Source organism: Marinobacter sp., assembly GCF_040904845.1.
Taxonomy (GTDB): domain Bacteria; phylum Pseudomonadota; class Gammaproteobacteria; order Pseudomonadales; family Oleiphilaceae; genus Marinobacter.
The window spans coordinates 171551-225138 of sequence record NZ_JBBDSR010000109.1 but is presented as its reverse complement, the minus strand read 5'-3'; the positions used below and the strand labels follow the sequence as shown (position 1 = coordinate 225138).

The 53588-nt window shown below is 57.5% G+C and carries 46 protein-coding genes, 1 tRNA gene and 1 other RNA gene (1 of these 48 cut by a window edge); 17 read left to right on the top strand and 31 right to left on the bottom strand.

Annotation, left to right across the window (positions count from 1 at the left end; all coding sequences use genetic code 11):
• On the top strand, positions 1-2290 hold a 2290-nt coding region (gene lon, locus WD429_RS14820; protein WP_368422955.1), incomplete at its 5' end, for an endopeptidase La.
• 177 nt (positions 2291-2467) lie between these two features.
• On the opposite strand, the gene WD429_RS14815 is transcribed toward lon, so the two are convergent.
• A complete protein-coding gene (locus tag WD429_RS14815; protein ID WP_368422954.1) occupies positions 2468-2962 on the bottom strand; it encodes a MarR family winged helix-turn-helix transcriptional regulator in 495 nt (164 codons plus the stop codon).
• Between the two features lie 224 nt (positions 2963-3186).
• Between WD429_RS14815 and WD429_RS14810 the strand changes: the two genes are divergently transcribed.
• From WD429_RS14810 to WD429_RS14765, 10 genes are all read left to right on the top strand, one after another.
• A complete protein-coding gene (locus WD429_RS14810; RefSeq protein ID WP_368422953.1) occupies positions 3187-4143 on the top strand; it encodes a tetratricopeptide repeat protein in 957 nt (318 codons plus the stop codon).
• 128 nt (positions 4144-4271) lie between these two features.
• A complete protein-coding gene (locus WD429_RS14805; RefSeq protein WP_368422952.1) occupies positions 4272-5384 on the top strand; it encodes a branched-chain amino acid ABC transporter substrate-binding protein in 1113 nt (370 codons plus the stop codon).
• 160 nt (positions 5385-5544) lie between these two features.
• Positions 5545-6468 (top strand): high-affinity branched-chain amino acid ABC transporter permease LivH, encoded by a 924-nt coding sequence (gene livH / locus WD429_RS14800; RefSeq protein ID WP_368422951.1) that lies wholly within the window; start codon positions 5545-5547, stop codon positions 6466-6468.
• Positions 6468-7739 (top strand): high-affinity branched-chain amino acid ABC transporter permease LivM, encoded by a 1272-nt coding sequence (locus WD429_RS14795; protein ID WP_368422950.1) that lies wholly within the window; start codon positions 6468-6470, stop codon positions 7737-7739. The genes livH and WD429_RS14795 overlap by 1 nt, the downstream gene beginning before the upstream one ends.
• 6 nt (positions 7740-7745) lie before the next feature.
• Positions 7746-8501, top strand: a complete 756-nt coding sequence (gene livG / locus WD429_RS14790) for a high-affinity branched-chain amino acid ABC transporter ATP-binding protein LivG (RefSeq protein WP_368422949.1) — start codon at positions 7746-7748, stop codon at positions 8499-8501.
• Positions 8502-8510: 9 nt separating this feature from the next.
• The gene (locus tag WD429_RS14785) at positions 8511-9212 is read left to right on the top strand and encodes an ABC transporter ATP-binding protein (RefSeq protein WP_368422961.1); all 702 of its coding nucleotides are present in this window, start codon (positions 8511-8513) and stop codon (positions 9210-9212) included.
• A 451-nt stretch (positions 9213-9663) separates the two neighbouring features.
• On the top strand, positions 9664-10128 hold the full coding sequence (locus WD429_RS14780) for a DUF3015 domain-containing protein (RefSeq protein WP_368422948.1): 465 nt from the start codon (positions 9664-9666) through the stop codon (positions 10126-10128).
• Between the two features lie 88 nt (positions 10129-10216).
• Complete coding sequence (locus WD429_RS14775) at positions 10217-12079, top strand: DUF4105 domain-containing protein (protein ID WP_368422947.1); 1863 nt, start codon at positions 10217-10219, stop codon at positions 12077-12079.
• A complete protein-coding gene (locus WD429_RS14770; protein ID WP_368422946.1) occupies positions 12049-12918 on the top strand; it encodes an alpha/beta hydrolase in 870 nt (289 codons plus the stop codon). The genes WD429_RS14775 and WD429_RS14770 overlap by 31 nt, the downstream gene beginning before the upstream one ends.
• A gap of 146 nt (positions 12919-13064) precedes the next feature.
• Positions 13065-13652 carry a hypothetical protein gene (locus WD429_RS14765; RefSeq protein ID WP_368422945.1) on the top strand — a complete coding sequence of 196 codons (588 nt, stop codon included), beginning with the start codon at positions 13065-13067 and terminating at the stop codon, positions 13650-13652.
• 159 nt (positions 13653-13811) lie between these two features.
• Here WD429_RS14765 and pnp read toward each other — a convergent pair whose 3' ends face one another.
• The 13 genes from pnp to ftsH all read right to left on the bottom strand — a co-directional run bounded on the left by pnp (position 13812) and on the right by ftsH (position 28550).
• Entirely contained in the window at positions 13812-15926 is a 2115-nt protein-coding gene (gene pnp, locus WD429_RS14760) for a polyribonucleotide nucleotidyltransferase (RefSeq protein WP_368422960.1), read from the bottom strand.
• 419 nt (positions 15927-16345) lie between these two features.
• Positions 16346-16615 (bottom strand): 30S ribosomal protein S15, encoded by a 270-nt coding sequence (gene rpsO, locus WD429_RS14755; RefSeq protein ID WP_368422944.1) that lies wholly within the window; start codon positions 16613-16615, stop codon positions 16346-16348.
• An 89-nt stretch (positions 16616-16704) separates the two neighbouring features.
• On the bottom strand, positions 16705-17625 hold the full coding sequence (truB, locus tag WD429_RS14750; protein ID WP_368422943.1) for a tRNA pseudouridine(55) synthase TruB: 921 nt from the start codon (positions 17623-17625) through the stop codon (positions 16705-16707).
• On the bottom strand, positions 17622-18044 hold the full coding sequence (gene rbfA / locus WD429_RS14745; protein WP_368422942.1) for a 30S ribosome-binding factor RbfA: 423 nt from the start codon (positions 18042-18044) through the stop codon (positions 17622-17624). Before rbfA ends, truB begins: the two co-directional genes overlap by 4 nt.
• A gap of 25 nt (positions 18045-18069) precedes the next feature.
• The gene (infB, locus tag WD429_RS14740; RefSeq protein ID WP_368422941.1) at positions 18070-20622 is read right to left on the bottom strand and encodes a translation initiation factor IF-2; all 2553 of its coding nucleotides are present in this window, start codon (positions 20620-20622) and stop codon (positions 18070-18072) included.
• Positions 20623-20640: 18 nt separating this feature from the next.
• Entirely contained in the window at positions 20641-22134 is a 1494-nt protein-coding gene (nusA, locus tag WD429_RS14735) for a transcription termination factor NusA (protein WP_368422940.1), read from the bottom strand.
• Between the two features lie 41 nt (positions 22135-22175).
• Positions 22176-22637 carry a ribosome maturation factor RimP gene (gene rimP, locus WD429_RS14730; RefSeq protein ID WP_368422939.1) on the bottom strand — a complete coding sequence of 154 codons (462 nt, stop codon included), beginning with the start codon at positions 22635-22637 and terminating at the stop codon, positions 22176-22178.
• 358 nt (positions 22638-22995) lie between these two features.
• Positions 22996-23080 (bottom strand) — tRNA-Leu (locus WD429_RS14725).
• Between the two features lie 7 nt (positions 23081-23087).
• Entirely contained in the window at positions 23088-23465 is a 378-nt protein-coding gene (gene secG, locus WD429_RS14720; protein WP_368422938.1) for a preprotein translocase subunit SecG, read from the bottom strand.
• A gap of 40 nt (positions 23466-23505) precedes the next feature.
• The gene (gene tpiA / locus WD429_RS14715) at positions 23506-24270 is read right to left on the bottom strand and encodes a triose-phosphate isomerase (protein ID WP_368422937.1); all 765 of its coding nucleotides are present in this window, start codon (positions 24268-24270) and stop codon (positions 23506-23508) included.
• Positions 24271-24345: 75 nt separating this feature from the next.
• Complete coding sequence (gene glmM, locus WD429_RS14710) at positions 24346-25689, bottom strand: phosphoglucosamine mutase (protein ID WP_368422936.1); 1344 nt, start codon at positions 25687-25689, stop codon at positions 24346-24348.
• On the bottom strand, positions 25686-26519 hold the full coding sequence (folP, locus tag WD429_RS14705; protein WP_368422935.1) for a dihydropteroate synthase: 834 nt from the start codon (positions 26517-26519) through the stop codon (positions 25686-25688). The genes glmM and folP overlap by 4 nt, the downstream gene beginning before the upstream one ends.
• Positions 26520-26606: 87 nt before the next feature.
• Entirely contained in the window at positions 26607-28550 is a 1944-nt protein-coding gene (ftsH, locus tag WD429_RS14700; protein ID WP_368422934.1) for an ATP-dependent zinc metalloprotease FtsH, read from the bottom strand.
• Positions 28551-28838: 288 nt separating this feature from the next.
• Between ftsH and WD429_RS14695 the strand changes: the two genes are divergently transcribed.
• On the top strand, positions 28839-29150 hold the full coding sequence (locus WD429_RS14695; protein ID WP_368422933.1) for a YhbY family RNA-binding protein: 312 nt from the start codon (positions 28839-28841) through the stop codon (positions 29148-29150).
• A gap of 96 nt (positions 29151-29246) precedes the next feature.
• Here the strand turns inward: WD429_RS14695 and greA are convergent, their stop codons facing one another.
• From greA to grpE, 7 genes are all read right to left on the bottom strand, one after another.
• Positions 29247-29726, bottom strand: a complete 480-nt coding sequence (greA, locus tag WD429_RS14690; protein WP_368422932.1) for a transcription elongation factor GreA — start codon at positions 29724-29726, stop codon at positions 29247-29249.
• Positions 29727-29730: 4 nt separating this feature from the next.
• Entirely contained in the window at positions 29731-32946 is a 3216-nt protein-coding gene (carB, locus tag WD429_RS14685) for a carbamoyl-phosphate synthase large subunit (protein ID WP_368422931.1), read from the bottom strand.
• A gap of 83 nt (positions 32947-33029) precedes the next feature.
• Positions 33030-34154, bottom strand: a complete 1125-nt coding sequence (carA, locus tag WD429_RS14680; RefSeq protein ID WP_368422930.1) for a glutamine-hydrolyzing carbamoyl-phosphate synthase small subunit — start codon at positions 34152-34154, stop codon at positions 33030-33032.
• Between the two features lie 284 nt (positions 34155-34438).
• Positions 34439-35239, bottom strand: a complete 801-nt coding sequence (gene dapB, locus WD429_RS14675; RefSeq protein WP_368422929.1) for a 4-hydroxy-tetrahydrodipicolinate reductase — start codon at positions 35237-35239, stop codon at positions 34439-34441.
• A gap of 11 nt (positions 35240-35250) precedes the next feature.
• Positions 35251-36378, bottom strand: a complete 1128-nt coding sequence (gene dnaJ, locus WD429_RS14670) for a molecular chaperone DnaJ (RefSeq protein WP_368422928.1) — start codon at positions 36376-36378, stop codon at positions 35251-35253.
• A gap of 79 nt (positions 36379-36457) precedes the next feature.
• Positions 36458-38380: a molecular chaperone DnaK gene (gene dnaK, locus WD429_RS14665; protein ID WP_368422927.1), complete on the bottom strand. Its 1923-nt coding sequence runs from the start codon at positions 38378-38380 to the stop codon at positions 36458-36460.
• Between the two features lie 112 nt (positions 38381-38492).
• Positions 38493-39089 carry a nucleotide exchange factor GrpE gene (grpE, locus tag WD429_RS14660; RefSeq protein WP_368422926.1) on the bottom strand — a complete coding sequence of 199 codons (597 nt, stop codon included), beginning with the start codon at positions 39087-39089 and terminating at the stop codon, positions 38493-38495.
• A 238-nt stretch (positions 39090-39327) separates the two neighbouring features.
• Here grpE and recN point away from each other — a divergent pair, with 238 nt between their 5' ends.
• The gene (gene recN / locus WD429_RS14655; protein ID WP_368422925.1) at positions 39328-41007 is read left to right on the top strand and encodes a DNA repair protein RecN; all 1680 of its coding nucleotides are present in this window, start codon (positions 39328-39330) and stop codon (positions 41005-41007) included.
• A 97-nt stretch (positions 41008-41104) separates the two neighbouring features.
• On the opposite strand, the gene fur is transcribed toward recN, so the two are convergent.
• Complete coding sequence (gene fur, locus WD429_RS14650) at positions 41105-41515, bottom strand: ferric iron uptake transcriptional regulator (RefSeq protein ID WP_368422924.1); 411 nt, start codon at positions 41513-41515, stop codon at positions 41105-41107.
• A 122-nt stretch (positions 41516-41637) separates the two neighbouring features.
• Here fur and WD429_RS14645 point away from each other — a divergent pair, with 122 nt between their 5' ends.
• Positions 41638-41964 carry an outer membrane protein assembly factor BamE gene (locus tag WD429_RS14645; protein ID WP_368422923.1) on the top strand — a complete coding sequence of 109 codons (327 nt, stop codon included), beginning with the start codon at positions 41638-41640 and terminating at the stop codon, positions 41962-41964.
• Between the two features lie 8 nt (positions 41965-41972).
• Here WD429_RS14645 and WD429_RS14640 read toward each other — a convergent pair whose 3' ends face one another.
• From WD429_RS14640 to WD429_RS14630, 3 genes are all read right to left on the bottom strand, one after another.
• On the bottom strand, positions 41973-42254 hold the full coding sequence (locus WD429_RS14640; protein WP_368422922.1) for an RnfH family protein: 282 nt from the start codon (positions 42252-42254) through the stop codon (positions 41973-41975).
• Positions 42251-42688 carry a type II toxin-antitoxin system RatA family toxin gene (locus WD429_RS14635; RefSeq protein WP_368422921.1) on the bottom strand — a complete coding sequence of 146 codons (438 nt, stop codon included), beginning with the start codon at positions 42686-42688 and terminating at the stop codon, positions 42251-42253. The genes WD429_RS14640 and WD429_RS14635 overlap by 4 nt, the downstream gene beginning before the upstream one ends.
• Before the next feature lie 71 nt (positions 42689-42759).
• Positions 42760-44247, bottom strand: a complete 1488-nt coding sequence (locus WD429_RS14630; RefSeq protein ID WP_368422920.1) for a sodium-dependent transporter — start codon at positions 44245-44247, stop codon at positions 42760-42762.
• Between the two features lie 179 nt (positions 44248-44426).
• Here WD429_RS14630 and smpB point away from each other — a divergent pair, with 179 nt between their 5' ends.
• The 3 genes from smpB to ssrA all read left to right on the top strand — a co-directional run bounded on the left by smpB (position 44427) and on the right by ssrA (position 46933).
• Positions 44427-44906, top strand: a complete 480-nt coding sequence (gene smpB / locus WD429_RS14625) for an SsrA-binding protein SmpB (protein WP_368422919.1) — start codon at positions 44427-44429, stop codon at positions 44904-44906.
• 156 nt (positions 44907-45062) lie between these two features.
• Positions 45063-46484, top strand: coding sequence for a wax ester/triacylglycerol synthase family O-acyltransferase (locus WD429_RS14620; protein WP_368422918.1), 1422 nt, complete (start codon positions 45063-45065; stop codon positions 46482-46484).
• A gap of 85 nt (positions 46485-46569) precedes the next feature.
• Positions 46570-46933, top strand: a transfer-messenger RNA (tmRNA) gene (gene ssrA, locus WD429_RS14615).
• Between the two features lie 380 nt (positions 46934-47313).
• Here the strand turns inward: ssrA and WD429_RS14610 are convergent.
• The 6 genes from WD429_RS14610 to WD429_RS14585 all read right to left on the bottom strand — a co-directional run.
• On the bottom strand, positions 47314-47661 hold the full coding sequence (locus WD429_RS14610) for a hypothetical protein (protein ID WP_368422917.1): 348 nt from the start codon (positions 47659-47661) through the stop codon (positions 47314-47316).
• 57 nt (positions 47662-47718) lie between these two features.
• Positions 47719-48003, bottom strand: coding sequence for an ADP-ribosyl-(dinitrogen reductase) hydrolase (locus tag WD429_RS14605; protein WP_368422916.1), 285 nt, complete (start codon positions 48001-48003; stop codon positions 47719-47721).
• A 72-nt stretch (positions 48004-48075) separates the two neighbouring features.
• Entirely contained in the window at positions 48076-48528 is a 453-nt protein-coding gene (locus WD429_RS14600) for an MgtC/SapB family protein (protein ID WP_368422915.1), read from the bottom strand.
• 159 nt (positions 48529-48687) lie between these two features.
• Complete coding sequence (locus WD429_RS14595) at positions 48688-50358, bottom strand: acetolactate synthase large subunit (protein ID WP_368422914.1); 1671 nt, start codon at positions 50356-50358, stop codon at positions 48688-48690.
• A gap of 46 nt (positions 50359-50404) precedes the next feature.
• The gene (locus WD429_RS14590; protein WP_368422913.1) at positions 50405-52426 is read right to left on the bottom strand and encodes a hypothetical protein; all 2022 of its coding nucleotides are present in this window, start codon (positions 52424-52426) and stop codon (positions 50405-50407) included.
• 52 nt (positions 52427-52478) lie between these two features.
• Positions 52479-53588: the 3' portion of an acetyl-CoA carboxylase biotin carboxylase subunit family protein gene (locus WD429_RS14585; RefSeq protein WP_368422912.1), read on the bottom strand. 123 nt of this gene lie beyond the right edge of the window; only the last 1110 of its 1233 coding nucleotides appear in the window; its start codon lies beyond the right edge, outside the window — the gene reads right to left on this strand; it ends in the stop codon at positions 52479-52481.

Genomic DNA, 53588 nt, shown 5'->3' with positions numbered 1-53588 from the left:
CCAGGTGCAACCTGTGGTCGTCAATCAGGACCCCTGGAATGAAACCCTGAAGCGGGTCGGTGAAACCGACCACCAGGTACTCGGCATCTGTTTCGTTGACAGCGACACCGCTGAGAAAGGCGTTCCCGGTAGCGATGAACTGGAAACCATGGGGTGCGCCGTTCGGGTTCACCACGCCCAGCAGGAAGGGGGCAAGGTTCAGTTTATCGCCCAGGGCCTGCAGCGCTTTCGCATCGTGCAGTGGTTGCGCCGTAAACCACCCTACCTGGTAGAAGTGGAGTACCCGAAAGAGCCCGAAGAGTCGGCAGATGAGCTCAAGGCTTACACCCTCGCGATCATCAGCGCCATCAAGGATCTGTTGCGCACCAATCCGTTGTATGGCGAAGATGTGAAGCAATACTTGTCCCGGTTCGGGCCGGATGACAGTTCACCGTTGGCGGATTTCGGTGCCTCCATGACCAGCGCGCCCGGCCACGAATTACAGGACGTACTGGATACCGTGCCGTTGTTGCGGCGAATGGAAAAAGTCCTGCTGCTGATGCGCAAGGAACAGGAAGTGGCGCGCCTGCAAAGCGAAATCAGCGAGGAGGTGAGCGAGAAGGTCCAGAAACACCAGCGGGAGTTCTTCCTCAAAGAGCAATTAAAAGTCATCCAGCGCGAGTTGGGCATGGCGAAGGACGACAAAACCGCCGACGCCGAACGCTTTGAAGAACGTATGGCGAAGCTGAACCCGCCGGAACAGGTGCAGGAGCGGTATCAGGATGAGCTGCAGAAACTGCAGGTGCTGGAACAGGGCTCGCCGGAATACGGCGTCACCCGCAATTATCTGGACTGGCTGACCCAGGTGCCCTGGGGTGTGACCTCCACGGATCACTTCGACCTGGCCGAAGCGCGCCGCATACTGGACCGCGACCACGACGGCCTTAATGACGTCAAAGACCGCATTGTCGAGTTCCTCGCTGAAGGCACGTTCAAGGGCGAAGTCAGTGGGTCCATTCTGCTGCTGGTGGGCCCACCGGGGGTCGGCAAAACCTCCATCGGTCACTCAGTCGCGGACGCCCTGGGCCGCAAATTTTTCCGCTTCAGCGTGGGCGGCATGAGGGATGAGGCCGAAATCAAGGGCCACCGCCGCACTTACATCGGTGCCATGCCCGGCAAATTCGTGCAGGCACTTAAGGACTCAAAGGTCTCCAACCCGGTGATCATGCTGGATGAGATCGACAAGATCGGCGCGTCCTACCAGGGTGACCCGGCTTCCGCCTTACTGGAAACCCTGGACCCCGAACAGAATCGGGAGTTCCTCGACCATTACCTGGACGTGCGGATGGATCTTTCAAAAGTGCTGTTCATCTGCACCGCCAACCAGCTCGATACCATTCCACGGGCCCTGCTCGACCGCATGGACGTGATCCGGCTCTCGGGTTACATCGGCGAAGAGAAGCTGGCCATCGCCAAGCACTACCTGATGCCGCGCCTGTTGAAACGGGCCGGGCTGCTGAAAAAACAGCTCAACATCACCGATGCCGCGCTGAAACAGGTCATCGAGGGTTACGCCCGCGAGGCCGGCGTTCGCAGCCTGGAAAAAATGCTGCACAAAATCATCCGCAAAGGCATTGTGCGCCTGCTGGAAAACCCAGACTCACCGGTCAAAGTCGGCGTTGCCGACCTGCTCACCTATCTGGGCCAACCCGCATTCCGTAAGGAGAAATCCCTGAAAGGCACCGGCGTGGTCACCGGCCTGGCCTGGACCGCCATGGGCGGTGCCACCCTGAGCATTGAGGCCTCCCGCATCCACACCTCCCAACGCGGCTTTAAGCTCACCGGGCAGTTGGGCGACGTGATGAAGGAGTCCGCGGAAATCGCTTACAGCTACGTGTCATCGAACCTCAAGCGATTCAAGGGTGACCCCACCTTCTTCGACAAATCCTTCGTGCACCTGCACGTGCCAGAGGGCGCAACACCCAAAGACGGCCCCAGCGCGGGCGTCACCATGGCCACCGCGCTGCTCTCCATCGCCCGCCGGGAAGCGCCACAGCAAAACATCGCCATGACCGGCGAACTGACCCTGACCGGCCAGGTGCTGCCCGTTGGCGGTATCCGTGAAAAGGTGATCGCCGCCCGCCGGCAGAAGATCAACAACCTGATTCTGCCGGAGGCAAATCGCGGGGATTACGAGGAATTGCCGGCATACCTTAAAGAGGGGCTGGCGGTGAACTTCGCCAAACAGTACAGCGATGTATTTCAGGTGTGCTTTGGGGATAAACCGAAACGGGGTTCTTCGGTGCATTGATGGTTGGCTTGTCGGATTACGCTTCGCTAATCCGACCTACGGGTACAGGGCAACTTGGCTAATGCGACCTATGGGTGCTTGTCGGATTACGCTTCGCTAATCCGACCTACGGGTGCGGGGGCAACTCGCTTGTAGGTCGGATTAGGCCCGGAGGGCCGTAATCCGACTCGGTTAACGTCAGGCTTTTTCCTTCCAGCCATCGTCCTTCAGCACCGGCCCCACATCGAGGACCGGCGAGGCGTCAATGTCATCGGCGTCCATCATATTGGCCACTCGCTGCAGCGATGCGATGATCATGGTCTGTTCCCATTCATGCAGGCTCTGGAACTTCTTGATGAAATCCTCCTGCAAAGGTTGCGGCGCGCGAGCGAGGATGTCCACGCCATCGTCTGTCAGGTGAGCATGCACCTTGCGCTTGTCCTGGGTGCTGCGAACCCGGTACACCAGCTTGCGGTGTTCCAGACGATCCAGAATCGTGGTCACCGTGGCCTGGCTCAGGCTGACCTTGTCCGCAACCGTGCCAATGGTCACCTCGCCCAGATCACGGATGCTGCGCATAATCAGTAGCTGCGGCCCGGTCAGGCCGGCGTTCTTGCTCAAACGTTTGGAATGCAGATCCGTGGCCCGGATAACGCGGCGCAATGCCACCAGCACCTGTTCGTAATTATTCACCGTTCCACTCCGATCCGGGTATGGTGCTCTTGCCTGATCCACGTCAGAGGCACTGAGCTGTTTCGAGTCAAGTAATTTGTTTATACCACTAACTATTAGAGGACTTTGCTCCGGCAATTGCAAGTTGAGATTTTTACCCACTTCACCGGTATTACTGCATTTTTTCCAACAACCACTATGCTAAGGTCACTGTCATTTGAAACCCCGCACACGGACAAGGCTCAATGATCACCCTAACTATCCGACACACGCTGTTTTCCGGTTTTCGACTGCTTCCCCTATTGAGCGGCTTCTTTCTCACGCTGCTGATTGCGACCAACAGCCAGGCGCAACAAACTGACGGCGCAACAGAAGACGCCACCGCGGAAGATGTGGCGCAACGGATCAAGACGCTCGAAAAGCCCATGTACACACCCTTTGTCGAGCTCTATCTGCTGGAAGAAAGCAAAGCCCTGCGCAAGGAAATGCAGAACACTCGCGCCGAACTCATCGAGAAGGTCGTCGACAAAGAATTGTCCGTTGCGGACAAGACCATGTCCTACGCTACCGACACCGTCACCTACTTCTTCTATCTGATTGCCGGTGCCACCTCGATACTGGTGATGTTAGGCTGGAATTCCATCCGCGACATGCGCAACCAGCTCACCAGCCTGGCGGAAAAGCGGGTGAACGAACTGGTGGTCGAATACGAAAAACGCCTCAAATCCATTGAGGAACAACTCCAGCAGAAATCCGACATTATTCACCAGAACCAGGCGGAGATTGAACGCACCAACGAGGTGCACTCACTCTGGCTGAAAGCCAGCCAGGAAACCTCGCAACAGAACAAAATCGGCGCTTACGATCAGATTCTCGATCTACGCCCGGACGACGTCGAAGCCCTGAGCTACAAAGCCGACGCCGTGCTGGAAATACAGGAACCGCTCTGGGCCATCAGCCTCTGCCAGCGCGCCCTCAAACTGGCCCCCGAGAATGGCCACGCGCACTATCAGCTGGCGTGCGCCTATGCAGAAATCGGGCGCTGGGACGATGCCGTGGCCACGCTGCAAAAAGCCATCGATATTTCTGAAGCCTACCGTGATGATGCCTCTGTCGACCCGAGCTTTGAGCAACTGCGGGAGCACGACCGGTTCTGCGCACTGATTTTCCCGGACACCGACGAAAATACTGAAGACACTTGATCAGACACCCGCCCGGTTTTGCTTTTGAGCAAAGACTGGCCCGATATGCTTGACAAGTAGCGAGGTGTGGTGTTTGTTTAACTGTCTGAGAACATAAGAATAACCCTGAACAGAACAGGACAGACCCAATGACAATTTTCGTAAAGAAACTCGTAACCGCAGTTAGCGCCTCCGTTGCACTCATGAGCGCCGGCCACGCCGCCGCTGAAATCAAGATTGGTATCGCCGGCCCCATTACAGGCCCTGTCGCCCAGTACGGTGACATGCAGTTTTCCGGTGCCCGCATGGCCATCGAACGCATCAATGCCGATGGCGGTGTTGATGGCGAAATGCTGGAAGCGGTAGAAGTCGACGATGTCTGCGACCCCAAACAGGCCGTGACCGTTGCCAACCGTTTGGTGAATGACGGCGTTCGCTTTGTGGTCGGGCACCTCTGCTCCAGCTCTACCCAGCCCGCGTCCGACATCTACGAGGACGAAGGCATTCTGATGGTGACACCGGCCTCCACCAGCCCGGCCATCACCGAACGTGGCTACGAACTGGTGTTCCGCACCATCGGCCTGGACAGCATGCAGGGGCCTGTGGCCGGCAACTATCTCGCCAGCCAGGACCCTGAGCGCGTAGCCGTCGTCCATGACAAGCAGCAATACGGTGAGGGTATTGCGACCGCCGTGCGCGACACCCTCCAGGATGCGGGCGTAGAAATTGCCATGTTTGAGGGCATTACCGCAGGCGATAAGGATTTCTCCTCCCTGATCACCAAGCTCCGCCAGGCCGATGTGGATTACGTCTACTATGGCGGCTATCACCCGGAACTGGGGCTGATCCTGCGTCAGGCGCGCCAGGCTGACCTGGACGCCACCTTCATGGGCCCCGAGGGCGTAGGCAACAAGGATATCAACACCATCGCTGGCGATGCCGCCGAAGGCCTGCTGGTTACCCTGCCACCGGCGTTCGACCAAAAAGAGGAAAACCAGGATCTGGTCAAAGCCTTCAGTGATAAAGGCGAAGATCCATCCGGTCCCTTCGTACTGACGTCCTACACCGCCGTACAGCTGATTGCCGACGGCATCGAAGAGGCTGGCTCCACCGATCCGTTCGATGTCGCCGAAGCCCTTCGCAGCGGTTCGTATGAAACGCCGATCGGCACGGTCGAGTATGACGAAAAAGGTGACATGAAGTCATTCGAGTTCGTTGTGTACGAATGGCATTCGGATGGCAGCAAGACTCCGGTAAACTGAGCCGATATCGTTAACAAACGGTAATCATTAGAGCACCTTCTCACCGCGATCCGGGAGAAGGTGTTTTCTAGGCTCCCGTGGATCCTTCTCACACCCGCGCCGCTACCCCGGCGTGTCCGTGTGGCCAGTGGAGGGGGCAGGCTTTCGGAGTCCCAAAACAATGCAAGATCTCCTATATTTCTTTCAGCAGCTCATCAACGGGCTGACGATTGGGAGCGCCTACGCCCTGATCGCCATCGGTTACACGATGGTCTACGGCATCATCGGCATGATCAACTTTGCCCATGGTGAGATTTACATGATCGGTGCCTACACCGCGCTGATTGCCATTACCGGCCTGACAGCCCTGGGGATTGTCTGGCTGCCGTTGATACTCATCGTTGCCCTGGTTTGCGCCATGATCGTATCCAGCACCATGGGCTGGGCTGTCGAGCGGGTTGCCTATCGACCGGTTCGCGGTCGTCACCGCCTGATCCCCCTGATTTCAGCCATCGGCATGTCGATTTTCCTGCAGAACTATGTCCACCTGGCGCAAGGTTCCCGCAATATTGGCTTTCCCGCACTGATTGAAGATGGCTTCCGTTTTGGCAGCACCGACTCGTTTCAGATTTCCATCTCCTATATGCAGATCACCATATTCATCACCACCCTGATTTGCATGACGTTGCTGTCGCTGTTTATTTCACGGTCACGCATTGGCCGCGCCTGTCGGGCGGTGTCCCAGGATCTGGGCATGGCGAACCTGCTGGGCATCGATACCAACCGCATTATCTCAGCGACCTTTGTCATCGGCGCTGCGCTGGCGGCCGTCGCTGGCCTGTTGCTGGGCATGTATTACGGTTCCATTGATCCGCTCTTTGGCTTTATAGCCGGGCTGAAAGCGTTCACAGCCGCAGTACTCGGGGGCATTGGCAGCATACCGGGCGCCATGCTTGGCGGGTTGATCCTTGGCGTTGCCGAGAGCATGACCTCAGGCTATCTGAGTGGCGAATACAAGGACGTCGTCTCCTTTGGCCTGCTAATCCTGATCCTTCTCTTCAAACCCACCGGGTTGCTCGGTAAACCGGAGGTGGAGAAGATCTGATGGCTGCACATAATCTGAAACACGCGCTTTTCTGCGCAATCGTTACGGTCGTAATCGCCTACCCGATCCTCGGGTTTAACCTGGTCGCATCGGGCACGAATATTATTCTCGAAGGTGCCAATACCGCCACGGTGGTCTCCGTCCTGTTGGCCGCCGTTGTCGTTTTCCTTTTCCAGTTGTTTCGCGACAACATCATGGGCTTGCTTGCCAGAGCTCCGGCACTCAGCCCGCTGGCCAACCGCCAACCCATGGAACAGAGCAAGCGGCTCAGGTTGGAATCCACCGTCCTGACCCTGATCATCATCGGCGCACTGTTCTGGCCGTTCCTGGTTTCCCGTGGCTCAGTCGATCTGGCCACGCTGGTCCTGATATACGTCATGCTGGCCCTGGGCCTGAACGTGGTGGTCGGGCTCGCCGGCCTGCTGGATCTGGGGTACGTCGCCTTCTACGCCGTTGGTGCCTATACGTTTGCCCTGCTCTCTCAATATTTCGGGCTGTCATTCTGGATGGCGCTGCCCATCGGTGCCCTGCTCGCTGCGCTCTTCGGGCTGGTGCTGGGCTTTCCGGTACTGCGTTTACGGGGGGACTATCTGGCGATTGTGACCCTTGGGTTCGGGGAGATTATCCGCATCCTGCTGAACAACATGACCAGCCTGACCGGCGGCCCCAACGGCATTGGCGGCATTCCGGACCCGACCCTGTTCGGCATGGAATTCGGCCGCCGGGTCAAGGAGGAAGGCAACACGTCCTTTCACGAAACCTTTGGCATTGCTTACGCCAGTGAACACAAGATTATCTTCCTGTACCTGATTGCACTGGTGCTGGCGGTGATTACCGCGTTGGTGATCCGCCGATTGATGCGCATGCCGGTCGGGCGCGCCTGGGAAGCACTGCGGGAAGACGAAATCGCCGCCCGCTCCCTGGGCCTCAACCGCACCTCGGTGAAACTCTCTGCGTTCACCATCGGCGCGTTCTTTGCCGGCTTCGCCGGTACCGTGTTCGCTTCCAAGCAGGGCTTTATCAGCCCGGAGTCGTTCGTTTTCCTGGAGTCCGCCATCATTCTGGCCATTGTGGTACTGGGCGGCATGGGCTCGCAGATCGGCGTTATTCTTGCGGCCATCGCGGTTACCATCCTGCCGGAGCTGGCGCGGGAATTCTCCGAATACCGCATGCTGATTTTCGGTGCGGCCATGGTGCTGATGATGGTGTGGCGGCCGCAGGGCCTGCTACCCATGCGCCGGATTCACATTGAACTGAAACAACAGGAGTAACGGACGATGCTGGAAGTACAGAATCTGTCCATGCGCTTTGGCGGGCTCCTGGCTGTGGATCAGGTATCGCTGGACGTGCAGGAACACGAAATTGTCTCCATTATTGGCCCCAACGGGGCCGGAAAAACCACCGTATTCAATTGCATGAGCGGTTTCTACAAGCCAACCGGGGGCAAGATCGTCTTTGAGGGCGGCGAGGTTCAGGGCAAACCGGATTACAAGATCTCCCGTTTGGGCATGGTAAGGACGTTTCAGCACGTCCGGCTGTTCAGCCGGATGACGGTGGTGGAAAATCTGCTGGTTGCTCAGCACCGTCACCTCAACACCAACCTCATATCTGGCCTGATAAAAACACCCAACTATCGGGCCCGGGAGGAGAAATCCCTGGATCGCGCCTGGTACTGGCTGAAACGGATCGGCTTGCTTGAGCTGGCCAATACCGACGCTGGCAACCTTGCCTACGGCCAACAGCGTCGTCTGGAGATCGCCCGTTGTATGGTTACGGAGCCGAAACTGTTGATGCTGGACGAGCCGGCGGCCGGCCTGAACCCGTCCGAAACCCGTGACCTCAACCAGCTGATTGTCAGCCTGAAGGAGGATTACAACGTCTCGGTGGTGCTCATTGAACACGACATGAGCCTGGTGATGGACATCTCCGACCGCATTAACGTCATTAATCAAGGTCGCCCCCTGGCCAATGGCACTCCGGACGAAATCCGCAACAACGACGACGTCATCAAAGCGTATCTGGGTGAGGCCTGAACCATGTCAATGCTAGTACTAGAGGATGTCCATACCCACTACGGCAAAATCGAAGCGTTGCATGGCGTGTCCGTTGAGGTGAACAAAGGCGAAATCGTGTCCCTGATCGGTGCCAATGGCGCGGGTAAAACCACCCTGCTGATGACCGTCTGCGGGACCCCCCAGGCCACTTCTGGCCGGGTCATTCTGGAAGGCCGGGACATCACCCGGGACCCAACGGCCAGCATCATGCGCTCGGGCATCTCGATTGTGCCGGAAGGCCGGCGGGTGTTCTCCGGCCTGACCGTGGAGGAAAACCTCCACATGGGTGGCTTTTTCAACACCAAAGCCGAAATTCGCAAGAGCCAGGATCACGTATACGATCTGTTCCCCCGGCTCAAGGAGCGGGAAGGCCAGCGCGCAGGCACCATGTCCGGTGGTGAGCAGCAGATGCTGGCCATAGGCCGGGCACTGATGAGCAAACCCAACATGATCATCCTCGATGAACCTTCCCTGGGGCTGGCACCGCTGGTGATCAAACAGATCTTCGAGATTATTGGTCAGTTGAGAGAAGAAGGGATTACCGTCTTTCTGGTCGAGCAGAATGCTCATCAGGCACTGAACCTGGCGGACCGGGGATACGTGTTGGAAACCGGCAGAATCCGCCTGCACGATACCGGCAAAAACCTGCTGGCCAATCCGGATGTACAAAACGCCTACCTCGGTGGCTGACGTTTTTAGAGTCCTGTAACTGAAAAGCCGGAGCCACAATCACGTCTGCGCCAGACGCAGAGATGGCGTTATAAGCTGCAGCCGGTCATTGCGCCGGCCAGCAGCAAGCTGGATACGATAAGTGCTTTTTTCACCGATAAATCTCCAGGTGTTGTGGATGAGCCTTCATGGCCGCGCGCACTATACCGAACACTCAGGCATATAAAAATAAGAGATATAAAATATATTTATTCATCAATTATGGAATATGAAAACATGATCGTTTTTGTTCTTTTCCGGATAAATCAATAACTCACAACCCGATTGACTTGCCTTCCCGTGAATTGGACTATACTCAACGGAACGGTCAACCTGTCTCCATGGGAAACCAGTCAGGGCCGTTACCGTGACCCTGCCACCAAAAGTGGCACACGACAAGCGACGAGAGCTAGACCACAACAAGGAGTGAATAATGAAAAAACTGATCGCAGGTGCAATTCTTCTGGGCGCTTCATCCATGGCTTTTGCACAGCCTGGCTGCGGCGTGGGTGCCATGATCTGGAAGGGCCAGTCCGGCATTGCCCCTCACGTTCTGGCAGCAACCACCAACGGCACATTCGGTAACCAGACCTTTGGCATGACCACCGGTACACTGGGTTGCCAGACCAACCAGTCCGTTCAGTCCATGGCCATGTATATGGACAGCAACATCGACAAGGTTGCCCGTGACATGTCTCGTGGTTCCGGCGAAAATCTCGACACCCTCGCGGTGCTTCTGGGCGTAGACGAAGCGGATCGCGGTGACTTCCGCCAGATTCTGCAGGACAACTTCGCCACCATTTTCCCAAATTCTGAAACCACCTCCGGCGAAGCGGTCGACGCGATCGTAGCGCTGCTGGAAAAAGACGAGTCGCTCAGCAAGTACGTAGCGGCCTGATCTTTTAACCATAAGGGACCCACTGCGCCAGGGACGGCGCAACTCCCGACGACTTCCCTCCGCCCAACCCGGATTCGACTGACTATTCATGCGCACCATGCTTCAGTACGCGCTGGCCCTGATCTGGCTGGCTTCAGGCACACAGGCTTCGGCCCTGACCCTTGCCGAGACAGGACAACTGCACGAACACCCCGACTGGCTGACCCTGATGCACTATCAGCCCAACCGTTATGCGGATGGCTACACCAGCCAGGCAGACGATGACGACTATTTCCTGAGCGAACATGGCAAGCATTCGCCCAGCGCCGAATTACAGGCTACGCTTGCGGCAATTACCAAGCCCGGTGGCGATAACGATCACGCCAGCTGCCGGTTTCCGGCCCGAGATCGCTGGCTGAGAGAACACATGGACCTGCCCCGGTCCGAGGCGGAATGCACCGAGTACGACGACTGGAAAGACACTCTCAACACCGAAACCGTCACCCTGGTGTTTGCCGCGTCCTATCTTAATAGCCCTTCGTCCATGTTTGGCCACACGTTTATACGTCTCGATCCACCCCAGGACGACGAAGAGGCTGACCTTCTGCTCGCCAACACGATTTCCTACGCGGCGGATGCCGAGGCTCACGACAGTGAAATTCTGTTCGCCTACAAAGGTATCTTTGGCGGCTACCCCGGCATAACGGCCATCAAACCCTATTACGAGATGGTCCGCCTGTACTCCGACATCGAGCACCGGGACCTATGGGAGTACCAGCTCAACCTGACCCAGGACGAGGTTGACATGATGATCGCTCACGCCTGGGAGCTGAGAGAGATCAACTTCGACTACTATTTTTTCGATGAGAACTGCGCCTACCGGCTGCTCGCCCTGCTCGATGTAGCACGCCCCGGCACCGATCTGCTCGACGAAGTCAGCACCCACGCCATCCCCTCAGATACTGTGCGATGGGTTGTCGACAAGGATCTGGTGGGCGAGGTGAAATACCGCCCCTCGGCAGCCACCAGTGTGACCCATTCTCTCGACACCCTGCCCTCTGACCACCAGACACTGGCGGCGGCCATCGCCAACGGCTACGTTGCCGTGGATTCCGAGGAGGTGACCCGCCTTCCCGACCGCGACCAGGCACACCTGCTCGACGCCACCTACGATTATGTGCGCTACCAGAGCGAAGCCGACGCCTGGCCACGGGAGCATGCGGCACCGCTATCGCACGAGCTGCTGAGTACCCGCAGCGAGATACAGGATGCGCCCGCCCCGGCAAAACCATCCGAGCCAGACGTACGGGATGACCAGGGCCATGACACCTTCCGCTTCAGCCTGGCTGGCGGCCGACAAGGCAACCGCAACTTCAGTCAAGTAACTCTGCGGCCCGCGTACCATGACGTGCTCGACCCACCCGCCGGGTATCGGCCGGGTGCGCAATTGCAGTTTCTGAGACTGGACGCCCGCTACTACACCGACAACGACGAACTGCAGCTGGAACAACTCGTTGGCGTGGAAATCCGCTCGCTGTCCCCTCGCAACCAGTTCTTCTCACCGCTGTCCTGGCAGGTCAGCTTCGGCGGACGCCGCACCGACACTGACACCAACCGGGTCTTCACCCCCTATCTCGAAGGCGGCGCAGGCGGCAGCTGGCAGATAGGACCGCTGCAGGCCTTTGCCCTGGCCACCGCGGACCTGGAAATCGACGACGACTTCAACAAGGGCTATGACGCCGCCCCGGGTGCCGACCTGGGGCTGCTGCACCAGAACAACCGCTTCAGCCTGCTGGCCGGGGTGAAAACCAAGGCCTGGGTCGTCGGTAACCAGCATCGTCAGGATCAGCTCTACACCAAGGCCAACTGGCACTTCGGACGGGACGTCAGCCTGTTCGGAAAACTTAATCGGGAAGACCACTACGACAGGTACCGCACGACATGGCAACTGGGACTGCACGCTTACTTCTGAAAACCCTCGCCGGTGCCGGTCTGCTGCTGCAAGCCGGCTGCAGCAGCGTGTTCTTCTACCCGGACAGGGTCAGCTACATCACCCCGGACCGACTCAACCTCAAGTACGATGACGTTTTTCTGGACACTGCCGATGGTGAAACACTCCACGGCTGGTGGCTGCCGTCAGAAGCCTCTGAGAGCAACGCCAAGGGCACCGTCTACTTTCTCCACGGCAATGCCCAGAACATCAGCAGCCATCTGATGAACGTCGCCTGGCTGCCGCAGAAAGGCTATAACGTCTTCCTCATCGACTATCGGGGCTACGGCCGTTCAACCGGGGCACCGGACATAGAAGGCACCCTGCACGACAGCGAAACCGGCCTGCGCTGGTTGATGGCACAACCGCAAACCGACGGCGGGCCGGTTTTCCTCCTCGGTCAGAGCCTTGGTGGTGCCCTGGGCATTGCCCTGGCCAGCGAATGGGTACAGCGCGAAGAAAAGCCTTCTCTCGACGGCGTCATCCTCGACGGCACCTTTTCCGGCTTCCGCGGCATCGCCCGGGAAAAGCTGGGCAGCTTCTGGCTGACCTGGCCGTTCCAGATTCCGCTGAGCTGGAGCATCACCGACGATTACGAAGGCGTGGACCACATTGCCGATATCGGCCCAGTGCCGGTGATGGTTATTCACAGCGTACGGGACGGGATTATTCCGTTTCATCATGGGGAGGCACTGTTTGAGGCGGCGGGGGAGCCCAAACGCTTCTTGCAGACGGATACACCTCATGCGGCTACGTTTGTGATTCCGGCATACAAAGACGCTGCGACCAAGTTCATGGAAATGAGCACCAAACACAACTAAGTCCCAGCGAGTGTGCAACGCCCACAATACCCACGGCCAAAAAGCTGAGTGCCACAAATATACACATATATGTATTTGAAACATTCATAAAAAATCGATAATTTCTCGTGGCACCTATCACTAAAAGAAATAAAGGATCGCATTTTATGGGAAATAAAATCAAAGGACTCATTCTCGCCAGCGCCCTGATTGCCGGAACGGCCTCTGCCGACCTGCGCTACACCTACGCAGAGGGTGGCATAGCGATTGTTGACGCAGACTATAGCCAAACCTTCCTAGGCTTTGATCTGCGTGGTTCGTACCTGGTAAACGAGAATATCTTTGCGTTTGGTGGTCTCCGCATGCTGACAGACGATCTCGACTACACCAACTGGCACCTGGGTGGGGCCTACCGCCATGCGCTGGATGCGAAAACTGATGTCTGGGCCGGTGCCAGTCTTGAATATCAGGAAATAGACGGGGGCAAAGAGTGCTTCGCCACCTTCTCCGGTACGGAATGCCATTCATGGTCGTTTGACGATACCGCGCCGGCCATCAGGGGTGGCATCCGTCACCAGTTTGACGAAAATATTGAACTTGGCGCAAGCGCCCGTATTGTGACCGGCGATCTGGACTACGTTGGCCTGACCGGCCAGGGTCGTTACCGGATTCAGGATGATCTAAGCGTCACAGGTGAAGTCGATCTGCAAGACGGCAATTTAGGCCTGTTTGGCGGCGTAACCTATTTCTTCTAAGGGCTCGCCATCGAGTAGGACGGTAGGCGCACATGGATGTGCTCGTAGCGTGTTTCGAAAAGAGTCTTCCAACGCCTGCCGCCCCCCAATCCAGAAGACCAGAAACAAAAAACCCGCCAATCCAGGGGAAAGGCGGTTTTTTTTCAGGCCTGAAAACTATCAGGCAGAGAAATCGGTCGGCTGATCGCCTTCCTTGATTTCCTTCATGGACAGCTTAACGCGACCACGGTTGTCGACGTCCAGTACCTTGACCAGAACTTCCTGACCTTCGCTGAGCTCGTCAGTCACGTTCTCGATCCGCTGATCTGAGATCTGGGAAATGTGCACCAGACCATCCTTACCAGGCAGGATGTTCACAAAGGCACCGAAGTCCACAATGCGCTCAACACGGCCCTTGTAGATGGCACCCACCTCAATTTCCGCGGTGATTTCCTTAACCCGGTTCACTGCCGCCTGGGCAGCTGCCTGGTTGTCAGCGTAGATCTTCACGTTGCCGTCGTCATCCAGATCAATGGACGCACCGGTTTCGTCACAGATCGAACGGATCATGGAGCCACCTTTACCAATCACATCACGGATTTTGTCCGGATGGATCTTGATGGCCGTGATGCTCGGAGCACGATCCGACAGCTCGGCGCGCGGCGCGGAGATCACCTTGTTCATCTCGCCAAGGATATGCAGGCGCGCTTCGTGGGCCTGCTCCAGAGCGATTTCCATGATCTCATCGGTGATGCCGTTGATCTTGATGTCCATCTGCAGCGCGGTGATACCGTCTTTGGTACCGGCTACCTTGAAGTCCATATCGCCCAGGTGATCTTCGTCACCCAGAATGTCCGTCAAGACCGCGAACTTGTCGCCTTCTTTGACCAGACCCATGGCAATCCCGGCTACCGGTGCCTTGATCGGCACACCGGCGTCCATCAACGCCAGGCTTGAACCACAAACAGACGCCATGGAGCTGGAGCCGTTGGATTCAGTGATCTCGGACACCGCACGAATGGCGTATGGGAATTCTTCCATCGTTGGCATAACCGCCAGTACGCCGCGCTTGGCGAGACGACCATGGCCCACTTCACGACGACCCGGTGTGCCCACGCGGCCCGCTTCGCCAACGGAGTACGGAGGGAAGTTGTAGTGGAACAGGAACGGGTCCTTGCGCTCGCCTTCGAGGGCGTCAATGGTCTGCACATCGCGGGAGGTTCCCAGCGTCGTGGTTACGATCGCCTGAGTTTCACCACGGGTGAACAGGGCGGAACCGTGAACACTCGGCAGAATACCCACTTCGATTTCAATCGGGCGTACGGTCTTGGCGTCGCGGCCATCGATACGCGGTTTGCCATCGATCACCTGCTGACGCACGACGGTCTTTTCCACCTTGCCGAAGTATTTCTTAACGTCATCGGCAGACGGCTGGCCTTCTTCCTCACCCGCCAGCTTTTCAACCAGCGCCGTTTTGATTTCGCCCAGACGAGCGTATCGCTCCATCTTGTCACGGATGCTGTAGGCTTCTTCGATAGAAGAGGCTGCCTCAGCCTTCACAGCTGCCAGCAGGTCAGCGTTCTCCGGTGCCGGCTCCCACACCCAACGAGTCTTACCGGTTTCGGCAGTGAACTCCTTGATGGCGGTGACCGCTGTCTGCATTTCCTGATGAGCGAACAACACGCCACCCAGCATCTGGTCCTCGGTCAGGCCCTTAGCTTCGGATTCCACCATCAGAACCGCGTCTTCGGTACCGGCAACCACCATGTCCAGCAGGGACGTTTCCAGCTCTTCAAAGGTCGGGTTCAGGAAATAACCACGCTCGTTGGTATAGGCAACCCGCGAAGCACCAATGGGGCCGTCGAAGGGAACACCAGAAATGGAGAGCGCGGCGGAAGCTGCGAGCATGGCCGCAATGTCCGGGTCCTGGGTTTTACTGGACGACATGACTGTGAGAATAACCTGAGTCTCGTTCATGAATCCTTTCGGAAACAGCGGACGAATCGGACGGTCGATCAGACGGGACGTCAACGTCTCTTTCTCAGACGGGCGGCCTTCACGCTTGAAAAAACCACCCGGAATTTTGCCCACGGCGTAAGTCTTTTCGAAGTAATTGACGGTCAGCGGAAAGAAAGGCTGGCCTGGCTTGGCGTCTTTGGCACTGACAACGGTACCCAGAACCGAGATGTCGTCGATAGTGACGAGAACAGAACCAGTCGCCTGACGGGCAATACGACCAGTTTCGAGGGTGACGGTCTTGCCGCCGAGTTCAAACGTTTTCTTTACGGGATTCAGATCCACGGTAACTCCTGAAATTATCTTGTCCAATATGACTCAGCCACTCCGCCCCTGCGGACCGGCCGTTACCACTGCAGGGCTTTCATACTGTGATCTGAAGGGCAACCCGCCTGAAAGCTAACAGGCTGTTGCAAAACCCCGGGGCAAACGTGACAGCTCAAAGCCATTCACAAGGCCGGGCTTTTCAACAACCTGCTATCAATTCCGGCTTTCCATTACGACAGGGAATTCCCATTAATCACCGACAAACCTACTGCAGCACTGCGCTTTTAATCACTATACAACGGCTTTTTCAACAAACACACAATTGGCTCGAAAAAAGCACAACTGGCGAGGCACACAAGGCACCTCGCCAGTTGATCGCCAGCCGGCCCCCGGAAGGGAGCCGCTGGCCGTCAGGTCGTTTGACGACCAGATCAGCGACGCAGACCCAGGCGCTTGATCAGCTCCAGATAACGGTCAGCGTTCTTACGCTTCAGGTAGTCCAGCAGTTTACGACGCTGGTTTACCATCCGGATCAGACCACGGCGGGAATGATGATCCTGCTTGTTGATCTTGAAATGACCCTGCAGCTTGTTGATGTTGGCGCTCAGCAGTGCTACCTGAACTTCCGGGGACCCGGTATCGCCATCACCTTGCTGATAATCCTGAACAATCTGTGCTTTCTCGTTGGCAGAAAGTGCCATAACTCACCTCATGGTTTGCGATGCAATTGGATACAGCCGAACCACGCATCTCTACAGCTCGGCTATCCGGCTTTCGCGGCAACCGCCGCTCAGCCGTTCTTCACCAGCCGGCGAGGCACCAATCTGGTGACCTCCCCTTCCGGGAAAGCTTCTGCCAGCCCGACGAAGCGCTCGTTGCCATAAAGACGAACATAGCCTTCCTCAAGCTGGCCTGACATTCTAACGGGTTGGCCATTAATTATCGACATCAGTGACGAGCCACTCAGCACCTGCTGCGGGAACATCGACAACGCAGCATCGGGGGCGACCAGCAAGCCATCGAGACTTTCATCCCGTTCGCGCATCGCCTCAAGCTGATCGACAGAGCAGGCGTCCGCCAGGGTGAACCCCGACGCCATGGTTCGGCGCAGAGCCGAAACATGAGCACCACACCCAAGCGCCTCGCCAATATCCTCAACCAGTGAGCGAATGTACGTGCCCTTGGTACAGCTGACAGCGATGTCCAGCTCATTGTCCCGAACATCCAGCAACGTCAATTCGTAGATGGTCACCGGACGGGCTGGACGCTCTATTTCAATGCCTTCCCGGGCGTATTCATAGAGCGGACGCCCCTTGTGTTTCAGCGCCGAGTACATCGACGGCACTTGCTGGATATCTCCACGGAAATTTTCCAGAACAGGCTCCAGGGTGGCGGCATCCAGGCCCGCAGGCACGGACTTTTCTTCCACCACGGCACCTTCACTGTCACCGGTTTCGGTACGCACACCCAACCGTGCCGTGGCAATGTAGGCCTTGTCGCTGTCGAGCATCATCTGGGAAAACTTGGTGGCTTCACCAAAACACAGAGGAAGCACCCCTGTCGCCAACGGATCAAGGGCACCGGTATGGCCAGCCTTGGCCGCACCAAACAGGCGCTTGACCTGCTGCAGAATGCCGTTGGAGGTTATATCCATCGGCTTATCGATGACCAGGATACCGTTGACATCACGGCCTTTGCGTCTGCGACTCAAGCGTCTCGCTCCGAATCATCTGCGGCATTGTCGTCCTGCGAAACCGGCGGCGTCTCACCGACCGCTTCACGGATCAGGTTATCCATTTTGCGGCTATAACCCTGAAGGGTGTCGAAGTGGAAACGTAGCTGCGGCATTACCCGCAGCTTCATTGCCCGCCCCACCTGGCCACGCAGGAACCCGGCAGCCTTGTTGAGCGCCGCCAGGGATTCCTTGACCTCCGGAGATTCTTCCGTCAGCTCTTCGGTGGACAACAGAGACACATAAATGTCTGCGTAACCCAGGTCACGGCTCACCTTAACGGCGTTGACCGTGACCATACCAACCCGCGGGTCTTTGACTTCCCGCTGGATCAGCTGAGCCAGTTCACGCTGCATCTGATCACCGATACGATCTACACGACTGAACTCTCTAGGCATCAGGCTCCCCTTAATCTCTCGCGCATCACGCGCCGGAGGACTCGAGCTTACGCTCGACCCGGATGCGATCAAACACTTCGATCTGATCACCGACTTTGACATCGTAGCCTTTCACGCCGATACCACATTCCATGCCATTACGCACTTCCGGTACGTCATCCTTGAAGCGACGCAGAGACTCCAGCTCCCCTTCAAAGATCACCACGTTGTCACGCAGCACACGGATCGGCTTGTGACGGTGTACGTTGCCCTCGGTCACCATACAACCAGCTACCTGGCCGAACTTCGGTGAGCGGAACACCTCACGCACATCGGCAATGCCCACGATGTCTTCGCGGAACTCCGGTGCCAACATGCCCGTAAGGGCGGCTTTCACATCGTCAATTAGGTTATAGATGATGCTGTAGTAACGCAGATCCATCCCTTCCTGTTCGACCAGACGTTTCGCTGCGGTGTCGGCACGAACGTTGAAGCCGAAGATAACGGCGCTGGTGGCGACCGCAAGACTGATGTCTGTCTCGGCGATTCCGCCGACACCGGACGATATAATCTTGACCTGAACTTCATCGTTACCGAGATCCTGCAGGGCCTTGGAAATAGCTTCCAGGGAGCCTCGAACGTCGGTTTTGAGGACCACGTTAAGGGTTCGGACCTCGTCCTTACCCATGTTCTCAAACAGGTTCTCCAGCTTGGCCGCCTGCTGACGCTGCAACCGCTGCTCACGCTCACGCGTCTGGCGGAACTCAGCCAGCTCTTTCGCCTTGCGCTCGTCAGCCACCGCAAAGAATTCATCACCGGCATCCGGTGTGCCGTTCAGGCCGAGAATTTCTACGGGAATCGACGGGCCGGCCTCTTTGCTCTGCTTGCCAGCTTCGTCGGTCATGGCGCGGACCTTACCGAAGAAAGCGCCCGCAACAACCATGTCACCCTGGCGCAGGGTACCGTTCTGGACCAATACGGTCGCAACAGAACCACGGCCACGCTCAAGGCTGGACTCAACCACAACGCCCTTGGCGGGTGCATCAGGAGAGGCTTGCAGCTCAAGAATCTCAGACTGCAATACCAACGCTTCCAGAAGGTCATCGATGCCCAATCCGGTGTGCGCAGACACCGGAACGAACTGAACGTCACCACCCCAGTCTTCCGGAATCACTTCCATGCCGGCCAGTTCGGTCTTGATGCGATCGGTGTCGGCACCCTCTTTGTCCATCTTGTTGATCGCGACAACGATGGGTACGCCAGCGGAACGTGCATGCTGCACCGCTTCTTTGGTTTGCGGCATAACGCCATCGTCCGCCGCCACCACAAGCACGACAATGTCCGTGCACTGAGCACCACGGGCACGCATCGCGGTAAACGCTGCGTGGCCCGGAGTATCCAGGAAAGACACCATGCCCTGATCGGTTTCTACGTGGTAAGCACCGATATGCTGGGTAATACCACCGGACTCGCCGTCAGCTACTTTGGTACGGCGAATGTAATCCAGCAGCGAGGTCTTACCATGGTCGACGTGACCCATCACGCTGACCACTGGAGCACGCTTGACCTTCTCTTTACCTTCGAAGGCAAATTCGCTCAGAACCTCTTCCTCGAACGCATCTTCGCTGACCAGTTTCGGAGTGTGCCCCAACTCTTCGGTGACCAGAACGGCTGTCTCCTGATCCAGGGGCTGGTTGATGGTGGTCATCACACCCATGCCCATCAGCGTTTTGATGACGTCTGCCGCTTTGACTGCCATTCGCTGGGCAAGGTCGCCAACGGTAATGGTCTCTGGGATCTGTACTTCTCTAACCATTGGTTTGGTCGGTCTCTCAAAGGCGTGGCGTTTTTCTTTCGGCTTCTTTTTCGCTCGAAGCGGCTTGCGCAACGTGGTGTCTTCCTCGTCCTCATTGATAATCTGAGGTTTTTCCACCGGGCGACTGCGAGGACCACGATGGCCGGCCGACTTCTTCTTCGGCTTGCCATCATCCGCCTCATCACCGCGCTCACGCACTTTTTCTTTCTTTTTCTTAGCCTTGCGGTCTTTGCCTTCGCCTTCTTCAGGCGGCGGAATGGGCATGTCCTCCGGTGCGGGAATGGACACTTCCTCTTCCTTTTTAGCCGGCTTGGCTTCGGGCTTTTCTTCCACTGCTGCCTGCTCGGCAACGGGTTCGTCCGCCGGAGAGGTCGCCTGGGTTTCGGCCTGCGGTGCCTGCTCGGCGGTCACCGCCGGTGCCTCGCCAGTCACAGGCTGCTGAGCCGGCGCTTCTGCTGCGGATTCTTCCGGTTGCGGAGCTTCCGCTTCCTGATCAGCGCGCTTGATATAGGTGCGACGCTTGCGAACTTCTACATTGACTGTTTTGGCGCGGCCAGCTTTCAGAGTCGTGGTGGTTTTACGCTTCAGAGTAATCTTGTTCGGCTCTGCGTTTAGGTCACCGTGATTCTTTCTCAGATAAGCCAGCAACTGCTGCTTCTCATCGCTGGACACAGAGTCGTCCTCAGAGCGGGCCTTGAGCCCAGCTTCGACGATCTGCTTCAGCAAACGATCCACGGGAGCGCCTACGTCTGCGGCCAGTTGTTTTACCGTTACTTCAGCCATACAGGTCCTCCTCCCGAATTAGGCCTGGTCTTCAAACCAGGGGGCGCGCGCAGTCATAATCAGCTGTCCTGCACGCTCTTCATCCATACCTTCAATATCGAGCAGGTCATCAACTGACTGCTCGGCGAGATCTTCCATGGTACGAACCCCGATACCTGCCAGCTTGAAGGCAAGGCTACGGTCCATACCGTCCATATTAAGAAGATCTTCCGCGGGTTCTGACCCTTCAAGCGCCTCTTCACTGGCCAGGGCCTGGTTCAACAGGGCATCCTTGGCACGGCGGCGCAGCTCTGTGACGGTGTCTTCATCAAAACCGTCAATGGCCAGCATTTCTTCCATGGGGACGTACGCCACTTCCTCAATGGACGTAAACCCTTCCTCGATCAGTACGCCGGCAAACTCCTCATCCACATCCAGATTGCTGGTGAAATGCTCAAGCAGGCGATTAAGCTCCTGCTCCTGGCGCTCACCCGCTTCTTCTTCCGTCATTACATTGAGAATCCAGCTGGTCAGCTCGGTCGCCAGACGCACGTTCTGACCGTTACGACCGATGGCCTGGGCGAGATTATCTTCGGCAACGGCCACTTCCATGGTGTGACGGTCTTCGTCCATCACAATGGACGCGACTTCGGCCGGTGCCATGGCATTGATGACCAACTGTGCCGGATTGTCGTCCCACAGCACAATATCAACACGCTCACCGGCCAATTCGTTCGAGACCGCCTGCACACGGGAGCCCCGCATACCGACACAGGCACCGACCGGATCAATACGGCGGTCATTGGTTTTTACCGCGATCTTGGCACGGGAACCGGGGTCTCGGGCGGCACCGCGGATCTCAATCAACTCTTCCGCGATTTCCGGCACTTCGATGCGAAACAACTCGATCAACATCTGCGAATCGGTGCGGCTCAGGATCAGCTGCGGGCCGCGATGATCGGTGCGAATTTCCAGCAGCAGTGAGCGAACGCGATCGCCCATGCGGAAGGTTTCGCGGGGAATCAGGTGCTCACGGGGAAGCAGCGCCTCAGCATTGGCACCAAGGTCCACAATCACGTTGTCCCGGGTAACTTTTTTGACGGTGCCGGAGACCAGCTCACCAACACGATCACGGTAGCTGTCAACAATCTTGGTGCGTTCCGCTTCGCGGACCTTCTGGAAGATAATCTGCTTGGCGGCTTGCGCGCCAATGCGACCGAAGGCGACCGACTCAACTTGCTCTTCATGGATATCGCCCGGCTTCAGTGCCGAATCGATGTCTTCTGCTTCCTGAAAAGTGAGCTCGGTGCCCAGAGCCGGCACGGCGTCATTATCAACCACCAGCCAACGGCGAAAGGTATCGTACTCGCCGGTATGGCGATCGATAGCTACCCTGATGTCAGCCTCTTCCTCTTCGAAACGCTTTTTGGCAGCGGTGGCAAGCGCCAGCTCGATTGCTTCAAAAATCACATCCTTCTCGACACCTTTCTCGTTCGAGACGGATTCAACCACCAGCAAGATCTCTTTACTCATTGGATTGCCCTGCCCTTAAAATAAACTTTGCGTCCACCGACTTATTCAAAAACCGGAACGATGTTAGCTTTTTCAATACTGTCGAACGGCAACAGATACTCGTGGTCGTCGACTACGATCACGACGTCATCGCCCTCTACGCCCTTGATCAGGCCCTGAAATTTACGGCGCCCATCAAAAGCCATTCGCAATTTCAACTGAACCTGGTGTCCGACAAATGCTTCGTACTGCTCAAGACGAAACAGCGGCCGATCCATACCCGGGGATGACACCTCCAGGGTGTATTCGGTCTGGATGGGGTCTTCCACATCCATGACGCCGCTGGCCTGCCGGCTGACTTTTTCACAATCATCGACGCCAATGCCATTTTCGACATCGTCGATAAAGATTCTTAATAGGGATTGATGGCCCCGGGAGCGAAATTCAATGCCCCAGAACTCGAACCCCAGGCCTTCAACGACCGGCCTTACTATGTCTTCCAGTTGCTTTAGCTTGGCTGACAAGGCTGTACTGTCTCCATCTCTTGATTTCCTGAACCCCAGAATACCCCGGGACTCGAAATTTTCGGACCCCGGAAACAAAAAAAGGGCTGTTTATCAGCCCTTTTTATGCACCAGGGCCTGATGCGCCAGGCCCCTTAATCAAAAAGCCCCGAACGAGTGGGGCCTTTTGTTGCAAGAACTCACAGGAAGCAAACCCAACCAACACGCTTCCCGCTGACAGACACCTGGCCTGCCAGAAGCTGGCCCGATAAACCGGAGCCCGCCTCAATATCCGCCGGAGTATAGAGACGCCGGCAGGGCTGGTCAAGGACTGACCAAAAAAAACGGCCTGGAAAATCCAAGCCGTTTTTCTACTATATGGTGCCCAGGGCCGGACTCGAACCGGCACGGCTTTCGCCACTACCCCCTCAAGATAGCGTGTCTACCAGTTCCACCACCTGGGCAACACTCTTACTCGAACTCGGGAAGCTCGTCTTCACTTGAGGACTCCCCGCTTTCGGTTTCGCCTTCTTGAACATCCACCGGGTCAGACGCTTCGGAACTCTCCTGGACCACCGGAATTCCGGCTTCTCCAGCGACTTCCGCGCGCTGCTTGGCGAAGATTGCCAGCGAAAAACTCGTTACGAAAAACACAACCGCCAGCAAGGTGGTCATGCGAGTCAGGAAGCTGCCACTGCCCTGACTACCAAATACTGTCTGTGACGCACCGCCGCCACCAAACGCGGCACCTGCGTCGGCGCCTTTGCCATGCTGGATCAGCACCAGACTCACCAGCGCCACGGCGATAACCACGTGCACAACGACTACCAGTGTTTCCAACCAATCCATAACGACTCTCTAATGACTCTTGCTAATGGCTTTCGAACCCTTACCTTCCAGTACCTGCCGGCATTGCCTGGCAGATACTCATAAAATCTTGTGCGACCAGCGATGCGCCGCCGATCAACCCACCGTCTATATCCGGCTCTGCGAAAAGAGCGGCTGCATTATCCGCTTTTACACTGCCGCCGTAAAGCAGGGACATTGTGTCTGCCGGCGCTCCCAGATCCTTCAAAACCTGCCGAATCGCTTGGTGCATGGCCTGCGCATCACCGGCAGTCGCGGTTTTTCCGGTCCCTATTGCCCAAACCGGCTCATAGGCGACCACAACGTACTGCCATTCAGCTCCGGAAACACCCGCAAGCGCTTTACGCACCTGAGCCGAGACTGTCTCTTCGGCCTGCCCCGCCTCCCGTTCAGCGAGCGTTTCGCCGACACAGACGATGGCATTCAAACCCTGCGACATCAGTTGTGCCACTTTGTCGGCGACTGCGGCATCGGTCTCACCAAACAACTGCCTGCGTTCGGAGTGGCCAACCAGGGCGTAACGACAACCGCAGTCTTTCGCCATCGCCGCAGACACCTCACCGGTGTAGGCCCCGGACTCCCAGCACGCGACATTCTGCACGCCGACTGAGAGCTCATCCCCCGCCAGAGACTTCACATCCCGGACATACAGAGCGGGAGGAATAATAACAGCCTCTACGCCATTATCAAGGCATGACACTTCTGACCGGACATAGCCAACCAGATGCTCAACCAGGCCTGTCGACCCGTTCATTTTCCAGTTTCCGGCTACGATTTTACGGCGCATAACAGCCCCCGAATTCAAGGGAGGGCGAACTATACAGCAGTCCACCCGACCAGACAACACTCCCCCACCACAAACTCAGGCGCGCGAGTTCCCGACAACCGATGCCAGCTCTTCCGCTACACGGGTGATTTCAGCGGCATCCTGACCTTCCGTCATAACGCGGATCAATGGCTCTGTACCGGAAGCTCGCAATAACACCCGACCAGTCCCGCCCAGACGCGCTTCCGCCTTGTGTACCGCGCTGGCGATATCTTCGCGCGCGAGCGGATCAAAACGCCGATCAACCCGCACATTGATCATGGTCTGAGGCAGCTTGCTCATGCCCTGGCGCACCTCAGCCAGGGTTTTGCCGGAGCGCCGAATGGCAAGCAGTACCTGCAGCGCCGACACAATGCCGTCACCGGTAGACGTGCAGTCCCGAATAACCATGTGCCCCGACCCCTCGCCACCGAGCAGCCAGTCATTGTGCAACAAGCGCTCCATCACGTAACGATCGCCCACCTTGGCTCGCTCAAACGCAATGCCCTGTTCTTTCAAGGCCAGCTCTACGCCCAGGTTGGTCATCTGAGTGCCGACAACCCCGCCACCCAGGGTGCCCGCAGCGTAACGCTGGGACGCGATGATATAGAGCAGCTCGTCGCCGTCTACTTCGGTGCCGTCCTTATCCACCATGAGCACGCGGTCACCATCGCCATCGAAGGCTATCCCCAGATCCGCCTGCTTGGCGAGCACGGCACGGCTGAGAGCATCCAGATGCGTCGAGCCAACCTCTTTATTGATATTCAGACCATCCGGATCGCCACCGATGACGGACACCTTTGCACCGAGCTCACGGAACACGGTGGGTGCCACGTGGTAAGTCGCACCGTGGGCGCAGTCCAGAACAACGTGCATGTTTTCCAGCGTGAACTCGTTGGGCACCGTACTTTTGCAAAACTCGACGTACCGCCCGGGGGCGTCGTCTACCCGGAACGCCTTACCGAGATCGGATGATTCGCACACATGAATTGGCTGATCCAGCCAATGCTCGATATCCGCCTCAAGGGCATCGTCCAGTTTGGTACCGCTGGCTGAAAAGAACTTGATGCCATTATCGTCATGCGGATTATGGGAGGCACTGATCACAATGCCTGCGGAGGCCCGAAAGGTACGGGTCAGATACGCTATCGCGGGCGTCGGCATCGGGCCCAGCAACTTCACATCCACGCCGGCCGCAGAAAGACCAGACTCAAGGGCGGACTCAAACATATACCCTGAAATCCGCGTGTCTTTACCAATCAATACACTGTTACGCTGGCCGGCCTTTTTAAACGCCTGCCCGGCAGCCCAACCCAGGTGCAACATGAATTCCGGGGTAATCGGATGCTCACCTACACGGCCACGAATGCCGTCCGTGCCAAAATATTTTCTGTCGGTCATCGACCTGCCTCCTTCATCGCCGTCACCACGCTGACGGCATCCACCGTTTCCCTGACATCATGGACGCGCAGAATCGATGCGCCCTTCATGGCTGCTATTGTCGCGGCAGCGAGGCTGGCCGGCAACCGCTCATTGACCTCGCGGCCGGTAATATGGCCAAGCATGCTTTTGCGGGACATTCCCACGAGCAGCGGATGGCCAAGCAGCTGCAACTGCTCCAGCGATGCCAGCAGATCAAGATTGTGCTCCAGCCGTTTGCCGAACCCGAATCCCGGATCAAGAAGGATGCGTTCCGGCTTGATCCCGGCGGCTTCCGCAACGCGTATTCGCTCGGTCAGGAATGCGCTGACGTCCCGGCGTAGGTTGCGGTATTCCGGATTTTCCTGCATGGAATCCGGCTCACCCTGAATGTGCATAAGGCACACGGGGATCTCCGCCGCTGCGGCGGCCTCCGGGGCCCCGGCGCGCTGCAGAGCCCGCACGTCGTTGATCAGACCCGCCCCAAGCTTTGCCGCTTCCGCCATCACTTCCGGAGCGCTGGTGTCGACAGACACCACGGTATCCAATTCGCGGGCAATCGCCTCAACCACCGGGCACACCCGGTCAAGTTCTTCCGCCACCGACACCTCTTTGGCACCGGGCCGGGTGGACTCGCCACCCACATCGATCAGCGCAGCACCATCAGACACCATCTGTCTTGCCTGTGCCAGCGCTGCGCCAGGGCTGTTGAACTGACCGCCGTCGGAAAACGAGTCGGGCGTCACGTTGAGAATGCCCATGACATGACATCGCGACATATCCAGCACCCGACCGGCGAAATTCATCTCCATAATCAACCCTTGAAAGCCTGTACAAACACAAACGCCGCCCGAAGTGGGCGGCGCCGTCAGATCTGAAGAAATATAGCAGGTAAGCCGTCAGTGCTCGCCGGCCGGGCGGCCGACGCCGGGCTGATGCCCGTCATCAGAGCCTCGCGGTGCCGGGGCTGCTTCCGGCTCTTCCGGCGTCACGCCGCCGGTCGGACCACTGTCACCCCACCCCTTGGGCGGACGAGGCACACGACCTTCCATGATGTCATCGATCTGGAATCGATCAATGGTTTCGTATTTCATCAGGGCGTCTGCCATCAGATCCAGCTTGTCACGATTATCGATCAGCAATTGCCTGGCTTTCTCGTAACACTCATCAATGATGTTGCGAACTTCTTCATCGATACGCTGGGCGGTTTCCGGCGAATACACAGTTTGCGCCTGGCCCGCAGAGCGACCGAGGAATGGCTCTTCGCTGTCTGTATCGTACTGCAGAGGACCCAGCTTTTCGGACAGGCCCCAGCGGGTAACCATGTTGCGGGCCAGACTGGTGGCGCGCTCGATGTCGTTGGATGCACCGGTGGTCACCCCATCAAAGCCCAGAGTCAGCTCTTCTGCAATACGGCCACCGAACAGGCTACTGATGGAACTGGTCAGGAAGCGCTTGCTGTGGCTGTACTTGTCCTCTTCTGGAAGGAACATGGTGACACCCAGGGCGCGACCACGAGGAATAATGCTGACCTTGTAGACCGGATCATGCTCGGGCACCAACCGCCCGACAATGGCATGGCCGGATTCGTGATACGCGGTGTTCCGCTTTTCTTTCTCGCTCATCACCATGGATTTGCGCTCGGCACCCATCATGATTTTGTCTTTGGCGAGTTCAAATTCTTCCATCGACACCAGGCGCTGGTTACGACGGGCGGCAAACAGCGCCGATTCGTTAACCAGGTTAGCCAGGTCCGCACCGGAGAAGCCCGGCGTACCACGTGCGATCAGCGAAGGCTCAACGCCATCCGCCAAAGGCACTTTTTTCATGTGCACTTTGAGAATCTGCTCTCGACCAATGATATCCGGCAAGCTCACCACAACCTGGCGGTCGAAACGCCCCGGACGCAGCAGTGCGGGGTCCAGCACGTCCGGACGGTTCGTGGCTGCGATGACGATGACGCCTTCGTTGCCTTCAAAGCCGTCCATTTCAACCAGCAACTGGTTCAGGGTCTGCTCACGCTCGTCGTGACCGCCACCCATGCCAGCGCCACGATGACGACCAACGGCATCGATTTCGTCGATAAAGATGATGCACGGGCTTTGCTTCTTGGCCTGCTCAAACATGTCGCGAACACGGGATGCACCCACACCCACGAACATTTCCACGAAATCCGAACCGGAAATCGAGAAAAACGGCACTTTCGCTTCGCCAGCAATCGCCTTGGCCAGCAACGTCTTACCGGTACCCGGCTGACCCACCATCAGCACGCCTTTCGGAATGCTGCCACCTAAACGCTGGAACTTGCTTGGGTCCCGCAGGAAATCCACCAGTTCTTTCACATCTTCCTTGGCTTCATCCACACCGGCAACGTCGGCGAACGTGGTCTTGATCTGATCCTCACTCATCAGCCGAGCTTTGCTCTTGCCGAACGACATGGGGCCTTTGCCGCCGCCACCGCCCTGCATCTGTCGCATGAAAAATACGAACAGCGCGATGATGATCAGAATGGGGAACGCAGCCACCAGTAACTGGGTCCAGATACTCTGACGATCCGGCTCCTTACCAATGACTTCCACACTGTTGGCGAGCAGGTCATCCATCAATTTATTGTCAGAGACCTGTGGGCGAACGGTCTGGAACTGGGAACCGTCTTCACGGGTGCCCTCGACCTGCAGGCCGTCAATCGTGACCTGACGGACCTGTCCGTCCTGCACCATCTCGACAAACTGCGAATAATTGACCTGTTGTCCGCTGGTGGTGGGGGAGAAGTTCTGAAACACCATCAGCAGTACGGCGGCTATGATTAGCCATAAAACCAGATTTTTTGCCATATCGTTCAAGGATCGTCACCAATGAATTGAAAGGTTGACCGCCTTCACGGAAACCTTTTTGAACACCTTACACCAATTGTACGCCGATCCACCAGAATCGGCCCATCCGTATCGGCCGGCATACTACGTATATTGGGCACCATAACCGGGATTACAACGCCGGTGCCGTAAAATCGCGATAGGTGGTAATGGCCATTTCTCCACCCTGCCAATCTGTTACAATCCGTCGATTATACGGCTTTGACGGCAACAGCGCCGCTGACGTTTTGTTAATCGCACCCATTAAGAGATTACATCATGAGTCTTTCACCGGAACAGCGCCGGGAATACCGGGGCATCGCCCACAACCTGAAACCCGTCATCATTGTTGGCGACAAAGGCCTGTCGGAAGGACTTCAGGAAGAGCTGGAGCGCGCCCTGAACGACCACGAACTGATCAAGATCAAAGTGGCCAGCCCCGATCGTGAAGTTCGCCGGGAAGCCATCACCGAACTGTGCGACAGCGCTGGGGCCGAACTGGTTCAGACCATCGGCAAGATTGCGGTTATTTTACGCCGGGCAAAAAAGCCCAATCCCAAACTGTCCAATCTGCTTCGGAACAAGCAGTAAGCCGACAGCTGATGGCTTCATCACTCTGAAAGCAAAAAACCGGCTAGCGAATACACGCAGCCGGTTTTTTGTTGGCCGGAACAAGCCCGGCCCGAATCAGAGGTATTCGACTTCCTCGACTTCGTACTCCACCGTACCCGACGGTACGCGGATCGCAACCACATCTCCTTCGCTTTTACCGACCAGAGCGCGGGCGATAGGCGACGAAATAGACAACTTGCCAGACTTGATGTCAGCTTCGTCTTCGCCAACAATCTTGTAAACCACCTGCTCGTCGGTGTCCATGTTGAGCAGGTGCACCGTCGTCCCGAAGATCACTTTGCCGGTGTTCTCGATCGTGGTGATGTCGATCACCTGCGCCGCCGACAACTTGCTTTCGATCTCCTGAATACGGCCTTCAATGAAGCTCTGCTGCTCACGAGCGGCATGGTATTCCGCGTTTTCTTTCAGGTCACCGTGTTCACGGGCGTCGGAGATGGCCGCAATCACCCGGGGCCGATCCTGGGACTTCAGTTTCTGAAGCTCCTCGCGGAGACTGGTTTCACCCGCCTTTGTCATGGGTACTCTGTCAGCCATAATCTTACTTCCCTGCGTGGAGGTCCTGGAGGCGACGAACCGTGCGCTCCGGACCAAATTTGATCGCACGGCAGAAGGCTTCGCCACCTGCCAGTGTCGTTGTATAAGTGACCTTGGTCTGCAGGGCAGACTGGCGTATCTGTGCCGAGTCGGAAATAGCCTTGCGACCTTCAGTGGTGTTGATGATCAGCTGAACCTGCCCGTTCTTGATAGCGTCCACAATGTGCGGACGGCCCTCGCGAACCTTATTCACGCGGTCCACCTCAATGCCTGCTGCTTTCAGCGCCTTGGCGGTACCGGTGGTGGCAACCAGTTTGAACCCTGCGTCCACCAGGTCCCGCGCCACACTGGCCGCGCCGGGCTTGTCAACATCACGAACGGACATAAACGCAGTGCCCTGGGTCGGCAGGCGCTCACCAATGGCCAGCGCGGCCTTTGCAAAGGCTTCGTCAAAGCTGTCACCGATCCCCATCACTTCCCCGGTGGATTTCATCTCGGGACCAAGAATCGGGTCCACCGCCGGGAATTTGTTGAACGGGAACACCGATTCTTTCACAGCGTAGTATGTGGGCACGATTTCCTGAGTAAAGCCCTGCTCCGCCAATGACTTACCAGCCATCACGCGGGCCGCCACTTTGGCCAGCGACACACCAATGGCCTTGGACACAAACGGCACTGTCCGTGACGCGCGGGGGTTCACTTCGATCACGTAAATCTTGCCATCCTGCCACGCCAGCTGAACGTTCATCAGACCGATGACATCCAGCTCGATGGCCATTTTGCGAACGGCTTCGCGCATTTCATCCTGTACGTCTTTCGGTAGCGTGTAAGGTGGCAGCGAACAGGCCGAATCGCCGGAGTGCACGCCCGCCTGCTCAATGTGCTGCATGATACCGCCGATGACCACATCCTTACCGTCGGAAATGGCATCGATGTCCACTTCAATCGCGGCGTTCAGGAAGTGATCGAGCAGCACCGGGCTGTCGTTGGAGACCAGCACGGCATTGCGCATGTAACGAACCAGTTCGGCCTCGTCATAAACGATTTCCATGGCCCTGCCACCCAACACATAGGAGGGCCGCACCACCAGCGGATAGCCAATCTCGCGGGCTGCCACAATGCCTTCTTCGTGACTGCGCACGGTGGCGTTCTCTGGCTGCAGCAGGCCCAGACGGCCGATCATCTGCTGGAAACGCTCACGGTCCTCAGCTCGGTCAATCGCGTCCGGGCTGGTGCCAATAATCGGTACGCCAGCCGCTTCCAGGCCACGAGCCAGCTTCAGCGGCGTTTGGCCACCGTACTGAACGATCACCCCCTTGGGCTTCTCGACGTTGATGATTTCCAACACGTCTTCCAGAGTGATCGGCTCGAAGTACAGGCGATCGGACGTGTCGTAATCCGTGGACACGGTCTCCGGGTTGCAGTTGATCATGATGGTTTCGTAGCCATCTTCACGCATCGCCAGGGCGGCGTGAACACAACAGTAATCGAACTCGATGCCCTGGCCGATGCGGTTGGGGCCGCCACCAATGACGACAATCTTGTCGCGGTCCGAGGCATCCGCTTCGCACTCTTCCTCATAGGTGGAGTACATATAAGCAGTATCTGACGCAAACTCAGCGGCGCAGGTGTCCACCCGCTTGTAGACGGGGCGAATGTCCAGATCGTGGCGCAGCTTGCGCAGGCTCACCTCGGAAATACCCAGCAGCTTGGCCAGACGGGCGTCGGAGAAACCCTTGCGCTTCACGCGAAACAGGGTGTCACGATCGACATCAGCCTTGCCCGCCGACTTCAGCGCCTGCTCCTCGCGGATCAGGTCCTCGATCTGCACCAGATACCAGGGATCGACGTGGGTATTGTTAAACACTTCCTCGACCGTCATACCTGCACGGAAGGCATCGCCGATGTACCACAGGCGCTCTGCCCCCGGCACGTTCAACTCCTGAGTCAGCGTTTCCTGACCATCGGTGGTCGCAAGATCGACTTTTTCTTCAAAGCCGTCAGAGCCCACTTCCAGACCGCGCATCGCCTTTTGCAACGACTCCTGGAACGTGCGGCCAATGGCCATCACCTCACCCACGGATTTCATCTGGGTGGTCAGGCGCGCATCGGCCTGGGGGAACTTCTCAAAGGTAAAGCGCGGGATCTTGGTGACCACGTAGTCGATGCTCGGCTCAAACGAGGCCGGAGTCACACCACCCGTGATTTCGTTACGAAGCTCATCGAGGGTATAACCCACTGCCAGCTTGGCCGCCACCTTGGCGATCGGAAAGCCGGTGGCCTTGGACGCCAACGCGGAAGAGCGGGACACCCGCGGGTTCATCTCGATCACCACCATGCGACCGGTGTCCGGGCTGATGCCGAACTGCACGTTGGAACCACCGGTTTCGACCCCGATTTCACGCAGCACCGCCAGCGAGGCGTTCCGCATGATCTGGTATTCCTTGTCCGTCAGGGTCTGGGCCGGCGCGACGGTGATCGAGTCACCGGTGTGCACGCCCATGGCGTCAAAGTTCTCGATGGCGCAGACGATGATGCAGTTGTCGTTCTTGTCACGGACAACCTCCATCTCGTACTCTTTCCAGCCAATCAGCGACTCATCAATCAGCAGCTCGTTGGTCGGCGACAGATCCAGGCCCCGGGTACAGATTTCCTCGAACTCGTCGCGGTTGTAAGCGATACCGCCGCCGGAACCACCCATGGTAAACGACGGGCGGATAATGCACGGAAAGCCAATGTCGTCTGACGCTGCCCAGGCTTCTGTCATGGAATGGACGATCGTAGCGCGCGGGCATTCCAGACCAATCTTTCTCATCGCCTTGTCGAAGCGGTCGCGATCTTCGGCTTTATCAATGGTATCGGCGTTGGCACCGATCATTTCCACGCCGTGCTTTTCCAACACACCGTGCTTTTCCAGATCCAGCGCACAGTTGAGCGCGGTCTGGCCGCCCATGGTGGGCAGCAGCGCATCGGGCTGCTCTTTCTCGATGATCTTCTCGACGGTTTTCCAGGTGATCGGCTCGATGTAGGTGGCGTCTGCCATCACCGGATCGGTCATGATGGTTGCCGGGTTGGAGTTAACCAGAATAACCCGGTAACCCTCTTCCCGCAGGGCTTTACAGGCCTGGGCTCCGGAGTAGTCAAACTCGCACGCCTGACCGATCACGATAGGACCGGCGCCCAGGATCAGAATGCTGTTAATGTCGGTACGCTTTGGCATCTCTTGGTAAACCTGTCAGCAACTTTAAATTTCTTGCATCGCAAAGTGCGGCGCCTGTATGACTCTGAGGCTCGTCTTCGGGCCTATCGGGCTTCCATCAGCCGGACAAACTGGTCGAACAGCGGTGCCACATCGTGGGGTCCCGGGCTTGCCTCTGGGTGCCCCTGAAAACTGAACGCGGGTTTATCGGTACGGCGAATGCCCTGCAACGAGCCATCGAACAGGGATTTATGAGTGGCCTGCAGGTTGTCCGGCAGGCTCGCCTCATCAACCGCAAAGCCGTGGTTCTGGCTGGTGATCATCACGGTGCCGTCAGACAGATCCTGCACCGGATGGTTAGCACCGTGATGGCCATGCCCCATCTTGATCGATTTTGCACCACTGGCCAGAGCCAGCAACTGATGGCCAAGGCAGATGCCGAATACCGGAATGTCGGTTTCCAGCACCTCGCGGATGGCGGTGATGGCGTAATCGCAGGGCTCGGGATCGCCGGGGCCGTTGGACAGGAATATGCCGTCCGGGTTCATCGCCAGCACGTCGGAGGCCGGAGTCTGGGCGGGCACCACCGTAATGTCGCAGCCGCGGGCTGCCAGCATGCGCAGGATATTCAGCTTGACGCCATAATCCCAGGCAACCACTTTAAACCGGGATTCAGTGCGCTCGCCATAGCCTTCGCCCAGAGTCCACTCGCTCTGGCTCCAGCTCCAGGTTTTGGCTGAGCTGACCTCTTTCGCCAGATCCATGCCTTTCAGGCCCGGGAAGGCGTTGGCCAGCTCCAGTGCGCGCTCGGCGGTTGCACCTTCACCCGCCACAACCGCACCATTCTGGGAGCCCTTGTCGCGGAGAATGCGGGTCAGGCGACGAGTGTCGATGTCAGCAATGCCCACAATGTTGTTTGCACGCAGGTACTCGTCAAGGGTGCCGGTGCTGCGCCAATTGCTCGCAATCAGCGGGAGGTCACGGATGATCAGGCCAGCGGCCTGGACCCGGTCTGACTCTACGTCTTCCTCATTCACACCGGTGTTGCCGATGTGTGGATAGGTCAGAGTGACTATCTGGCGGGAGTAGGACGGATCGGTCAGGATTTCCTGGTAACCGGTCATCGCGGTGTTGAACACCACTTCGCCGCTGGCTTCTCCTTCAGCGCCAATGGCGGTGCCGTAAAACAGGCTTCCGTCTGCGAGTGCAAGGATTGCAGGTATGCTCAAGGCTTGTATCCTCATCGAGTGGCGTATCGGTTCGTCACGAACAGGAACGCAAGCGCAAATTCAGGTTGCAAAAAAGCGAGACGGAGTCTGAACTCGGTCCCGCTTTTTAAAAACGTCTTCAAAGGTACGCTTGGTGCAGTTAAACCGCCTTATTGTAAAAAATATGACGGTTTATGTCCATCTGAAATCCACCCTCTTAACAAAGGGCCATGCCACGAGATCGGCAGATCAGATTGGCGCAGGTCGGATTAAAGCCATCAGCCTCGTAATCCGACAACCCAGGCTCATTTCAACCCCAAAACATCCTGCATATCATACAGCCCGGCCGGTCTGCCCTGCAGCCACAACGCCGCCCGCATGGCACCCTTGGCAAACGTCATGCGGCTGCTGGCCTTGTGGGTCACCTCGATGCGCTCGCCTTCGGTGGCGAACAGCACGGTGTGATCACCGACTACGTCACCCGCACGGATGGTCTCGAAACCGATTTCCTGGCGAGTGCGCTCGCCGGTGAAGCCTTCGCGACCATAGACAGCACACTCCTTCAGATCACGACCGAGCGCATCGGCGACCACTTCGCCCATGCGCAACGCCGTACCGGAGGGGGCATCTTTTTTGTGGCGGTGATGGGCTTCGATGATTTCCACATCGTAGTCGTCGCCCAGGGTGGCCGCAGCCGTACGCAGCAGGTTGAGGACAACGTTCACACCAACACTCATGTTGGGCGCAAACACCACCGGAATCGACTCTGCCGCCACGGCCAACTGTTCTTTTTCGGCGTCGGTCATGCCAGTGGTGCCGATGACAATCATCTTGCCGCTGGCTTTGCAGAACTCGGCGTTTTCCAGGGTCAGGTCCGGAAAGGTGAAATCGACAAGCACGTCAAAATCGCCCTTCACCTCGGACAGGCTACCGGCCATTCTGATACCGGTTTTGCCGATGCCGGTCATCTCGCCAGCGTCGGCACCAATAAGCGAACTGCCCGGCTCGACAATCGCCGCTCCGAGTTCAAGGCCTTCGGTGCCGTCAACGGCTTCGATCAACACTTTGCCCATGCGCCCGGCGGCGCCGATGATTGCTACCCTCATGGTGTCTGTCCTCAGAATTTCATTTCGTCGAAGAAGCTTTTAACACCTTCAAACCAGGACGTCTTCTTCGGCGCATGATGGGTGCCATTGGTGCCGTCCAGGGTTTGCTGGAACTCATCCAGCAGCTCTTTCTGGCGCTTGGTCAGGTTGACCGGAGTTTCCAGGGTCACCCGGCACAGCAGGTCTCCGGCAGGACCACCACGAACCGGACTAACGCCTTTGTTGCGCAACCGGAACAGCTTGCCGGTCTGGGTTTCCGGCGGAATCTTCAGCTTCAGGCGGCCATCCAGCGTAGGCACTTCCAGCTCACCACCCAAGGTAGCATCGATGATGCTGATGGGCACTTCGCAATACAGGTTGCGACCATCCCGGGTAAAGATGGAATGCTCGCGAACGGCAACTTGCACGTAGAGGTCGCCCGGGGGGCCACCGTCCATGCCCAATTCACCCTCACCTGACAGGCGAATGCGGTCGCCAGTGTCCACTCCGGGAGGCACTTTGACAGAGAGCGTCTTCTCTTCTCGCACCCGACCCTGGCCCTGGCACGACCTGCATGGGTCTTTAATAATCTGACCGGAACCCCGACAGGTAGGGCACGCCTGCTGCACGGTAAAGAAACCCTGCTGCATGCGCACCTGCCCCATACCTTTACAGGTACCACAGGCTTCGGGGCGGGAGCCCTTCTCCGCGCCACTGCCATCACAGGTCTCACATTCCCGGTGACCGGGGATGCGGATCTGGACGGTTTTGCCTTTCACGGCTTCTTCCAGGTCCAGCTCCAGGGTGTAGCGCAGGTCGGCACCACGGGCAGTACGGCCACGGCCGCCTCCACCGCCGAAGATGTCACCAAACACATCCCCGAAAATATCGGAGAAGCTGCCACCGCCGCCTCCGAAGCCACCACCGGCCTGACCATCAACGCCGGCATGACCGAACTGGTCATAAGCCGCACGCTTGGACTGATCCGCCAGTATTTCGTAGGCTTCGCTGGCGTCTTTGAACTTGTTCTCGGCGTCGGTGTCGTCCGGATTACGGTCGGGATGATACTTCATTGCGAGCTTGCGGTAAGCTCGCTTGACTTCCTTCTCGTCCGCATCCCGGGAAATCCCGAGAATCTCGTAATAATCGCGCTTGGCCATGCTTTAAAACCCTGTTATTAAAACGCGGAAAACGCGGGAGAGGTCCCGCGTTTTCCAACTGCCTGATGTACGTCAGAAATTACCGCTTGTCGTCTTCTTTGACTTCCTCAAACTCGGCATCGACTGCTTCGTCTGCGGACTTGGCCTGGGCACCTTCTTCCCCGGCAGCCTGCTCCGTCTCAGCCTGATCTGCATACATCTTCTGGGCCAGCTCAGAGGACACTTCTGTCAGCTTCTGGGTCTTGGCTTCGATGTCGTCTTTATCGGAACCGGTCAGCGCTTCTTCCAGTTCCTTGACAGACGCCTCGATAGACTCTTTCTCGCTGTCACTGACCTTGTCGCCGGCCTCTGTCAGAGTCTTGCGAACCGCATGCACCATGGCATCGCCCTGGTTGCGGGCCTGCACCAGCTCTTCGAACTTGCGGTCTTCGTCGGCGTTGGCTTCGGCGTCACGCACCATCTTTTCGATTTCGTCGTCGTTCAGGCCAGAGGAGGCCTTGATCACGATGGACTGCTCCTTGCCGGTCGCCTTGTCTTTCGCAGACACATTCAGAATGCCGTTGGCGTCGATGTCGAAGGTGACCTCGATCTGCGGCACACCGCGCTGTGCTGGCGGAATGTCAGCCAGGTCGAACCGACCCAGGGACTTGTTCTGCTGCGCCTGCTTGCGCTCACCCTGTACCACGTGAATGGTCACCGCGGTCTGGTTGTCATCCGCAGTCGAGAAGGTCTGCGACTTCTTGGTCGGGATGGTGGTGTTCTTGTCAATCAGCGGTGTTGCTACGCCACCCATGGTTTCAATGCCCAGAGTCAGCGGAGTAACGTCCAGCAGCAGAACGTCTTTTACATCACCGGAAAGCACAGCGGCCTGGATAGCAGCGCCCATTGCCACGGCTTCGTCCGGGTTAACGTCCTTGCGGGTTTCTTTGCCGAAGAAATCTTTAACCTTTTCCTGCACCAGCGGCATACGGGTCTGACCACCAACCAGGATAACCTCGTCGATTTCAGACCCTTTCATGCCAGCGTCCTGCAGGGCCACTTTACATGGCTCGAGGCTGCGCTGAACCAGGTCTTCCACCAACGACTCCAGCTTCGCGCGGGTCAGCTTGACGTTCATGTGCTTGGGGCCGGACGCATCGGCGGTAATATACGGCAGATTCACGTCGGTTTGCTGGCTGCTGGAAAGCTCAATCTTGGCCTTCTCGCCGGCTTCCTTCAGACGCTGCATGGCCAGTGAGTCGCCACGCAGGTCAATGCCGCTGTCTTTCTTGAACTGATCGGCCAGGAACTCGATGATTTTCAGGTCGAAGTCTTCACCACCCAGGAAAGTGTCACCGTTGGTGGCCAGCACTTCGAACTGGTGCTCACCGTCCACATCCGCGATTTCAATGATGGACAGGTCGAAGGTACCACCGCCCAGGTCGTATACCGCGATGGTGCGATCACCGGTCTTCTTGTCCATGCCATAGGCCAGGGCAGCGGCGGTCGGCTCGTTGATGATGCGCTTCACATCCAGACCCGCAATCTTGCCTGCGTCTTTCGTCGCCTGGCGCTGGCTATCGTTGAAGTAAGCCGGAACCGTAATGACCGCTTCGGTGACTTTCTCGCCCAGGTAATCTTCTGCGGTCTTCTTCATTTTCTTGAGAACTTCAGCGGACACCTGCGGCGGTGCCATCTTCTCGCCCTTCACTTCTACCCACGCATCACCGTTATCGGCTTTGGCGATTTTGTAGGGCACCATCTTGATGTCTTTCTGGACCACATCGTCTTCGAAACGACGACCGATCAGGCGCTTGATGGCGTACAGCGTGTTGTTCGGGTTGGTGACCGCCTGGCGCTTGGCGGACTGGCCTACCAGCGTTTCACCATCGTCAGTGTAGGCGATGATGGACGGCGTGGTGCGATCACCCTCCGCGTTTTCGATCACTTTGACCTTGTCACCATCCATGATGGCCACACAGGAGTTAGTCGTTCCCAGGTCGATACCGATAATCTTGCTCATTGATTCACTCCAATTCGTTTGTTCAATCTGATTACGGCACCAGCAAACTGATGCCTTATGCCTATTCTGGCGCTGGCTGTTAACTGCCTATATTGGCGCCTTAATTAACTTTTCAAGCCTGTTCGTCGATGTTTGGTGCTTCACCGGCCTGAGCTACCATCACCATGGCGGGCCTGACCAGCCGATCATTCAGCGTGTAACCTTTCTGAACGACCGCAACCACGCTGTTCGGCTCGGCATCCGGCGCAGGCACCATGGACATGGCTTCGTGGACCTGTGGGTCAAATGGCTCACCGACCGGATTGAGCTGCGCAACATTGAATTTCTTCAGACTGTTCATGAACAAATTCAAGGTCATCTCCACGCCCTCGCGGATAGAGGCAACCAATTCCCCGGCCGCTTCCTGACCTTCCGTGCTCTCGACCGCTTTTTCGAGGCTGTCGGCGACCGGAAGCAGTTCCTTCACAAACTTTTCCAGAGCAAATTTGTGGGCCTTTTCCACATCCAGCTCAGCGCGGCGACGCACATTCTGCATTTCCGCCTGGGCCCGCAGCATCTGCTCCTGAAATTCCTGAGCCTGCGCCTGCAGCGCCTCGGTTTCCGAGAGCTCGGCACCCTGCTCTTCCCCGGCGGCTTCCGCCGATTCATTTTCGGCAGAGGTGTTCAGCTCTTCTTCTACCTGTTCGTTGCGATTTTCATCAGCACTCATGGCTACTCCTGGTAATCATCCACGGCCGCCAAAACGACCGGTTAAACATGTCACCCGCCCGCAGGGACGGATCAAATAGCGTTGCGAACGAATATGGGGCCCGATACGTCGGTTTCAACCTCAATCAGTGCATTTATGCACAATTTACCCTTCCCGAATTTGCAAACCACCAAAACCCTGTATATATTCACAGTCACTGTATGAAACCACAGTATTTTTCAGAGCGGAGGTCACCAGCATGCTCACACAGCTCACCGTTTCCAATTACGCCATTGCCGAAAGGGTCGAACTTCAGTTCAGTAAAGGGATGTCCGCGCTGACTGGGGAGACCGGGGCGGGCAAATCCATCGTGCTGGATGCCCTCGGATTGGCCATGGGCGGTCGCGCCGATGCCGGAGCCGTTCGCCATGGCGCGAAGCGCGCTGACATAACCGCCTCCTTCGACGTATCACGCATCACCGAGGCCCGGGCCTGGCTTGAACAACACGAGCTGGACGATGAAAACGACTGCATCCTGCGCCGGGTGATCAGCAAGGATGGCCGCTCCCGCGCCTACATCAACGGCCAGCCCTGCCCGCTGGTGCACCTGAAAGAGCTGGGAAGCCAGCTGATGGACATTCACAGCCAGCACCAGCACCAGTCCCTGTTACGCAAGGAAACCCACCGCAAACTCCTTGACGAGTACGCCGGCGTGGAAACCCTGGCCGATGAAACCCGTGACGCCTGGAAAACCTGGAGCAAAACACGCCAACGCCTCACTGAACGCCAGCAAAACGCCGACGAGGCCGAAGCCCGGCTGCAGCTGCTGCGCTACCAGGTGGAAGAGCTGGATCGCATGGCACCGGATACCGGCGAGCAGGAACGCCTGGAACAGGAACAGGCACAGCTGAGCCACGCTGACACGGTGCTGCACAACAGCCAACAGGCGGCCCTGCTCTGCACCGAGGAAGACAACAGCGCCGCTGAGCTGGTTCGACAGGCCCTGCAGCAACTGGAAAACCTGCCCACCGACGTGCCTGCGCTCGCCGATACCATTCAGATGCTGAACGAAGCACAGATTCAGATCAGTGAGGCCGGGGACAACCTGCGCCGTTTTGTCGAAGATTACGAAGCCGACCCGGCCCGGCTGAACGAAGTGGAAGAGCGCCTAAGCGCGATTTACCAAATGGCCCGTAAACATCGGATTACGCCTGAGGAGTTGCCGCAACTGCACCAGCGGCTAAGCGCGGAACTGGCATCACTGGACGATGGCGAAGGCAGCGTTGAGCAACTTGAGGCCGAGCTGGACACTCAGCGCGGCAACTTTGAACAACTCGCAACGCGGCTGTCCGAAGCACGCCAACAGGCGGCCGCGAAGCTTGATCAGAAAATTGCCGAAGAACTGACGCAACTCAGCATGCCTGCGGTTCAGTTCGTCACCCACCTTAACCGCAATGGTGCCGGAGAACCGTCACCTCACGGGCTGGAAGAAGTGGAGTTTCTGGTCAGCGCCAACCCCGGCCAGCCGGCACGACCGTTGGCAAAAGTAGCGTCTGGCGGTGAGCTGTCACGGATCAGCCTGGCCATTCAGGTGGTCGTCGCACAAACATCCACTACCCCGACCCTGGTGTTTGACGAAGTGGACGTTGGTATCGGTGGCGGCACGGCGGAAGTGGTGGGTCGTCTGCTCAGAACGTTGGGCAACGATGGTCAGGTGCTGTGTGTGACACACCTGCCGCAAGTAGCCGCTCAATGCCATCAACACCTGTTCGTCAGCAAATTCACGGAACAGGACGCAACCTTCTCGAAAATCGAAACCCTGGACGATCACGGGCGCATCAGTGAAGTGGCAAGAATGCTGGGTGGCGTTGACATGACAGAGCACACCATCGCTCATGCCCGGGAAATGTTTACCAAGGGCCAGGCAACCCATCACTGAGAAAAGAGCACATTCCCCTCTCGATTCCGAGAGCTGTTGGGGCGGGCTAATACCCGCCCCTTTTTTGTCACATCATTGAGATGTGTGAGGTAGGCGTTTATTTCTTGATCGGCTTCACGTAGAGAATCAAGCTATGATCAACGATCTCGTAGCCGTTTTCTTCGGCGATTTTCTGCTGTCGCTGCTCAATTATCGGGTCCACGAACTCAATAACTTCACCAGTCTGCGTACAAACCATGTGATCGTGGTGGTCATCGCCGGCCATTTCAAACACCGCGTGACCACCCTCGAAATTATGGCGCAAAACCAGACCTGCGGCCTCAAACTGAGTCAACACCCGGTAAACGGTTGCCAGCCCCACGTCATCGCCTTGCTCCAGCAGCTTCTTGTACACATCCTCCGCACTGAGGTGGTGCTCCTCAGAACTCTCCAGAATGTTGAAAATCTTGACTCTCGGCAGAGTCACTTTGAGACCGACTTTTCGTAATTCGGCGTTTTCAGATGACATGTTACTATTCACTCGTTGGTGTGCCTCACGGCTTCCGGTATGATGAAGCCGCATTCAGACGGTAATACCGTGTCACACCTGCCCTAGGCAGGCGATTTCAAGATAGAGGATTTCCCCCGGCGATGCAAAAGCTCACAGCTCTTATTCTGACTCTGATCATGTCCGGCTGTGCCTTCCCTGGCGTTTACAAAATTAATGTCCAGCAAGGCAACATTCTGACCGATGAAGAGCTGACCTCACTGACCGAAGGTATGTCCCGCAGCCAGGTCCATTCGTTGTTGGGAACCCCGCTTATGCTTAACCCGGTAGACCCTTCCCGGGAGTACTTCATTTACACGTTCCAGCGTCGCGGTGGCGACATCGAGGAACAGCGGGTCATTGTTTACTACGACAACAACCAGTTTTCCCACTACGAAGCGCAGCTCCTGGAAGAAACACCGGCGTACTGAGACCGGTCTCAGTCTTTTTTCTTCGCCCGATTGAGCCTGGCCTGCTTGGGGTCTATGAGCAGCGGGCGATAGATCTCCACACGATCACCGGCGCGCAATTCATGGTCCGCCGGTGACTTGATGATCTTGCCGAAAATTCCCATGTCGTTACGTTCCGGATCAATCTCCGGAAACACATCAACGATGCCTGACCGCTTGACGGCCTCCAGCGCGGTGGTGCCCTCCGGTACCTGAAGGCTGATAATTTCCTGCTTTTGCGGGCGGGCGAAGGCCACTTCAACATCCATCATCCCGCGTATACCTCGTCGGCACGACGGCAGAATGCGTCCACCATGGTATTGGCTGCCTGGCTGAACACCGGCCCGAACGTCATTCGCGACAGCGAACCGGAGAACTCGAATTCCAACGTGAGGATCACCTTACAGGCGTTATCGTCCAGCGGCTGGAAGTGCCAACGGCCACTCAAGTTGCGAAACGGCCCGTCGACCAGGTTCATGTCAATGGTTTCTGGCTGCTGTAGCTGGTTCCGCGTGGTCAACCGTTGCCGGATGCCGCCCTTGGCCACCTCCAGCGACGCTGTGATCTGCGCCTCATCCTGCTGATGAATTTCTGTACTTGCGCACCATGGCAGGAATTCAGGATAACGAGCGATGTCGTTGACCAGATGAAACATGCGCTCGGCGGAATGCATGACCAGGGCCGTTTTGTCGATCTGATGTGGCATTGGAACCGGGTGTCCTGCTGACAAACTCACTGAAAAATGGCAAACGCGGGTCTGAAAAAAGCCCGCGGGTCTCAGGCGCTATGATAAAGGATATCATCCTGATTGGGGGCTTTTTCGCCAGACGCTACCGGGTCCACCTGACGGCACCAACTGACCTCCTCCTGATGGTTGTCACACAGGTTATCCAGCGAATGGAGCGTGTAAGATACCCCGATAAAGGCCGCCACGGTCGGAAGCACCACACGCATAACCCAGAACCAGATACGGCTGAACAGCCACGGCGTATTGCCCAGAATACTGAACGACAGCGAACGGGTCAGGCACCAACCGGTAAACAGCGCAATCAGAATGGCCACCAGCGGAATCAATAGCCCTCCGGTAATCAACTCCAGCCAGCGGAACACCGTGCCCCCGGCCAGGCGCATCTCCGCCCAAACGCTGAACGAGAGCAGCGTGCCAAGCCCGGCCAGCCAGACCAGCGCCCCCATAATAAAGACCGACCACCCGCGAGGAGCACCTGTCCACTCGCGGAACCACCCCACCACGGGCTCGAGCAACGCCAGCGAGGTCGTCCAGACCACCAGAACCACCAGCAGAAACGCCGCCGCTATAATGAATTGACTGCCCGGCAATGAAGCCAGAGACACCGGCAAGGACACGAACAGCAGGCTGAAACCCCGCTCGCCATCGAAGCCACCAGCACTCGCTGCGGTGGCATAGATCAGCACACCCGCCAGAATTGCCACCAGGGTATCCATCAGCACGATGGCCAGCACCGACCGTTTGAGTTTCACCCCGGCCGGCGTGTAGGCACCGAAAATCGACCATACCCCCATGCCCAGACCCAGAGTAAAGAACGCATGAAACAGCGCAGCCTTGAGGCTGTCGAATCCGACATTTTCCGCTCTGAAGTCCAGAATTACTGAAACCGCGCCATTCAGGCGACCATGCCACCCAGCCAGGGCAAACAACCCCAGAAGAAGCAGGAGCGACGCCGGCACCAACGCCCGGAAGACCCGCTCAAGCCCCTTGACCACCCCCTGCACGGAGACCCAGACCACCAACACCAGAAAGAACAGGTGCCAGGCCATGAAGACCTTGTAGTCCCGGGTATCCGACACCAGGTCTGCAAGCACCGCAGTCGCATCCGATGGGCGGGCCTCGGTGAACACTCCGAGAGCGCCATAAAACACGTAGGCCAGTGCGATGGAGCCGAAGACTGCGGTGTAGGAAAGCACCAGAAAAGCGGCAATCACACTGAGACGCCCGGCAAACATCCACCAGCGGGAACACCGTGCGCCGCGAATGTAGCCGTCCAGCGCCAGCACAATGCCATGGCGCGAATGCCGGCCCAGAGCGGCCTCCGTCACCATCACCGGGAGGGTCACAAGCAGCAGACACGCCAGGTACAGAAGGATGAACAGCCCACCGCCGTGCTGGCCGGCCAGATAAGGGAACTGCCACAGGTTGGCGAGCCCTACCGTTGCCCCAACAGCGGCCCAGAAAAAGGTCGACTTGCGAGTCCAGGACCCGATTGCAGTCTCATAGGGTGCAGGCATTCACGTATCCATAAACACTGAGCCTGGCATTGTAGCGGATACCGCCGTTCCCCGACGACCACCAATCAGTCCATCTCGCTGATTTCGTGACCGGTCTGGCAGTCCTGGGCTACAATGCGCGTTTTCCCGGCGCAGAACGCGCCTGGCAAATCCTTTATCCGACCCCGGATTATCGATTCATGAGCAAAAAGAAACCCGCACCCCAGAGCAGTACCATTGCCCTGAACAAAAAGGCAAAACACGAATACCATATTGAAGAGCGCTACGAGGCCGGCCTCGCTCTGCTGGGCTGGGAAGTGAAGTCGCTGCGTGCTGGCAAGGCCCAGCTGACAGACGCCTACGTGCTGCTCAAGAATGGCGAAGCCTGGTTGTTGGGCGCTCACTTTACCCCCCTGATCGCGACCTCCACCCACGTCATCGCCGACCCGACGCGAACTCGCAAGTTGCTGCTGCACGCCAAGGAAATCGCCAAAATCGTGGGCAAGGTCAACCAGGATGGGTACACCTGCATTCCACTGGCGCTGTACTGGAAGCAGAACAAGGTCAAATGCGAAATTGCCCTGGTAAGAGGCAAGAAAATGTTCGACAAGCGCGCCACCGAAAAAGAACGTGACTGGAACCGCCAGAAACAGCGGATTCTGCGCGAAACCAACGTGTGATGTTCCGGCAGGTGCGACGCTTACCTATGTCGCATCTGCACGCTCTTCCGCCCCCATTCTGATCGGCCTATACTTTTTGACCTGATCGCCGACCGGCCCCTACCGGGTGGCCACGTTGTCCGTTCGGCAAAAGGATTGCTCCAGAACGGAGGCCCCATGTCCGCAAGTAAAACACCCATGTCCGCCGTGGACCGCTCCTGGCTGCGCATGGACAGCCCCACCAACCCGATGATGATCTGCGCGGTGCTGGTGTTTGAGCAGCCCATCGTCATCAACCGCCTGAAACGCACTCTTAACGAACGTTTCCTGTGCTTCCAGCGCTTCCGCCAACGAGTGACCCAGGAGGGCGACCGCATATACTGGCAGGATGATCCGCTGTTCGATATTGACAACCATATCCGCCGCATTGCGCTTCCGGGCGAGAGCGACAAAGAAGAACTGCAGGCTCTGACCAGCAACCTGAACAGCACATCGCTGGATTTTCGCCGACCGCTCTGGCACATCCACTACATTGATAACTACGACGGTGGCTGCGCCCTGCTGATCCGCATTCATCACTGCATTGCGGACGGCATATCCCTGGTGCGGGTGCTGCTTTCCCTGACCGACACAACGCCAGAAGCCAAACTCAGCCGGTTGGCGACCAAGCCACTGCCCCCACCCGCCAATGCAGGCAACCGCCTGCGACGCTTTACTCATCGCATTCTCGACAACGGACAAACCGCCGTAGAGCAAGGCCGGCTGTTTTTACAGTCGATCCGCAAGGAACCGGATTACCCCCTCAAACTGGCAACGGCCGCCGGCAACATCGTGGTGGACCTGATCAAACTCGGGCTTGCGCCGCTTGAACCCCATACCGGACTGCGCTCCCCCCTGTGCGGACGCAAACAGGTTGCCTGGGCCGACCCCATCAGCCTGGCCGAGGTGAAGCTGTGCGGGCGCGCCTTGCGTGGCAGCGTGAATGACGTACTGCTATGCGCAGCGACCGGTGCCTTGCAGCGACATTTCCGCGGGGCCGGCGAACACATCCCGGAGTGCGGCATCCGCGTTGCGGTGCCCTTCAACCTGCGCCCACTGAGGCAGCCCATCGGCACCCTGGGCAACCAATTCGGGCTGGTACTGGTGTGCCTGCCCGTAGAGGTTCCGGACCCCATCATGCGGTTCCGTCAGGTGCAGGAAAACATGAACCGGCTCAAACGTTCCTACCAGGCGCAGGTCACCTACAGCCTGCTGGACCTGTTTGGCCGTGGCCCGGACATATTGGAACGGCGCGCCCTGGCCTTGCTGAGCAACAAAGCCTCGGCCGTGCTCACCAATGTGCCAGGCCCCAAAGAAGCGGTTTACCTTGCCGGAGCCAAACTGGTGCAGCCCATGTTCTGGGTACCCCAGAGCGGCAACATCGGCATTGGCCTCAGCATTTTCACATACGCCGGCACCGTGCAATTCGGCATCACCGTGGACCGAGGCATTGACGCAGATCCCAGCGCCATCATGGGGTATTTCCGCGAGAGTTTTACCGAAATACGAGACGCCGCCCTGCAACGAACGGAACACCGGGTCGCCGCCAACGCTGACTGACTAGGTACAAATCCCCGGCGGCCCGACAAAACTTCACCAATCTTCCCTTGAAGTCGCCGGAAGGACCCACATATACTGTGAGTGAGGGGACGACATGGCTTCGACGCTGGTGGCGAACCCTTGGGTGCATGTCGAGATGGCAGCCAATCTCGTTAATCCAAAGCTGCAACGCAATAGTCGCAAACGACGAAAACTACTCACTAGCAGCGTAAGCTGCTAGTCGTCCTGACTGGGTCGCCCGTAGCCCAGAGCTACATCTCAGGACGTCATCGCTTACGGGATGCTCCGTTATCCAGAGTTCACTGGCTAACGGCTAAGATCTAAAGAACTCGGTTCTCGCACCCTGGCTCTCGGGTCGCTTGAACTTAAATCAATAGAGAGACGCTAAACATGTAGATCTCAAGGCTGAGTGCTGGCGGACGCGGGTTCAATTCCCGCCGTCTCCACCAACCAAGAGTTTCAGGAGGTCCAGCGAGATCCACTGAAACGCCCCAAAGCCCCGGAAACGGGGCTTTTTTATGCCTGTTACATCCATATTGAACTACGGGCATCCGATGGCAAGAATACCTTCCGCACACTCTGTGAAGATTGGCACATGTAGTTCGAAATTGGACAAGGCTGGAGATATACACCTTTCCTCAGCTGGCTAGGCACCCTGTCCGCTCTATTCAACCCGCAAACTGAACCGCCCCGGATATTGCGGAGGCCCGTTGGTTTAAGTCACGTTGCTAAATTAGCGGAATGCAGAAACCTTTCAGGAGGCTTTAAACCAGGGGGCGTCGCTTATGCTGAGTCAGCCGCACATAGCCCCCTCACCGGTAAGTTATCGTCAACCGTAGTCTCTGTGACCTTCACCATTTTCAGGATCATGGTGATTGTCATCACCCAGGCTGCGCATGTCTGCAGATTTCTCGCGCAAAATGCGGCGCTTTTCTGAATCCGCAAACCGCTTAAGGACCTGGCGGATGAGTGGCTGATAGCCAATGCCGTTGATTTCGGCAATCCTCTTGAAGTCCTCGATGAGTGATTTCTGCAGGCGGATTGAAATTGGCTGCAAGTCAGCCGCATCATTCAGGGCAGCATCATCGACGTTTTTTGATACACGAACGAACTCTTCATCCCGGCCCAGGGAACCATCTTCCCAGGCTTCCGGGGTGCCTTCTATTTTCTTTGCCATGTTGCGTGCTCCCCGCCGCTTTCGTTCTTCTGGTTCTTTATCTGCGACTCATTTGAATTAAAATCCATACTTGGTGTAGATAGCTTCTTCTTTCGGATTGGGGCCGTATGCTGTTTTCAGCAGTATATCTCCATCTTTGAGAATGAAGGCAACCTTGAGGCGGCGGCCGTAGTCCGTTTCAGCAATAAACCACTGAGTTGGAGGATCTGTCTTATGGTCCTCTCTGGTGTCCTCCAATAGGCCACCCTCACGGTTTCCAAAACATTGCTGAACTTCTTCCGGACTGACACCGTGTTTCTCAGCCAGCTTCTGCTTCACTGCAGATGAACATTTCAGCGTCATCGTATCCCTCAAGCCTTTTGTATATACAAAGTATATACGCCACTGAGACCCCTATCAACAAGAACTAAGTGTCTACGGGCCCGCCGCCTCACCGGTCACCGACCTTACCAAGCGCCCCATATACCGCAGCGTGAAGAAGTTCAGTGCACTCAGGGCAATGGCGATTTCGAGATGGTGGTAAGCCACGGCAACGCCAATCGCACCGCAATTCCAAATGCTGGCAGCGGTGGCGGTGCCAATCACGCGGCTGTTGTCTCTCAGGATGGCACCGCCACCGATGAAGCCGATACCGGTGATGATGCCTTGCAACACGCGGCCCTGTTCGCCCGGGGAATCGATCACGGCGCGGCCAACCAGCATGAAGCCGCAGGACACCACGGCAACCAATGGGAAGGTTCTCAGGCCGATTCTCGGGCCCTGTTCTTCACGGTCAAAACCGATGGGGAAGGCGAGCAGGTAAGCGATGGCCATGAGGGCCAGATGGTTGAGGGTGAGCATCCAGTCGACATCAAAATGGTTTTCCATTCGCTACCCCGGGGTGGGTGAATTTGGGTATTCGCTGTCGGCAGACTAGCCGGTGGCGCTGATTGCCACCGCGTTTACCGGCCTGACCTTCTGGGTGATTTTCACTAATTTAATTTTGTGACCCCTGCCTGCAGATTATCGTGGCTGTTCCTCAGCCGGCTACAGGCGGCAGGTCAGCTCCGCCAGCTCTTCGTCGAATACCCGTTTGTTTTCGCTGTAATCCACGGGCACGTCCACCAGATGAACGCCGCCTGCCGAGAGGGCGGCCTCAAGGGTCGGCCGGAGATCTTCGGTGCGCGTCACGCGGTGTCCGGTGGCTCCATAGGCTTGGGCGTAGGTCACAAAGTCTGGGTTAGAGTAGTCCAGTCCAAACCCCGGGAAACCTTCCTGAGCCTGCTTCCATTTGATCATTCCGTAGGCGCTGTCATTAATGATCAGCACCACCAGGTTCAGCTTCAGCCGCACAGCGGTTTCCAGCTCCTGACTGTTCATCATGAAACCGCCGTCGCCGCAGACCGCCATCACTTTCAACTGTGGGTAAAGCATGGCCGCCATCATCGCGCTGGGCAGGCCAGCGCCCATGGAAGCCAGGGCGTTGTCGAGCAATACGGTGTTGTTGTCGTAGGCGGGATAATTGCGGGCAAACCAGAGCTTGTACATGCCGTTGTCGAGCGCAATGATGCTGTCTTCCGGCATTACCTGGCGAACGTCATGGACGATACGCTGTGGGATGATCGGAAACCGTGGGTCTTCGGCGCGGGACGCCAGATGCTGGTCGACCGACGCCTTCACGTCCATAAACCGGTCGAAATCGTGATTGGCGCAAGGGCCGCAATTCGCCGCCAGGTATTCCACGCTGTTGGCGATATCGCCCACCACTTCGTGCTGCGGGAAGTACACAGGGTCGACATCGGCACCACTGAAGTTAACGTGGATTACCTGCTTGCCACCGGGCTTCATGAAAAACGGCGGCTTTTCCACCACGTCGTGGCCGACGTTAATCACCAGATCCGCGTGATCGATGGCGCAGTGCACGAAGTCCCCGGCGGAGAGGGCGGCGTTGCCAAGGTATCTGGGGTGGCGCTCGTCCACCACGCCTTTGCCCATCTGGGTCGTGAAAAACGGAATGTTGCTGTCATTAACCAGATGGATCAGCGCCTGAGACACTCGCTTCCGGTTGGCCCCTGCCCCGATCATGATCAATGGGTGGCGGGCGTTGCGGATCATCTCGCAGGCTTTTTCCAGGCTTTTGGTGCTCGCGGTTGGCCGGCGGGCGTCACTGGGTTCGAAGATGTGGGTATCCGGTGCGGTGGTCTCGGCGGCGATGTCCTCTGGCAACTCCAGGTGCACAGCACCGGGCCGCTCCTCCGAGGCCAGGCGGAACGCTTCCCGTACTTTGGCAGGCACGGTGTTGGCGTTGCTAATCTGGCGGGTGTACTTGGTGAGTGGCCGCATCAAGTCCACTACATCCAGAATCTGAAACAGACCCTGCTTGGACGACTTGATGGGTTTCTGGCCGGAGATCATCATCATTGGCATGGCACCGAGCTGGGCATAAGCCGCTGCGGTGACCAGGTTGGTCGCCCCGGGCCCGAGGGTAGACAGGCACACGCCGACTTTTCCGGTCAGGCGACCGTAGGTGGCCGCCATAAAGCCGGCCGCCTGTTCGTGCCGGTTCAACACCAGTTGAATATCGGATTGTCGCAGTGCTTCCAGAAAATGAAGATTCTCCTCGCCGGGTACGGCGAAGATGTACTTCACGCCCTCGTTCTCCAGTGCCCTGACCAGTATGTCGGCACCGTTCAGGGGAGTGCTGGCTGCGCCCGTCATAGCGTCTCCTGATTCACCGTTTGCTCTTTAAGGGCTGCTACGCCTCCTACGCCGGCGGCTCGGCTTGCAGACCAATGTCAGCGGGCACGCGATCACGCCCCCAGCTGTTGTAGACACGATCAATCACCCGCTGCAGCTCATCCTGCCCGACATCTGCCGGCTCGCCGCGTTCGAGCGGGTCGTAGTGGTAGATGTACAGCCGGGAAGCAAACTGCTCAAGCGGCAGGGATGCCTCACCAAACCGCTCGCCTTTTCCCGCCGTGCTCACGATGACGGCGTCACCCCAATTCTGGCCACTGTCGTTGTTGGGGTTGAAGAAATACACCCGCATGACATCTTCCGGGTCCAGCGCGACGCGCAGAATGGTAATGGCATGCCAGCCTATAAACCGCGCGGCACTGTCAGTGACAGCTACGCCGGCGGGCTGCGGGTGGATCAGCGGTTGGTTACCGTTGTAGTAAGGATGATAACTGGCGTAAAAATGCCGCAGAAAATCTTCCAGGTCCTTCAGGTGCCCGGTTTCGACTTCCACATTGATACTGAATCCGCGGCCAGCGGACCAGCCATGAAATTCCGGGTTGACCCATTGATGAGGATCGCCTGGGCGACCAACACACTGCCGGCCCATCTCCGCATAAATACGGTCAAGATGCGGAACCACCACCAGCGAGACCGGGTCGAGGTCGAGGGTAATCTCCGAGGCCACACCGCCTTCACTTTTGGCGGACGAAATCGGCTTGCCTTCAAAGTGCATGATGATTTCGTTGTCCCGCGCGGCCCACGCGACCATTTGCAGCAGGTAGTCCGGATCGTTGTAGGCCCACATGGACAGTGCCCGCGCCGACTGACAGGTCGGGTTGTTGCCCTGCCCCACACCCAGCGGCTGGCCGAGCATGTTCATTACCCCCTGGATCAGCCAGGCCTTGGGATCCGGGCTGACACCATAAGCCAGTTGCAGGCGTTCCCGGGCAGCCGGGCAAATGGTCAGTAACACCTGACGCCACAAGGCGGGTGCGACCGGCGGTTGATAGAGAATGCCCCGCTCCAGCATCAGAGCCAGGCCGTAAAGGCCCTGAGCCGTCTCCGGAAAGACCCCTTCGGTCACCAGTGCATGGGCCAGTTCCTGATAGCACAGCAGGCAATCCCGACCGGTACTGGACAGCCCCAGCGCATCCGTCAGCAGAGTATCCTGCTTCTCCAGGATGTGCCGCACAAAGGTGGCGTGGTAAGGCGAAACCAGGCCGGTGTCGTGCATCGAGCGGGCAAAGCCGGTGGCTTCGCTCTGCAGGGCTCCGGAGTCCATGGATTGCAGCCGTTCCTGATAGACCGCAATGCCCGGGTCTTCACGGCAGGCCTGTGTGGGGCCGTACAAACTGGAAATAAGGCGCTCCGCCCCCTGCCCCGCACCACCAAGATCGATGGCCGGGTCAATTCGGCACAGCGCAATCTGGGTAATCATCTGGCGCACGCTGGTGACCTGAATCGGGCGTTGTTGGAGAATGCGCCAGATTTCTTCTATGAGCCGGTCAATCACATGCTCATAGCCAATTTCATGGGCAACGTGCTGGATGACCCCGCGACTGATCCGGGCGAGCTTGCCTTGCTCACGCTCGGCTTCGCTGACTTCACCAAATAACAGGCTCAGGTTGATCGCAAGGACCTGAGTCAGGTAGTGGTGAGCCTGTTCCGCAGAGACTGTTGGGTGCTGGTAGTCACCCTTCGCCACCGCCAGCAGCCGAAGTTCGCTGATGGTTTCGATGACGACGGTATCCGCGTTGGGGCTTTGCAGGGCGCTGGTGGTCAGGTACGGCAGCAGGATGGACGGTTCCGCCCAGTCCGTGCCGAGAAACACACCCGCGTTTTCCAGGCTTTCTGCCCTCGCCTGCATCGCCGCGTAGCCCTCGGGCTGCAGCAGTACACGCCGGGCAATATCAAACAGCCGGGGTAGCTTGCCCACTTTGGCGAAGGAGCGGCTGTCTGCCAGCGCCCCTATCGCATCATCCAGCCGCTGCACCAGCTTATCGAAATTCACAACCAGACCAGCGTTGCCAGCGTCGGAGTCGCTCAAACTGTCTTCCTCAGGGTCTGGACCAGACCCGTGTTAGTTATTCCTGAGGGAATTATACATAGAAATCCAGTTCTTCCTGATGTTTGAGAAGATCCCTCAACACGTAAGGGTCTTCCCCAAAGAAGTAAATCAGGCCCCAGTGCGTCCCGAACGCAGTACGTTTGGTGACGGTTTCCTCGACCGGCGGCGTCAGCTCGTGGGTCTCGAAATACTCGTGATTCTCGGTTTCCTCGGGCATTTCCAGCTTGCTGACCACCCGACGGCGGGGGTACACACCGAAGCACCCAGCGTATCCCTTGGCATCCACCACTTCTTTCGGGAAGAAGGCTTTCACTTCTTCTGCCGTCGTCTTCGGATCGAACGCCATGATCATGCCCTGGTAGGCGTTGAAACCGTATGACCGCTCAAGCAATTCGAACACTTTGAAGCCGGGCGGACGGTAGGCCACCTCACCAAAGTACATGGTGCCATCGCTGGTCACGAAGTACTCGGGATGAATGAAGCCGAACTCAATGTCGAACGTTTTAACCAGCTTTTCGATCTCGGCAGTGATCTGCGCACGGTATTTCTCAAGATCGGGTGTAGCGGGGACAAACACCGAATAGCCCAGGGTGACGTATTCCGAAATATTGAGGAAGGCCACTTTCCCATTATGAATCCAGGCTTCCACCGCGAATTCCCAGCCATCAAGGTGGGATTCCATCAGTACCGGAAACTCCTCTTCGGGAATGGTGTCCACTTCGTCGGGGGTGCGGATAACCCGGTGACCAAGGCAACCGGCCTTGTCGAAGGCTTTCAGGTGGATGGGGTCATTGGGGTCGCCGTCGAGTTTCAGCAGCGTCTGATTGACCCGTTTGAGGAAGCGAACAACGTCTTCCTTATCGTGGGCTTCTTCAAAAATGCCCACGCGAATACCACCCAGCTGTGCCCGACGCTTCATCAGAGCTTTGTCGCGCAACAACATGGCTTGTCCGAACAGCCGGGGGTTGTCCATCAGCACAGAATTGATGGCACCGGCCCACTCTACGGTTTCCTCGAACAGCGGGATGGATACATCCACACCCATCTCTTTCAGGGTTTGAGCAATCTCAAACGATCGGTCGTTCAAGCGCTCGAAGTTCCAGGGAACGTAGGGAATGTCGTGTTCTTTGCAGTAGGCCTC

What these genes read in the sequence shown, in the direction of transcription:
- WD429_RS14775 (WP_368422947.1), top strand. Translation starts at nt 10,217, where the DNA reads ATGCGCACCATGCTTCAGTACGCGCTGGCCCTGATCTGGCTGGCTTCA.
- WD429_RS14765 (WP_368422945.1), top strand. Translation starts at nt 13,065, where the DNA reads ATGGGAAATAAAATCAAAGGACTCATTCTCGCCAGCGCCCTGATTGCC.
- dnaK (WP_368422927.1), bottom strand. Translation starts at nt 38,380, where the DNA reads ATGAGCAAGATTATCGGTATCGACCTGGGAACGACTAACTCCTGTGTG.
- WD429_RS14610 (WP_368422917.1), bottom strand. Translation starts at nt 47,661, where the DNA reads ATGGCAAAGAAAATAGAAGGCACCCCGGAAGCCTGGGAAGATGGTTCC.
- WD429_RS14635 (WP_368422921.1), bottom strand. Translation starts at nt 42,688, where the DNA reads ATGCCACATCAGATCGACAAAACGGCCCTGGTCATGCATTCCGCCGAG.
- WD429_RS14595 (WP_368422914.1), bottom strand. Translation starts at nt 50,358, where the DNA reads ATGACGGGCGCAGCCAGCACTCCCCTGAACGGTGCCGACATACTGGTC.
- nusA (WP_368422940.1), bottom strand. Translation starts at nt 22,134, where the DNA reads ATGAGTAAAGAGATCTTGCTGGTGGTTGAATCCGTCTCGAACGAGAAA.
- recN (WP_368422925.1), top strand. Translation starts at nt 39,328, where the DNA reads ATGCTCACACAGCTCACCGTTTCCAATTACGCCATTGCCGAAAGGGTC.
- WD429_RS14795 (WP_368422950.1), top strand. Translation starts at nt 6,468, where the DNA reads ATGGCTGCACATAATCTGAAACACGCGCTTTTCTGCGCAATCGTTACG.
- WD429_RS14620 (WP_368422918.1), top strand. Translation starts at nt 45,063, where the DNA reads ATGTCCGCAAGTAAAACACCCATGTCCGCCGTGGACCGCTCCTGGCTG.
- livH (WP_368422951.1), top strand. Translation starts at nt 5,545, where the DNA reads ATGCAAGATCTCCTATATTTCTTTCAGCAGCTCATCAACGGGCTGACG.
- WD429_RS14630 (WP_368422920.1), bottom strand. Translation starts at nt 44,247, where the DNA reads ATGCCTGCACCCTATGAGACTGCAATCGGGTCCTGGACTCGCAAGTCG.
- WD429_RS14645 (WP_368422923.1), top strand. Translation starts at nt 41,638, where the DNA reads ATGCAAAAGCTCACAGCTCTTATTCTGACTCTGATCATGTCCGGCTGT.
- WD429_RS14605 (WP_368422916.1), bottom strand. Translation starts at nt 48,003, where the DNA reads ATGACGCTGAAATGTTCATCTGCAGTGAAGCAGAAGCTGGCTGAGAAA.
- carB (WP_368422931.1), bottom strand. Translation starts at nt 32,946, where the DNA reads ATGCCAAAGCGTACCGACATTAACAGCATTCTGATCCTGGGCGCCGGT.
- fur (WP_368422924.1), bottom strand. Translation starts at nt 41,515, where the DNA reads ATGTCATCTGAAAACGCCGAATTACGAAAAGTCGGTCTCAAAGTGACT.
- WD429_RS14770 (WP_368422946.1), top strand. Translation starts at nt 12,049, where the DNA reads ATGGCAACTGGGACTGCACGCTTACTTCTGAAAACCCTCGCCGGTGCC.
- glmM (WP_368422936.1), bottom strand. Translation starts at nt 25,689, where the DNA reads ATGACCGACAGAAAATATTTTGGCACGGACGGCATTCGTGGCCGTGTA.
- greA (WP_368422932.1), bottom strand. Translation starts at nt 29,726, where the DNA reads ATGGCTGACAGAGTACCCATGACAAAGGCGGGTGAAACCAGTCTCCGC.
- WD429_RS14600 (WP_368422915.1), bottom strand. Translation starts at nt 48,528, where the DNA reads ATGGAAAACCATTTTGATGTCGACTGGATGCTCACCCTCAACCATCTG.
- smpB (WP_368422919.1), top strand. Translation starts at nt 44,427, where the DNA reads ATGAGCAAAAAGAAACCCGCACCCCAGAGCAGTACCATTGCCCTGAAC.
- folP (WP_368422935.1), bottom strand. Translation starts at nt 26,519, where the DNA reads ATGGAGATGAATTTCGCCGGTCGGGTGCTGGATATGTCGCGATGTCAT.
- WD429_RS14785 (WP_368422961.1), top strand. Translation starts at nt 8,511, where the DNA reads ATGCTAGTACTAGAGGATGTCCATACCCACTACGGCAAAATCGAAGCG.
- dapB (WP_368422929.1), bottom strand. Translation starts at nt 35,239, where the DNA reads ATGAGGGTAGCAATCATCGGCGCCGCCGGGCGCATGGGCAAAGTGTTG.
- livG (WP_368422949.1), top strand. Translation starts at nt 7,746, where the DNA reads ATGCTGGAAGTACAGAATCTGTCCATGCGCTTTGGCGGGCTCCTGGCT.
- secG (WP_368422938.1), bottom strand. Translation starts at nt 23,465, where the DNA reads ATGGATTGGTTGGAAACACTGGTAGTCGTTGTGCACGTGGTTATCGCC.
- WD429_RS14805 (WP_368422952.1), top strand. Translation starts at nt 4,272, where the DNA reads ATGACAATTTTCGTAAAGAAACTCGTAACCGCAGTTAGCGCCTCCGTT.
- rpsO (WP_368422944.1), bottom strand. Translation starts at nt 16,615, where the DNA reads ATGGCACTTTCTGCCAACGAGAAAGCACAGATTGTTCAGGATTATCAG.
- tpiA (WP_368422937.1), bottom strand. Translation starts at nt 24,270, where the DNA reads ATGCGCCGTAAAATCGTAGCCGGAAACTGGAAAATGAACGGGTCGACA.
- WD429_RS14780 (WP_368422948.1), top strand. Translation starts at nt 9,664, where the DNA reads ATGAAAAAACTGATCGCAGGTGCAATTCTTCTGGGCGCTTCATCCATG.
- WD429_RS14640 (WP_368422922.1), bottom strand. Translation starts at nt 42,254, where the DNA reads ATGATGGATGTTGAAGTGGCCTTCGCCCGCCCGCAAAAGCAGGAAATT.
- infB (WP_368422941.1), bottom strand. Translation starts at nt 20,622, where the DNA reads ATGGCTGAAGTAACGGTAAAACAACTGGCCGCAGACGTAGGCGCTCCC.
- WD429_RS14695 (WP_368422933.1), top strand. Translation starts at nt 28,839, where the DNA reads ATGAGTCTTTCACCGGAACAGCGCCGGGAATACCGGGGCATCGCCCAC.
- grpE (WP_368422926.1), bottom strand. Translation starts at nt 39,089, where the DNA reads ATGAGTGCTGATGAAAATCGCAACGAACAGGTAGAAGAAGAGCTGAAC.
- WD429_RS14810 (WP_368422953.1), top strand. Translation starts at nt 3,187, where the DNA reads ATGATCACCCTAACTATCCGACACACGCTGTTTTCCGGTTTTCGACTG.
- dnaJ (WP_368422928.1), bottom strand. Translation starts at nt 36,378, where the DNA reads ATGGCCAAGCGCGATTATTACGAGATTCTCGGGATTTCCCGGGATGCG.
- rbfA (WP_368422942.1), bottom strand. Translation starts at nt 18,044, where the DNA reads ATGCCTAGAGAGTTCAGTCGTGTAGATCGTATCGGTGATCAGATGCAG.